This window comes from Bacillus sp. UNC125MFCrub1.1, from assembly GCF_000701305.1.
Taxonomy (GTDB): Bacteria; Bacillota; Bacilli; order Bacillales; family Bacillaceae; genus Bacillus; species Bacillus altitudinis.
Map to the genome: position 1 here is coordinate 115,097 of NZ_JNIG01000009.1, position 57,671 is coordinate 172,767.

General features: G+C 41.8%; 60 protein-coding genes and 1 pseudogene (2 of these 61 running past the window's edge). 17 read left to right on the forward strand and 44 right to left on the reverse strand.

Annotation, left to right across the window (positions count from 1 at the left end; genetic code table 11):
* The 4 genes from essC to N521_RS00815 all read right to left on the reverse strand — a co-directional run.
* Positions 1-2,339 carry the 5' portion of a type VII secretion protein EssC gene (essC, locus tag N521_RS00800; protein ID WP_035389278.1) on the reverse strand. The gene continues 2,137 nt to the left of window position 1, outside the view, so 2,339 of the gene's 4,476 nt are visible here — the first part of the coding sequence; it begins with the start codon at positions 2,337-2,339; its stop codon lies off the left edge, out of view.
* A 51-nt stretch (positions 2,340-2,390) separates the two neighbouring features.
* Positions 2,391-3,704 carry a type VII secretion protein EssB gene (gene essB, locus N521_RS00805; protein ID WP_035389280.1) on the reverse strand — a complete coding sequence of 438 codons (1,314 nt, stop codon included), beginning with the start codon at positions 3,702-3,704 and terminating at the stop codon, positions 2,391-2,393.
* 14 nt (positions 3,705-3,718) lie between these two features.
* Positions 3,719-3,958: an ESX secretion system protein YukD gene (locus N521_RS00810; protein ID WP_008345897.1), complete on the reverse strand. Its 240-nt coding sequence runs from the start codon at positions 3,956-3,958 to the stop codon at positions 3,719-3,721.
* Between the two features lie 95 nt (positions 3,959-4,053).
* Positions 4,054-4,347, reverse strand: coding sequence for a WXG100 family type VII secretion target (locus N521_RS00815; RefSeq protein WP_003213769.1), 294 nt, complete (start codon positions 4,345-4,347; stop codon positions 4,054-4,056).
* A 407-nt stretch (positions 4,348-4,754) separates the two neighbouring features.
* Between N521_RS00815 and N521_RS00820 the strand changes: the two genes are divergently transcribed.
* The 3 genes from N521_RS00820 (at position 4,755) to N521_RS00830 (ending at position 7,944) form a co-directional block, all read left to right on the forward strand.
* Positions 4,755-5,984 carry a PucR family transcriptional regulator gene (locus tag N521_RS00820; protein WP_008345900.1) on the forward strand — a complete coding sequence of 410 codons (1,230 nt, stop codon included), beginning with the start codon at positions 4,755-4,757 and terminating at the stop codon, positions 5,982-5,984.
* Positions 5,985-6,094: 110 nt separating this feature from the next.
* On the forward strand, positions 6,095-7,231 hold the full coding sequence (gene ald / locus N521_RS00825; RefSeq protein WP_035389283.1) for an alanine dehydrogenase: 1,137 nt from the start codon (positions 6,095-6,097) through the stop codon (positions 7,229-7,231).
* 116 nt (positions 7,232-7,347) lie between these two features.
* Complete coding sequence (locus N521_RS00830) at positions 7,348-7,944, forward strand: biotin transporter BioY (RefSeq protein WP_008345905.1); 597 nt, start codon at positions 7,348-7,350, stop codon at positions 7,942-7,944.
* 47 nt (positions 7,945-7,991) lie between these two features.
* Here N521_RS00830 and N521_RS00835 read toward each other — a convergent pair whose 3' ends face one another.
* A complete protein-coding gene (locus tag N521_RS00835; RefSeq protein WP_008345907.1) occupies positions 7,992-9,320 on the reverse strand; it encodes a Na+/H+ antiporter family protein in 1,329 nt (442 codons plus the stop codon).
* A 139-nt stretch (positions 9,321-9,459) separates the two neighbouring features.
* Positions 9,460-10,950 (reverse strand): leucyl aminopeptidase, encoded by a 1,491-nt coding sequence (locus N521_RS00840; RefSeq protein WP_035389285.1) that lies wholly within the window; start codon positions 10,948-10,950, stop codon positions 9,460-9,462.
* A 326-nt stretch (positions 10,951-11,276) separates the two neighbouring features.
* Here N521_RS00840 and N521_RS00845 point away from each other — a divergent pair, with 326 nt between their 5' ends.
* Positions 11,277-11,753 carry a divergent PAP2 family protein gene (locus N521_RS00845; protein ID WP_008346791.1) on the forward strand — a complete coding sequence of 159 codons (477 nt, stop codon included), beginning with the start codon at positions 11,277-11,279 and terminating at the stop codon, positions 11,751-11,753.
* 40 nt (positions 11,754-11,793) lie between these two features.
* Here the strand turns inward: N521_RS00845 and N521_RS00850 are convergent, their stop codons facing one another.
* From N521_RS00850 to N521_RS00860, 4 genes are all read right to left on the reverse strand, one after another.
* Positions 11,794-12,438 carry a 3D domain-containing protein gene (locus N521_RS00850; protein ID WP_017358926.1) on the reverse strand — a complete coding sequence of 215 codons (645 nt, stop codon included), beginning with the start codon at positions 12,436-12,438 and terminating at the stop codon, positions 11,794-11,796.
* Positions 12,439-12,537: 99 nt separating this feature from the next.
* Positions 12,538-12,858, reverse strand: coding sequence for a YuiB family protein (locus N521_RS00855; RefSeq protein WP_003212933.1), 321 nt, complete (start codon positions 12,856-12,858; stop codon positions 12,538-12,540).
* 81 nt (positions 12,859-12,939) lie between these two features.
* Entirely contained in the window at positions 12,940-13,065 is a 126-nt protein-coding gene (locus N521_RS19600) for a YuiA family protein (protein ID WP_008346797.1), read from the reverse strand.
* A gap of 135 nt (positions 13,066-13,200) precedes the next feature.
* Positions 13,201-14,418: an NAD(P)/FAD-dependent oxidoreductase gene (locus tag N521_RS00860; RefSeq protein WP_162149727.1), complete on the reverse strand. Its 1,218-nt coding sequence runs from the start codon at positions 14,416-14,418 to the stop codon at positions 13,201-13,203.
* 390 nt (positions 14,419-14,808) lie between these two features.
* Between N521_RS00860 and yumC the strand changes: the two genes are divergently transcribed.
* A complete protein-coding gene (gene yumC, locus N521_RS00865) occupies positions 14,809-15,807 on the forward strand; it encodes a ferredoxin--NADP reductase 2 (protein WP_035389290.1) in 999 nt (332 codons plus the stop codon).
* A gap of 46 nt (positions 15,808-15,853) precedes the next feature.
* Here yumC and N521_RS00870 read toward each other — a convergent pair whose 3' ends face one another.
* On the reverse strand, positions 15,854-16,060 hold the full coding sequence (locus N521_RS00870) for a hypothetical protein (RefSeq protein ID WP_008346803.1): 207 nt from the start codon (positions 16,058-16,060) through the stop codon (positions 15,854-15,856).
* 202 nt (positions 16,061-16,262) lie between these two features.
* On the opposite strand from N521_RS00870, the gene N521_RS00875 reads away from it, so the two are divergent.
* Entirely contained in the window at positions 16,263-16,679 is a 417-nt protein-coding gene (locus N521_RS00875) for a hypothetical protein (RefSeq protein ID WP_035389292.1), read from the forward strand.
* Between the two features lie 125 nt (positions 16,680-16,804).
* Here the strand turns inward: N521_RS00875 and erpA are convergent, their stop codons facing one another.
* The 3 genes from erpA to N521_RS00890 all read right to left on the reverse strand — a co-directional run bounded on the left by erpA (position 16,805) and on the right by N521_RS00890 (position 18,602).
* Positions 16,805-17,167: an iron-sulfur cluster insertion protein ErpA gene (gene erpA / locus N521_RS00880; RefSeq protein WP_008346807.1), complete on the reverse strand. Its 363-nt coding sequence runs from the start codon at positions 17,165-17,167 to the stop codon at positions 16,805-16,807.
* Positions 17,168-17,240: 73 nt separating this feature from the next.
* Complete coding sequence (dapF, locus tag N521_RS00885) at positions 17,241-18,095, reverse strand: diaminopimelate epimerase (protein WP_008346809.1); 855 nt, start codon at positions 18,093-18,095, stop codon at positions 17,241-17,243.
* A gap of 270 nt (positions 18,096-18,365) precedes the next feature.
* Positions 18,366-18,602 carry a YuzB family protein gene (locus tag N521_RS00890; RefSeq protein ID WP_008346813.1) on the reverse strand — a complete coding sequence of 79 codons (237 nt, stop codon included), beginning with the start codon at positions 18,600-18,602 and terminating at the stop codon, positions 18,366-18,368.
* 255 nt (positions 18,603-18,857) lie between these two features.
* On the opposite strand from N521_RS00890, the gene N521_RS00895 reads away from it, so the two are divergent.
* Positions 18,858-19,925 (forward strand): NAD(P)/FAD-dependent oxidoreductase, encoded by a 1,068-nt coding sequence (locus tag N521_RS00895; protein ID WP_017367978.1) that lies wholly within the window; start codon positions 18,858-18,860, stop codon positions 19,923-19,925.
* A 48-nt stretch (positions 19,926-19,973) separates the two neighbouring features.
* Here the strand turns inward: N521_RS00895 and N521_RS00900 are convergent, their stop codons facing one another.
* Entirely contained in the window at positions 19,974-20,204 is a 231-nt protein-coding gene (locus N521_RS00900; RefSeq protein WP_017367979.1) for a WYL domain-containing protein, read from the reverse strand.
* Between the two features lie 100 nt (positions 20,205-20,304).
* Positions 20,305-20,634 (reverse strand): YuzD family protein, encoded by a 330-nt coding sequence (locus N521_RS00905; RefSeq protein ID WP_017367980.1) that lies wholly within the window; start codon positions 20,632-20,634, stop codon positions 20,305-20,307.
* Between the two features lie 121 nt (positions 20,635-20,755).
* Between N521_RS00905 and N521_RS00910 the strand changes: the two are divergent.
* A pseudogene (locus N521_RS00910) lies at positions 20,756-21,055 on the forward strand (NifU family protein).
* Positions 21,056-21,287: 232 nt separating this feature from the next.
* Here the strand turns inward: N521_RS00910 and N521_RS00915 are convergent.
* The 6 genes from N521_RS00915 to yutH all read right to left on the reverse strand — a co-directional run bounded on the left by N521_RS00915 (position 21,288) and on the right by yutH (position 28,959).
* Positions 21,288-23,258 carry a S9 family peptidase gene (locus tag N521_RS00915; RefSeq protein WP_035390163.1) on the reverse strand — a complete coding sequence of 657 codons (1,971 nt, stop codon included), beginning with the start codon at positions 23,256-23,258 and terminating at the stop codon, positions 21,288-21,290.
* Between the two features lie 103 nt (positions 23,259-23,361).
* Entirely contained in the window at positions 23,362-24,294 is a 933-nt protein-coding gene (gene thrB, locus N521_RS00920; protein WP_035389295.1) for a homoserine kinase, read from the reverse strand.
* Positions 24,291-25,352, reverse strand: a complete 1,062-nt coding sequence (gene thrC, locus N521_RS00925; protein ID WP_008346825.1) for a threonine synthase — start codon at positions 25,350-25,352, stop codon at positions 24,291-24,293. The genes thrB and thrC overlap by 4 nt, the downstream gene beginning before the upstream one ends.
* A complete protein-coding gene (locus N521_RS00930) occupies positions 25,352-26,653 on the reverse strand; it encodes a homoserine dehydrogenase (RefSeq protein ID WP_017358915.1) in 1,302 nt (433 codons plus the stop codon). The genes thrC and N521_RS00930 overlap by 1 nt, the downstream gene beginning before the upstream one ends.
* A 222-nt stretch (positions 26,654-26,875) precedes the next feature.
* Positions 26,876-27,844, reverse strand: a complete 969-nt coding sequence (locus N521_RS00935; RefSeq protein ID WP_035389298.1) for a 2-hydroxyacid dehydrogenase — start codon at positions 27,842-27,844, stop codon at positions 26,876-26,878.
* Between the two features lie 74 nt (positions 27,845-27,918).
* Complete coding sequence (yutH, locus tag N521_RS00940; protein WP_035389301.1) at positions 27,919-28,959, reverse strand: spore coat putative kinase YutH; 1,041 nt, start codon at positions 28,957-28,959, stop codon at positions 27,919-27,921.
* Positions 28,960-29,072: 113 nt separating this feature from the next.
* On the opposite strand from yutH, the gene N521_RS00945 reads away from it, so the two are divergent.
* Positions 29,073-29,573 (forward strand): phosphatidylglycerophosphatase A family protein, encoded by a 501-nt coding sequence (locus N521_RS00945; protein ID WP_024719755.1) that lies wholly within the window; start codon positions 29,073-29,075, stop codon positions 29,571-29,573.
* A gap of 42 nt (positions 29,574-29,615) precedes the next feature.
* On the opposite strand, the gene N521_RS00950 is transcribed toward N521_RS00945, so the two are convergent.
* The 3 genes from N521_RS00950 to N521_RS00960 are packed head-to-tail and all read right to left on the reverse strand — an operon-like array spanning position 29,616 to position 31,137.
* Complete coding sequence (locus tag N521_RS00950; RefSeq protein WP_008346835.1) at positions 29,616-30,386, reverse strand: TIGR01457 family HAD-type hydrolase; 771 nt, start codon at positions 30,384-30,386, stop codon at positions 29,616-29,618.
* Between the two features lie 21 nt (positions 30,387-30,407).
* Entirely contained in the window at positions 30,408-30,842 is a 435-nt protein-coding gene (locus N521_RS00955) for a DUF86 domain-containing protein (RefSeq protein WP_024719757.1), read from the reverse strand.
* Between the two features lie 19 nt (positions 30,843-30,861).
* Positions 30,862-31,137, reverse strand: coding sequence for a YutD family protein (locus tag N521_RS00960; protein WP_008346837.1), 276 nt, complete (start codon positions 31,135-31,137; stop codon positions 30,862-30,864).
* 120 nt (positions 31,138-31,257) lie between these two features.
* On the opposite strand from N521_RS00960, the gene N521_RS00965 reads away from it, so the two are divergent.
* Positions 31,258-31,893 carry a YhcN/YlaJ family sporulation lipoprotein gene (locus N521_RS00965; RefSeq protein WP_035389304.1) on the forward strand — a complete coding sequence of 212 codons (636 nt, stop codon included), beginning with the start codon at positions 31,258-31,260 and terminating at the stop codon, positions 31,891-31,893.
* 39 nt (positions 31,894-31,932) lie between these two features.
* Here the strand turns inward: N521_RS00965 and lipA are convergent, their stop codons facing one another.
* On the reverse strand, positions 31,933-32,829 hold the full coding sequence (gene lipA, locus N521_RS00970) for a lipoyl synthase (RefSeq protein ID WP_008360456.1): 897 nt from the start codon (positions 32,827-32,829) through the stop codon (positions 31,933-31,935).
* Between the two features lie 323 nt (positions 32,830-33,152).
* Here lipA and N521_RS00975 point away from each other — a divergent pair, with 323 nt between their 5' ends.
* Positions 33,153-34,097, forward strand: a complete 945-nt coding sequence (locus tag N521_RS00975) for a M23 family metallopeptidase (protein WP_231493287.1) — start codon at positions 33,153-33,155, stop codon at positions 34,095-34,097.
* An 81-nt stretch (positions 34,098-34,178) separates the two neighbouring features.
* Here the strand turns inward: N521_RS00975 and N521_RS00980 are convergent, their stop codons facing one another.
* Positions 34,179-34,409, reverse strand: coding sequence for a hypothetical protein (locus N521_RS00980; RefSeq protein ID WP_035389306.1), 231 nt, complete (start codon positions 34,407-34,409; stop codon positions 34,179-34,181).
* Between the two features lie 192 nt (positions 34,410-34,601).
* Here N521_RS00980 and N521_RS00985 point away from each other — a divergent pair, with 192 nt between their 5' ends.
* A complete protein-coding gene (locus N521_RS00985; RefSeq protein WP_035389308.1) occupies positions 34,602-35,066 on the forward strand; it encodes a DUF2691 family protein in 465 nt (154 codons plus the stop codon).
* Between the two features lie 78 nt (positions 35,067-35,144).
* Here N521_RS00985 and yunB read toward each other — a convergent pair whose 3' ends face one another.
* From yunB to N521_RS01005, 4 genes are all read right to left on the reverse strand, one after another.
* The gene (gene yunB / locus N521_RS00990) at positions 35,145-35,915 is read right to left on the reverse strand and encodes a sporulation protein YunB (RefSeq protein WP_017367991.1); all 771 of its coding nucleotides are present in this window, start codon (positions 35,913-35,915) and stop codon (positions 35,145-35,147) included.
* Positions 35,916-35,984: 69 nt separating this feature from the next.
* Positions 35,985-36,290, reverse strand: coding sequence for a YunC family protein (locus tag N521_RS00995; RefSeq protein ID WP_007500404.1), 306 nt, complete (start codon positions 36,288-36,290; stop codon positions 35,985-35,987).
* Positions 36,291-36,357: 67 nt separating this feature from the next.
* A complete protein-coding gene (locus N521_RS01000) occupies positions 36,358-37,731 on the reverse strand; it encodes a bifunctional metallophosphatase/5'-nucleotidase (protein ID WP_035389310.1) in 1,374 nt (457 codons plus the stop codon).
* 63 nt (positions 37,732-37,794) lie between these two features.
* On the reverse strand, positions 37,795-38,646 hold the full coding sequence (locus N521_RS01005) for a DUF72 domain-containing protein (protein WP_008346854.1): 852 nt from the start codon (positions 38,644-38,646) through the stop codon (positions 37,795-37,797).
* Positions 38,647-38,963: 317 nt separating this feature from the next.
* On the opposite strand from N521_RS01005, the gene N521_RS01010 reads away from it, so the two are divergent.
* On the forward strand, positions 38,964-40,136 hold the full coding sequence (locus tag N521_RS01010; protein WP_035389311.1) for a PucR family transcriptional regulator: 1,173 nt from the start codon (positions 38,964-38,966) through the stop codon (positions 40,134-40,136).
* Between the two features lie 64 nt (positions 40,137-40,200).
* Positions 40,201-41,358, forward strand: coding sequence for an oxalate decarboxylase family bicupin (locus N521_RS01015; protein WP_035389312.1), 1,158 nt, complete (start codon positions 40,201-40,203; stop codon positions 41,356-41,358).
* A 48-nt stretch (positions 41,359-41,406) separates the two neighbouring features.
* On the opposite strand, the gene N521_RS01020 is transcribed toward N521_RS01015, so the two are convergent.
* Positions 41,407-42,600 (reverse strand): MFS transporter, encoded by a 1,194-nt coding sequence (locus tag N521_RS01020; RefSeq protein ID WP_035389313.1) that lies wholly within the window; start codon positions 42,598-42,600, stop codon positions 41,407-41,409.
* A gap of 163 nt (positions 42,601-42,763) precedes the next feature.
* On the reverse strand, positions 42,764-43,999 hold the full coding sequence (locus N521_RS01025) for a pyridoxal-phosphate-dependent aminotransferase family protein (protein ID WP_035390169.1): 1,236 nt from the start codon (positions 43,997-43,999) through the stop codon (positions 42,764-42,766).
* Positions 44,000-44,172: 173 nt separating this feature from the next.
* Between N521_RS01025 and N521_RS01030 the strand changes: the two genes are divergently transcribed.
* Positions 44,173-45,051 carry an endonuclease I family protein gene (locus tag N521_RS01030; RefSeq protein WP_035389314.1) on the forward strand — a complete coding sequence of 293 codons (879 nt, stop codon included), beginning with the start codon at positions 44,173-44,175 and terminating at the stop codon, positions 45,049-45,051.
* A gap of 15 nt (positions 45,052-45,066) precedes the next feature.
* Here the strand turns inward: N521_RS01030 and N521_RS01035 are convergent, their stop codons facing one another.
* The 9 genes from N521_RS01035 to N521_RS01075 form a co-directional block, all read right to left on the reverse strand.
* On the reverse strand, positions 45,067-45,810 hold the full coding sequence (locus N521_RS01035) for an IucA/IucC family C-terminal-domain containing protein (RefSeq protein WP_035389315.1): 744 nt from the start codon (positions 45,808-45,810) through the stop codon (positions 45,067-45,069).
* Between the two features lie 21 nt (positions 45,811-45,831).
* Positions 45,832-46,869 (reverse strand): FecCD family ABC transporter permease, encoded by a 1,038-nt coding sequence (locus N521_RS01040; RefSeq protein ID WP_035389316.1) that lies wholly within the window; start codon positions 46,867-46,869, stop codon positions 45,832-45,834.
* Positions 46,862-47,878, reverse strand: a complete 1,017-nt coding sequence (locus N521_RS01045) for a FecCD family ABC transporter permease (RefSeq protein ID WP_035389318.1) — start codon at positions 47,876-47,878, stop codon at positions 46,862-46,864. The genes N521_RS01040 and N521_RS01045 overlap by 8 nt, the downstream gene beginning before the upstream one ends.
* Positions 47,879-47,948: 70 nt before the next feature.
* The gene (locus tag N521_RS01050; RefSeq protein WP_007500381.1) at positions 47,949-48,902 is read right to left on the reverse strand and encodes an ABC transporter substrate-binding protein; all 954 of its coding nucleotides are present in this window, start codon (positions 48,900-48,902) and stop codon (positions 47,949-47,951) included.
* Between the two features lie 139 nt (positions 48,903-49,041).
* Positions 49,042-49,944, reverse strand: coding sequence for an alpha/beta hydrolase (locus N521_RS01055; protein WP_035389320.1), 903 nt, complete (start codon positions 49,942-49,944; stop codon positions 49,042-49,044).
* Between the two features lie 71 nt (positions 49,945-50,015).
* Positions 50,016-50,927: an alpha/beta hydrolase gene (locus N521_RS01060; protein ID WP_035389322.1), complete on the reverse strand. Its 912-nt coding sequence runs from the start codon at positions 50,925-50,927 to the stop codon at positions 50,016-50,018.
* A gap of 291 nt (positions 50,928-51,218) precedes the next feature.
* Positions 51,219-51,647: a phosphate-starvation-inducible protein PsiE gene (gene psiE, locus N521_RS01065; protein ID WP_008346998.1), complete on the reverse strand. Its 429-nt coding sequence runs from the start codon at positions 51,645-51,647 to the stop codon at positions 51,219-51,221.
* A gap of 38 nt (positions 51,648-51,685) precedes the next feature.
* On the reverse strand, positions 51,686-52,993 hold the full coding sequence (locus N521_RS01070) for a HAMP domain-containing sensor histidine kinase (RefSeq protein ID WP_035389324.1): 1,308 nt from the start codon (positions 52,991-52,993) through the stop codon (positions 51,686-51,688).
* Positions 52,980-53,675 carry a response regulator transcription factor gene (locus tag N521_RS01075; protein WP_035389326.1) on the reverse strand — a complete coding sequence of 232 codons (696 nt, stop codon included), beginning with the start codon at positions 53,673-53,675 and terminating at the stop codon, positions 52,980-52,982. Before N521_RS01075 ends, N521_RS01070 begins: the two co-directional genes overlap by 14 nt.
* 236 nt (positions 53,676-53,911) lie before the next feature.
* Between N521_RS01075 and N521_RS01080 the strand changes: the two genes are divergently transcribed.
* Positions 53,912-55,117 carry a DUF418 domain-containing protein gene (locus tag N521_RS01080; protein WP_035389328.1) on the forward strand — a complete coding sequence of 402 codons (1,206 nt, stop codon included), beginning with the start codon at positions 53,912-53,914 and terminating at the stop codon, positions 55,115-55,117.
* A gap of 80 nt (positions 55,118-55,197) precedes the next feature.
* Here the strand turns inward: N521_RS01080 and N521_RS01085 are convergent, their stop codons facing one another.
* The gene (locus N521_RS01085; RefSeq protein ID WP_035389330.1) at positions 55,198-56,130 is read right to left on the reverse strand and encodes a helix-turn-helix transcriptional regulator; all 933 of its coding nucleotides are present in this window, start codon (positions 56,128-56,130) and stop codon (positions 55,198-55,200) included.
* A gap of 83 nt (positions 56,131-56,213) precedes the next feature.
* On the opposite strand from N521_RS01085, the gene N521_RS01090 reads away from it, so the two are divergent.
* Positions 56,214-56,858: an FMN-dependent NADH-azoreductase gene (locus tag N521_RS01090; protein ID WP_035389332.1), complete on the forward strand. Its 645-nt coding sequence runs from the start codon at positions 56,214-56,216 to the stop codon at positions 56,856-56,858.
* Between the two features lie 77 nt (positions 56,859-56,935).
* On the opposite strand, the gene N521_RS01095 is transcribed toward N521_RS01090, so the two are convergent.
* Positions 56,936-57,671 carry the end of an alpha/beta fold hydrolase gene (locus N521_RS01095; RefSeq protein ID WP_035389334.1) on the reverse strand. It continues 1,121 nt past the right edge of the window, so 736 of the gene's 1,857 nt are visible here — the last part of the coding sequence; the start codon falls outside the window, past its right edge; the stop codon is at positions 56,936-56,938.

The following is a 57,671-nucleotide window of genomic DNA, read 5'->3' on the forward strand; positions in this document are numbered from 1 at the left end:
TGTTCCGCCTTTTTCTCTTTATAGAGTTTCGTATAGTCATTGATATGATTCACATGATACTGATCAAACAAGCGCTGTCTTTTCTTCAGTTCACTTTTAATAGAGGCAAGCGCTCTTTCACTAAAGTTTTTGCTGCCTTCAATGTTTGTGATCGTACCAAGTAAGTGCGGAATATTTCGGAACGGCTGCGCCATTCCGCCCCCTTTGTAATCAATGAGCAGGAACGCCACTTCATGCGGGTGAAAGTGTACAGCCAAGGATAAAATATACGTCTGTAAAAACTCACTTTTTCCTGATCCCGTTGTTCCTGCTAATAGACCATGTGGGCCATGTGCTTTTTCATGCAGATTCAGATCGACAATATCGTTTTTTCCTTTATAACCGATAGGCACAGATAATGACTTTGCTGTTTCAGATGTCAGCCATTTTTCACGAATGCCAATGTCATCTACCTGTTTGGCATGAAACAGATCAAGGAAGGAAACCGTTTCTGGAATCGAGTTGGTCATCCCGACTTGATGATCTAATGTTCTTAAGGTTCTGGCAAACAGCTCATTGTCCGCTCGCTCATGTGCATCCAGCTGAAATGGAATTCGTACGGCCTTCTTATGCTGAATGAGAATATCTCCTTCTTCTTCGTTAATGTAACGAACAAGCGTTGAAATATTTTCAGCCAAGCTTTCCTTTGTTTCTGCCGCAAAGATAATTGAGATGCCTAAATCCGTCCGGCTGCCTTCTAGGTATTCTAAAATCACATGTTCCGCAATGAGTTCATGGTTTGTCACGATAAACACAAAGTGAGGCGTAAAGATTTTTTTCTCTTTTTCCTCTTCCAGATCACGCTCTCGCAAAATTTCATAAATAGAAGACAAGAGCTGATCACGTGTTTGTTCGTTATATATAAACCCTTTCCCGTATGTATGAGGAAGTTGGAAGTGCGGCAGCCATTTCATCCATTCCCAGTTCTCATACTCCTGTTCATTAAAGATAAAAACAAATCTCAAATCATGATAGCTGTGCGAGAAAGCAAGCTGACCGACAAGCTGGTGAAGTTCATTTTTGACAATTGCCGGTTTTCCTATTAATCCGGTTGGACCGTCCGCAAGACCGAACGTAATCGGTACATCTTTTACCTCGCGATAGACGTTTTGCATATGCTGGGTTTGTTCCATTAAGTCATCGATGTCACGATTGGCCATATCGCCGCCGCTCGTCGATAATTCATAACTTGAAGGAACTGCACCTGTCCCTAGACGCAGCTGTAAAAAATCATCACTGACAAGCGTCTTTTCCCAAATACGCCCGCTGATTTCTGACGTCAAATACTTCATTTGTTCAAAAGACGGATAATGATACGTTAAAATAAATTGTTGACGGTCATACAGCTCTTGCAGCTCTTTTCGCTTATTTTCTAAGTAAAGAGAGTAAACGCGTTGCCGCTTCTCTTCTCGTCTTTTGCGCTGTGATTTCTCTTTAAAATATTGAACGGACGAAGTAATTAACGTCATAATAAACATCGCCATCGACACGACAATAAAGATACCGCGCGGCTGTACAAGGGCCACGATTCCCATGACAATCAGCATGACAAGCGGCGGAAGAACCACGAGCCAAAGTCCTCTGCCGTTATTTTCACTCTCCTGTGAAGGAAAGCTGAAAGACACCCGGTCATCTGGCAGATCGTAAATCAAACGTGGTGTTCGTCTATATAAAGGATATTTTTGTTTCGTTTCGGTACTTGGCGGCCTTGTTTTTTCTAAACGTGTTTGAAATGGTTCAAATGCTGTTACTTGCAATAAATCATCATCTTTCAATGACAGCGTCAAAAAGTTCCAAAACAGCTCATCTCCAGCAAGAAGTTGCTGTGGACCGTGCAGCTGTTTCCCGTTCACATAGATCGTTTCATCTTGGGGAATCACATACCAAGCGCCTTCTATTTTTTCCAACGTGAAGGATTTGGCATCTTGAAACATTGAATGGGCTTGTTCTTTCCACACATCCGCTTCATCTATTTCTTCACTTGAAATAGTCACTTCGACTCTATTTCCTAGGTAATAAATGGTTTGATCATGATGTGAATCCATCAACATGAGTGTGAGTGAACCAACCTGATATGGTTCATGTGGAAGTAAGTGACCTTTCTTTTTTTCGCCCTGATAAAGAGAAAAGCCGTCATTCGTTTCATCTGGAGATAAACGAATCAATCCTTCATCAAACGAAAGGGAAGGAATCGTTACTGTATGCTCTATTTCAGGTCCAATCACAGCTTCCCGGTTGAACTGCTCATCTAAACGGACGGTTTGATAATCTTCTTCATAAAAAACCCATAGAAGACTCAAACGCTCCACCTCCTCATCGGACAGCACCAACTGTCAGTTGTATCGAAAGAATTATTTTTTCTCATCTTTTTTCGTCTGAGAGGTTTTCTTTTTTGCATCAGATTCTTTCTCTTTTTTCTCCTGATCGGCTTTCGACTGCTCTTTTTGTTCAGCTGTTTCATCTGTTTGGCTTGCATCTGAGGAGTCATTGGTGCTCGTCTCCGTTGTTTCTTTTTCTTCATACTTCGCCATTTCCTTAATGATTGGATCTAGCTGTTTTTGTTTTTCTTCAGCAGATAGGCTGTCGTCATTTTGAATTTCATTGCGGTAGGCGACGAGTGCTGTGAATATGTATCGGTCGTCCCCGAGCACCCTTGCAATATCCAGAGCTTCCTTGCTATTGCCTTGTCCAATATGAATCCAGAACAGGAAGTATTGCGGGTCTGTCTGCAATGTGTACGTATCCGTGATTTCTTTTTTGTGCTGGTCAAGCAATAGATTTCCTTGATTCGTTTGCACATACGAAATGGCCAGTTCATATTGAAGAGAGACTGGCATTTGATCGGCTTTGTATTTTTCGAGCGTATCCACCACTTGGCTGTACTGTTTGTTGAGATAATATTTGTTCGCTTCCACATACGCTTCTTGTTTCGGCATGGCGAAAAAGAACGTGTAAATGGTATACACCAATGCAGGAATCAAAAGAACAAGGAGACCAAGTCCAATGTATCGTTCAATCTTCCATTTCTTTTTTGGAATGGTTAAGAGCGTCTTTTCTTTTGCTTCGATGGCTTCTATTTTTTGTTGAATCAAAGCAGACAATTCTTCCAGCGACTGTGTATCACTTATTTCCTTTGCCTGCTCAGATAATTTCAACGTATCATGATAAGCCAAATATTCTTGAAACTGATATTCATGGTCCACCACTCGAAGAATGACGGCTTTGACCTCTTTTAACAGACGATGTTCGTCGGTTTCATATGGCGGGATGCTTTCTTTGACCCCGTAATGCAAAAATGCAGGCGCTAAGCCTTGATGAAAAACAATGTTTTCAGGAGAAACAATAGGATGCAGCCGCTTCACGTCGTGTTTGCACACTGCATCGACAAGCTGGTATGAAAAAATCCATTTGCTTTTTTCATCCTTTGCATGGATAAAACGAAATTCCTGATAGGCAGGAGGCGGTTGAATCGAAATGATGACCTCACCTTCGGTTAATTGGATCTCTTTTTTAAATGAAGGATTGATGTCTTTAATCGGTGCCGCTTCTAAACCGTCTAAGAGTTTAATTGTCTCTCTTTGAAAAATGAAGGTGTAAGTGCCTTCCTCTTTTTTCATGACTGCTTCTAATTGTTCTTCTAAATAGGAACTCTTTTTATCTGCCATTTACAAAAGTCCTTTCATAGTATTTCCAGCCTGTCTCCTGTGGTGATTCCACAGTCTGACAGCTTATATTCGCCTGAAAACACAGCTTTCTTATTGACTACACGCACCCATCCGCCATCTCGTTTAGGTAATGAGATTTGTTTTGCCTGCCAGGCGATATGGATGACTTGTTTAATATGTAAATAATTTGATAGTCTCAAATCAAACACACTGCCATCATAGTTTTTTAAGTCGATGGTAATATCGATATACACAAATTTCCACCTCACAAAATAGAAAGAGCGCCGGCATCAACTGACAGACTCGGCGCTTTTTCTGCTTTTCACACTTAGAAAGGAAATCCCCTTGATTAGCCGCGGATTTGGCTAGCGATGTCTTGGTCAGTGCTTTCAAGTGTATTTGCAGTTTGATCAAGCTGATTGCTGACATCTGTTAATAGATCAGACATTTTGATGAATGAAGGTTTAAGCTGTTCGTATTGATCAGCGAATGCTTCACTAGAAGCACCTTCCCACATTCCTTTTAGGTCAGAGATCATTCTATTTAGACGATCAACTTGGTTTAACACTTCTTGACTTTCAACACCATATTGCTTAGCGGTCGCTCTTAGTTCTTCTGGGGTTACGCGAATAATTCCTGACATATTCCTCATTACCTCCCGTGCATAGCCGCCATATAATGGGCTAATCCACTTATTTTTTGACGTTATTATTATAAAAACAGAAATGATACACAGTCAAACAAATCTGTTTTTATTTTACAAAATGAGTCTATAGAATTACTGTTTTTTCGCTCTTTATCTAGTATTTAACAATTTTTTGGTCATATATTCTTAATAAAAGGGCGTGCACTTCGATGAATCTTTCCGCCTATTGATTTTTTACTACATTATTATTGTACTATTTCTTTTTGTGATCAACGCATGACCAATGTGCTCATTTCTCAAGCTTTTTGTTTTTTTAATGATTATGGCATTTTCTTGTTGATTTACGTACCTGATTCTCTTCATAATGTAAGTACGTGAAATATTCGAAAAAGCAGGGGTTTTTTATGACAAAAAAGACAGATCCATTTAAGTATAGCCTTGATCGTTTAGAGGATGTGGCAGACCAAATTAGTGATGTGCTCAATTGCCCTATTACTATAGAAGATACTCATCATCGATTATTAGCCTATAGCACACATAATGATTTCACTGATCCCGCCAGAACTTCAACCATTATCTCCCGCCGTGTACCGGAAAAAGTCATTAATCGGCTTTGGAAAGACGGTATCATTCCTACACTCCTTAAAACAGATGAACCGCTTCGCGTACCTCAAATTGCAGAAGTCGGTCTATCCAGCAGGGTTGCCATTTCCATATGGAAAGACAAAGAGGTGCTCGGCTTTATCTGGGCAATTGAATCCACGCAGCCTTTTTCAGATGAAGAAATGGACCTTCTCAAGATGGCAGCACATGCCGTGAAAAACAAATTACTCAATTTACAAATTCGAAAAACGAAAACAGAAGAACGCAATCAGGAGCTATTTTGGAAGATGCTCACAGGACATATTCATGAAAAGGATGAGATGCTTGATCTCTTCTTGAGACTTGGGATGAGGTGTCCAGACACGTATGCCATTATTATCTTTCGCCTTCGTGATGAACTGACAGAAGATACGGAAAAGAAGCTCTCCTATCTACTTGAAACAACGCAGCAAGTGCAGGTGCTTTTAACGACTGTTGATTTTAACGAATTCATTATTCTTGTCTCGCCAAAAACAGAACATCCGCTTCAAGATATTAAACAATTCACAAGCGGCATGCTAAAGCAGTTGTCTGATCGGTATCAGCTCCATGACGTTCAGGCGGCCATTGGTGGAATTTACGATCACATTACTCATATTCAGCCATCCTATAAAGAAGCACTGGCCGTCTTAAAAACAAAAGAACGCTTTCCTGTGGAAACAGAACAATTAAACAGCTTTTCTGAACTGGGTATTTATCAATATTTAGATGTGCTTGCTGAAAAACGAAAGGGATCGTCTTATTCCAGTTACTCTTTATCAAAGCTTGAGGATTACGATCTCAGGCATCATTCCAACCTCGTCGAGACCCTTGAACGATTTATTGATTGTGACAGCAACGCCAATATCGCCGCAAAGCAGTTAAATATTCATATCAACACACTGAATTACAGACTAAAGCGGATTACGGACATTGCAGAAATTGATTTAAAAAACATGAATGAGAAAATGACCATTTATCTTGATATGAAGCTAAAAAACGTCCCTTTGTGAAATTTCACAAAGAGACGTTTTTTAATTTTTTCATTCAACTGAAGAATTTTCTAAACTTTCAGGATACACTAGACATACAATATCAATAGATAAGCATAGGAGGAATTGATATGATCATCGGCATTCCGAAAGAGATTAAGAACAATGAAAACCGGGTCGCATTAACACCAGGAGCAGCATCTCAATTGCTTTCAGCTGGACACCAGATTTTAATTGAAACGAACGCTGGTTTTGGAAGCGGATTCACTGATGACGATTATGTATCTGTTGGTGCAGAGATTCTTGATCAAGCGAAAGATGTGTGGGCATCTTCTGATATGATTATGAAGGTAAAAGAACCATTACCAGAAGAATATGCTTATTTCAGAGAAGGTCTGATCTTATTTACGTACTTGCACCTTGCAGCAGAGCCCTCCTTGGCTGAAGCATTAAAACAAAAAGGTGTAACAGCCATTGCTTATGAAACGGTAACGGACGGAAAATCACTCCCTCTATTAACGCCAATGTCTGAAGTAGCAGGTAGAATGGCTGCTCAGATTGGTGCTCAATTTTTAGAAAAACCAAAAGGCGGAAAAGGCATTTTGCTCGCCGGCGTGCCAGGAGTATCGAGAGGGAAAGTCACTATTATTGGCGGCGGTGTCGTTGGAACAAATGCAGCGAAAATGGCGATCGGGCTTGGCGCAGATGTCACCCTTATTGATGTAAATGCAGAACGATTACGTCAGCTGGACGATCAGTTTGGTCATCAAATGAAAACGTTAATGTCTAATCCTGTTAACATTGCAGATTCAGTGAGCGAGGCAGACCTGCTTATTTGTGCGGTTCTCATCCCAGGTGCCAAAGCTCCAACCCTTGTCACAGAAGAAATGGTGAAACAAATGAAGCCTGGTTCTGTCATTGTCGATGTAGCCATTGACCAAGGCGGGATTGTGGAAACAATCGATCATATCACAACACATGATCAGCCTACTTATGAAAAGCACGGCATTTTACATTATGCTGTTGCCAATATGCCAGGAGCGGTTCCGAGAACATCGACAGTTGCTTTAACAAACGTCACGGTCCCATACGCACTGCAGATTGCAAATAAAGGCGCTGCAAAAGCGATCAAAGAAAACAAGACAATTGCTGAAGGCGTCAATGTGATGAACGGACATATCACCTATGAAGCTGTCGCTCGTGATCTCGGCTATGATTATGTGCCTGTTAGTAAAGCCCTTGAAACCTCTTCCATGACCGAAGCTTAATATCTAGCCCGCCCTTTTCAGGGGCGGGTTTTATTGTTAACCTAAAATAAAAATGAGTTGACAAAAAAACCTCTTCCCCTTAATCTATTTGTACAGATAAGACAGGGGGAAATATCATGCAAAAGAAGACAAGAACAGCTGACTTTGTGCTCGTCGGGATGTTTGCTGCACTCATGGCTATCGGAGCCAATATCACATCCATTGTGCCATTTTTACAGGTCGGCGGAATCCCACTTACGATGCAGCCGTTTTTTTGTGTGCTTGCTGGTCTTTTGTTGGGCAGACGACTTGGCGCATTGGCCATGATTGTCTATGCTCTTGTTGGGATCGCTGGTGCACCTGTATTCGCACAGTTCTCGGCGGGTCTCGGCGTTATTTTAGGAAAAAGCGGTGGCTTTGTGTTATCATACATTCCTGCTGCTTGGCTTGCCGGATTCATTCTTGAAAAAAGACAAAACCCTGGTTTTGGCCGCTTTTTATTTGCAGCCATTGCAGGAACGACCGTGATGTATGTGATCGGGACAACTTATACATACATCGCATTAAATGTATGGCTGAACGCACCAATCTCTTATCAAACTACATGGTTCTTCATGATTTGGTTTATGGTAAAAGACTATGCGCTGACCATCCTCCTTGCGATGCTGGCACCTAAAATTTATCGATCAGTTTCAAAAGCCACATCCTTTCGAAAAGAACAAACAGCTTCCTAATATCAGAAAAGGTTCCTTTACTCTATGAGTAAGGAACCTTTTTTCATTTATAGCATAATTGCCGCAAGCCAGCCGAACAAGACGAGCGGGATATTATAAAAAGCGAATGTTGGGACACATGTACCCCAAATGTGGTGATGCTGTCCATCCATATTCAGTCCAGATGTTGGTCCGAGTGTACTGTCGCTTGCAGGTGAACCTGCATCTCCTACCGCCGCAGCTGAACCAATAATCGCAATAGTCGCCATCGGGCTGAATCCTAAGTGTAAACAAAGCGGGACAAAGATCGTCGTAATAATCGGAATCGTTGCAAATGATGAGCCAATGCCCATTGTCACTAGCAGACCCACCAGTAGCATTAAAATAGCCGCTAAGCTTTGGCTGTTTCCGATAAATTGAGAAGACGCCTTGACGAGAGATTCAATATCTCCTGTTTTCGTTAAAACATTGGCAAATCCAGCTGCAACAAGCATGACAAATCCGATAAATGCCATCATGTTCATGCCAGATGTAATCAGCGCATCTGCTTCATCGCGTTTCATCATTCCCGTTACAAACAAGACAAGCAAGCCTGCAAGCGCACCGAAGATCATCCCTTCGACTCCAAGGCTTTGAGAGAGATATAACTGAACAATAAGTGATACAAGGATCGCAAGTCCAGCAAAGAATAAGCTCTTTTTTGTATATGCTGATTTTTCTACATCCGTAATGTCACGATTCTCATATGTTTTTGGCTTACGATAGACAAAGAGTGAAACGATCAAGCCAAGAACCATGCCGCCTACAGGAATCAGCATCGCATACGGAATGTCTGCTAAATTCACTGTTAAACCTGCATCTTTCATGTTGTCACGAAGCATTCCGTGAAAAATCTGTCCAAAACCGACCGGAAGCAAAATATATGGTGCAGTAAGTCCGAAAGTCATCACACATGCTAGCAGTCTGCGGTCAATTTGAAGCTCGTTAAACACCTTTAATAATGGCGGGATTAAGACCGGAATAAAGGCAATATGAACAGGAACAACGTTTTGAGAAAAACAAGATACGATCAAAATGACCAGAATAATGAGCACTTTTGATAATGTTTTTCTTCTTGAATCGCCTTCTTTTCCAAGAAGCTTCACAGCTCCTTCGACCATGGCATCAGGAAGACCCGTTTTCGTCAGTGCGGCTGCGAATGCACCTAATAGTGCGTAACTAATCGCCACTGTCGCATTTCCGCCAAGACCGTCAGTGAACGCTTGAACTGTTCCCCCTAGACCTAATCCACCTGCAAGTCCGCCCGCTAAAGCGCCAAGTGCCAGCGCAATCACGACATTGACCCGCAGCAAGCTTAATATCAACATTAAAACAACCGCTAAAACAACTGCATTCATGGTGAAACCTCCGAAATCCTTTAGTTTACTAATGTAGTAGATAATTAAAGTACCAACGTATGTTACCATAGAAAATTTACTTCGTCAAATGGCGTATGTCCTACATAAAAAGCTCTGCCAGTTGGCAGAGCTTCCGTCGTTATTTCTTCGGTTCAAATCGTTCCACAAATGTTGCTAATGATCTGACCATCACACCTGTTGCTCCTGTTGGACCAAAGCATGAAGGCTTTTCTGTCGTGGCTGTTCCTGCAATATCTAAGTGAACCCAAGGGGTGTCTTCAGCGAATTCCCCAATGAATGCACCTGCCATGATCGCATGACCATCACGACCTGGTGAGTTATTCAGATCAGCCATTTTGCTGTTTCTTACTCGTTTTTTATCTTTTTCGGTGATTGGCAGCTGCCAAATCATTTCCCCACATTCTTCTGATGCCTCTTTAAACTGGGCATACAGTTCATCGTTATTGGTCATAACGCCTGTTGTTTCATTCCCAAGTGCCACAATGACACCGCCTGTTAATGTCGCAACATCCACAAGCACAGAGGCACCATGCTGCTTCGCATAGGTCACACCATCTGCTAAAACAAGACGGCCTTCTGCATCCGTGTTAAGCACTTCGATTGTTTTGCCGCTTAGTGAGACAATGACGTCATCTGGCTTCATCGCATCTGCTGAGACCATATTATCTGTTGAGGCGATGACCGCAATGACATTCTGCTCTGGACGAAGTTCACCAATGATTTCCATTGCACCTAAAACAGAGGCTGAGCCGCCCATATCTGTTTTCATCCCCACCATACTTGCTCTTGGCTTTAAGGAATACCCGCCTGTATCATACGTAATCCCTTTACCGACAAGACCGATGACGTCTGTCCATTCTCCCTTGCCTTGATATTTCAATACAATCAGCTTCGGTGGTTCTGTTGAGCCTCTATTAACGGCTAGAATAGCGCCCATTCCGAGCTCTTCCATTTGTTCTTTATCTAAAATTTCAATCTCGAATTCATATTTATAAGCAAGCTCTGCCGCATAGGATGCAAGATCAGAGGACGTGAGCATGTTCGGCGGCATATTCACAAGTGTACGAGCCGAATTGACCGATTGTCCGTAGACTTCGCCCACTTTCAGACTTGCCTGAATTTCGGCAGCATCATGATCCGTTGTTGCATAAACAAATTCGATAAAGCGATCCGGTTCATTCGTTTTATGTTTAAAATCTTGTAATTCATATGTAGCTAAAAGGCAGCTTTCAGAAAGGGCATGGGCTGCATCTTGAACAGGCAGATCCTTTCCTGTAAATGTATCAAGCAAAACCGAAACTGCTTGCTTTTTATCTTGATGAAGCTTTTTAAATAAATGCGCAAACACTTCCTTTGCCTCTTCAAACGTGTAATCTGACTCCTTCCCAAGCCCGACAAAATAAATACGTTTAATGCCGGTTTCAGGGGATGGGAAAAATTTCGAAAGCTGATTTCGCTTAGACGAAATATCGCCTTCTTTTAGTAATTCAGTGATTCTTCCTCCATGTAATTCATCCATTTCTTTTGCTTTTCCTGATAATTGGCTCTTTTGAAAAAGTCCGATGGCCAGTGTATCTTTATGTTGCAACTCATTTGTCGAGAAAAACATATTTATCACACGCTCCTTCAATGAACTCCATATTTCACATTGGAACTTCTATTATATCAAAATTTATGTGCTGATACGATCATTGCCAGCCTGTCTTCCCTTGAAGAACATTTATATTTTGGCACGCGGAAGGGCATCATGAAAAAGCGGCAGCGATCCATAGCAGCCTGTCCATGGTCTCCTCGTTCCACATCTACTTTCTTTAATGTTATAATGAACATGGACTTGGCAACAGTTCTTACTGCCATCATTTTTTTATCTTACTAGGGTAAATACTTTATCATTTCGCACGTTATTTTTTCTTAAAGAGAGGATGTTTCTTGTTCATGAGCGTACTGACGAATTTTCCGCTGCTTGCCAGCCTTGCAGCCATCTTTTTTGCACAATTTGTAAAAGTACCGATTCAATTTATCATTTCTAGACGACTAGATTGGTCGCTCATTACAAGCACAGGCGGAATGCCAAGTTCACACTCCGCAGCAGTAACAGCACTCTCAACAGCAGTTGCTTTAGAGCACGGGCTAGGAACATCTATTTTTGCCATTTCCGCCATCTTTGCCATTATTACAATGTTTGATGCGACAGGTGTTCGCAGACAGGCAGGAGAACAGGCAACTGTCCTGAACAAACTGGTCACAGATTTTAACCGGTTTGTTGCCGAGGCAAAGAACTTCCCAAATGCGGAAGAAAAAGAGAAGCAAAAGAAATTGAAAGAGCTTCTTGGGCATAAGCCGATTGAAGTCTTCTTCGGCGGCTTAACAGGAATCTTGCTCACACTCATCTTAGATTATTACTTCATGTAGAAACGAAAAAGCTTTGGACCTTTTGAGATCCAAAGCTTTTTTATTCTTTATTGGCTTGAAACTGCTGCCGGAACACTTGCATCGATTCTGCTTCATTCAACTGATTTAAGTCTTTTTCTGTCAGCGTCCCTTCACCCTTTTTAATCACATAAACGTCCAGCACTTTTTTACCCCATTCTCTATACACATCATCAACCGTTTCATAATATAAATCAAGCTTATGACCTTTAATCGCTTTCCCAGTATCTGCGACTACACCATAGCCATAATTGGGGATAAACAGGACAGTTCCTATCGGAAAGACAGATGGGTCCGCTGCCACGGTTGAATATAAATCACGTTTTACTTTGACGCCTGAATATGTAATGCCATATGCATGATGTTCTTTCGTCTTACCTGTTGATTCTACTCCTGCTGTATAACCTGTGGCGACAACCTTTTGCTTCGGATAATCGTTCCAATTAAATGCTTCTTCGAGAGAAACAGCACGCAAATCATCACTTTTCACCGCCATCGTCTGCCTTTTTGGATGCTTTAAAAAAGAAGATACGTGCTTACCGGCATCGGTCTCTTTCACCCATGCAGCGAGATCACTTGGTTCTACGCCAGATATGCCCGTAAAGCTTGTCATCAAGGCAAGCATAAACAGACCTGTCATGAACAATCGTTTCATCCATGTTTTCATTTCTATTTGTCACTCCTCTACCCATCTATTTGTTTCCAAACAAAATGGAAACTATGCAAAGGAGAAACAAAAAAACCCACTTGCGTGTAGACAAGTGAGTTAAAACATTTGATAGCCTCTTTTACGAAGGGCATTGATGACAAAACCTGAGGCAATGGCACCAATTAGACCACTTAATAAAATGATGATATCTGCCGCAGCAAGAGAAACGATGCGGTCTCCTATCCCGGAAAAAGCAATGCCTGGTTCTCTTACATAAGCGATCATCTTTTGATTATTGATAATGAAAAGGCATACAATTGGATATAAAATTGCCATAATCCATGACATTCTCAGCAGCATATTCAGCAAAAAGCCAATGCCGAAGAATAACACGAAAAATAAAATAACTGAAATGATAACGACTGGTAAACTGATCACTTCATCTCCACCCCCAAATATCCCATCATTAGTTTAACTTGGAAATAGAGATGAAGTCAATCAATGGAAAAAGCCGTAAGATTAATGCTTCTTTCCTGTCCCTTTACATTCCTCACATGTTTCTGATCCGCCGAGCAATAACTGAAAGTATCCTTTTCCTGAACAATACTGACAAGTTGACTTTTTTTCTTTCGTTTGTGCATTCATATTGCTCACCCCTTAATCTAAATTTTCTGATAATTTATCATAACATATTTTTCTGTCCAGTACCAAGTGAGAAAATATTCCGTCAAACATGAAAAAACGTGTACCACAGGGATACACGTTTTTGTCTATATCGGTTTAGAAGAACTTGAATTTTCCTTTTTTCAGAACAAGTCCTGGTCCGCCAACCATGAATAATGAACGGTTGTCGATGATTTTTTTCATTGCAGAAGCTTTTGTTCCTTGAAGTTTTTTACCAAACGCAACACCTACAGCGTCGTGTTCACCAAGAGAAGCAACTGTTCCTTTGATGTCTGGCTTAAAGCTTTCAAGCGTGCCACCTTTTACTAGTGCTGCAAGGTTTTTCGCTACTGTTTCACCTTGCTGCATCGCAATTTGTGCAGTAGGTGGGTATGGACGATTAATTTCTTCATTGATGATTAATGAGCAGTCACCGATGATGAATACATCTTCATTTTCTGGTACACGAAGATCTGGAGACACTTTTACGCGGCCGCGCATGTTTTCAAATCCAGCTTCTTCAACGATTGGGTTACCACGTACACCAGCAGCCCAAACAACTGTTTCTGCTTTGATTTCTTCTGTATCATCGTCTTTTCCAACAATGATGCCTTCAGGCGTACATTCTTTGATCGCTGTACCGATTTTGAACTCAACACCTTTACCTTGAAGGTAGTTCATCGCATAGTCGATCAATTCAGGATCGAATCCTGGAAGAGCTGTTGGTGCAGCTTCTACACAGATAATACGCACGTCTTTTTGATCAATATCATACTCTTTGCAAAGCTCAGGTACACGGTTTCCAAGCTCACCAAGGAACTCAATACCTGTGAAGCCTGCACCGCCGACAACGATTGTCAGACGCTCTGGGCGCTTTTCAGCATCTGTATTATAAGTCGCAAATTGAAGCTCAATATGCTCACGAAGCTGACGAGCAGAGTTGATGTTAGAGATTGAGAATGCATATTCTTTCAGTCCTGCAATACCAAATGTTTCAGGAACAGCACCAAGCGCAACAACAAGGTAGTCATAAGAAAGTTCGCCATCTGATGTCACAACTTTCTTCTCTTCCTTATTAATGCTTTCAACTGTTGCTTGTACAAAGTTGACACGGGAACTGTTAATCACATCTTTGATTTGATAACGACAACGGTCATGATGAAGAGTACCTGCACTTGCTTCATGTAACCATGTTGTTTCGTAATGATAATTATGCTTGTTCACAAGAGTAATGTCCGCATCATTTGTGCCAAGCTGTTTTGTTAATCTTGTTACAGTCATTAATCCGCCATAACCTGCACCTAATACAACGATTTTCGGTTTATTCACTGGAATCACATCCACCTTTTTTAAATTTGCTGTAAAACGGATAAAGAATTACATATCGTTATTCTCAACCGCTTTGCGGCATTTTATGAAATTTAAACAAAAAAATAAGTATGTGAAAATCTGAACTTTCACCTACAAAAAACGAAAGCATTTGACCGTATCCGACAAAAATTCATAAAAAATTAATATTTAGTTCCCTTAACAATAATAGCGAGTTCTGCTCCTTTTTTCAAGGCTTTAAACTGAAAATCCTTAGGATAAACGGTCTTTCTCTCTTTTTTCCCCTTTTCACAGCATCGGCATCAAAAAACGACAAGTTTTTCAAAACAAGTCAAACGACGATATGTGGTATGATATGATATAGTGATAACAATTTTCATTTGGGAGGATTAAGGAATGCAAGAAGATTCTAAGGTATATGACATTACCGTTATCGGGGGCGGCCCAGTCGGATTGTTTACTGCGTTTTACGGAGGCATGAGACAGGCAAGTGTGAAAATCATTGAAAGCCTTCCTCAGCTCGGCGGTCAACTATCCGCTCTTTACCCTGAAAAATACATTTATGATGTGGCTGGTTTCCCAAAAATCCGCGCACAAGAATTAATTGATAATCTAAAGGAACAAATGGATAAATTTGATCAAACCATTTGCTTAGAGCAAGCTGTGGAAACGGTTGAAAAACAAGCAGACGGTATCTTCAAACTCGTTACGAATCAAGAAGTTCATTATTCAAAAACGATCATCATTACAGCTGGTAACGGTGCATTCCAACCGAGAAAGCTTGAGCTAGATACTGCAGAATCATTTGAAGGAAGCAACCTGCATTACTTCATCAATGACTTGAACCAATTCGCTGGCAGACGTGTTGCTGTTCTTGGCGGCGGAGACTCTGCGGTCGACTGGGCACTGATGCTTGAGCCAATCGCAAAAGAAGTATCGATTATTCACCGTCGTGATAAATTCCGTGCACATGAGCATAGTGTAGAAAACTTGCACAACTCGAAAGTCAATGTACTGACACCGTTTGTGCCAACTGAGCTCATTGGGGAAGACCGCATTGAACAAATTGTGCTTGAAGAAGTGAAAGGCGATAAAAAACAAGTACTAGATGTGGACGACGTGATCGTCAACTTCGGTTTTGTTTCCTCCCTTGGACCAATCAAACAATGGGGCCTTGAAATCGAAAAGAACTCTATCGTGGTCAAATCCACGATGGAAACAAACATCGAAGGCTTCTATGCGGCAGGAGACATCTGTACGTATGAAGGAAAAGTCAAATTAATCGCAAGCGGATTTGGTGAAGCACCAACTGCTGTGAACAACGCGAAAGCTTACATGGACCCGAAAGCCCGTGTACAGCCGCTTCATTCCACAAGCTTATTTGAAAATAAATAAGAACGGATCAAAAAAAGGAGTTCCATCTGCGGAACTCCTTTTTTGTTTATTTAAAAATCCCAATATAGGCATTCGCCATTCCAAGTACCATTGCAGCAAGTAGCACCACAACAATTCCTGCCACAACCAAAATCACCCGATCCTTCACACGTTCCTTTTTCGGAAGCGGCTTGTCTATCCCGCAAGATGGACATGTTTTTGAACGATACGGAATCAGTTCATGACAGTTCCTGCAATTGATTTGTTCACTCAAACCTCAGCAACCTCTTTTCTGATGACAGTTTATGTTTGGTTCTCATGATACTCTTTTCGAGTGGAAATAGCCAGTTGTGAGGACAAGCTGTAACAAAATTGAGCGATTTACAAATTGTTTAAGAAGGAATGGAATCAATGAAGGTTTGATTGGTTCAGCCGATATAGGAAGTAGAAGATCGTCATGAAAGATAGGTGAAAAGATGATAAAGAGTTTCATGATTAGTTTAAGCTTGTTACTGATGATTGGCGGCTCAGTAGAAGTGTTCGCAAAAGATTATAACAAACATTATGCTCAATTCGCTGCCGGATCGAATATGGATGTTGATCAGCTAGAACCTTTTTTAAAGCGTGTATCCACTTCGGTTTTAGATGCTGGTTTGAGTGATCAAGAAATCAAACAGATACTCACCAACGTTCAAAAAATGAATAAAAACAATGATACAAAAAGAATGGGCATCTTTGAAGTGGTATACCATGAAAAACCAGCAAAGATTAAAATTGAAATTGAAGTCCATGTGGAAGATGGCAATAAAGAAGTGGTGATCTATATGTTTAGCACCCAAGAGTTGGTGGATGTCTTGGATAAAGAACTATTGAAAATAGAAGAAGCCATTTGAGAAAGAGACGCTGAATGAGTATCTTTTTTTGGTCATCTTTTCTCTTCAAAACAAAAAGCCTCCTCGATCGTGTTGTTTACAAAAACAAACGAACAAGGAGGCTTATTATTATCCATGATCAGTTGTTAACACTCTTCCGGCGTACCGGTATTCGTGGCTGTTCTGAACGAAGAACCGCATCCGCATGACGCAATCGCGTTCGGATTGTCAATCGTGAAACCGCCGCCCATTAGTGATTGTTTGAAATCAATGATGGTTCCGGTCATGATGTCAAGGCTTTCGGAGTCGACAAGAACCTTGATGCCGTGCTGTTCGAACTGCGTGTCTTTCTCTGAGACTTCATGGTCAAAGCCCATCCCGTATGAAAGACCGCTGCAGCCGCCACCTTTTACGCCAACTCGCAGGAACGCATTTTCTTCTTCATGTTCTTTCATCATATCTTTAATCTGCAATGCAGCAGCTTCTGTAATCGTTACTGGTGTACTCACGATCATCCCTCCTTTTGACTGGATGTTTCTTTTCAATTATAAACGTGATGTTGCCTTTTCTCAAATAAATGGTTTAGAGATAGAATGTGCCGTCACAAATTGTTTCAGCAGGTCCTGTCATCAGCACATGGTCATTGTCTTTCCAGCGAATGATGAGGTCTCCGCCAGCTAGATGAACGGTCATATCCGTTTCTTTTTTCGCATGTCCATTCACAATCGTTGATACAGCCGCAGCACATGCTCCTGTTCCGCACGCTTGCGTAATCCCTGATCCTCTTTCCCACACGCGAAAATGCAGTTCCGTTTCACTGACACGTTCCACAAATTCTACATTGACGCCTTCTGGAAACATGTCATGCTTTTCAATAATTGGCCCAACTGAATCAAGCGGCGCCTGTTCAATGTCTTCTAAATAGAAAACGATATGGGGATTCCCCATTGAAACAGCTGTTCCATTTAAGGTCGTCGTGCCAAAATCAAGCGGTTCATTGATCGTTGTACTGGCCGGTTCACCAAGCATTGGCATCGCTTCTTTTTCAAAACGAGGTTTACCCATATCAACTGTCACTAACTGAACGTGACCATCCTGCACATGAACGGTCGCCTCAACGAGTCCTGACAATGTCTCAATCTGGAACGTTGTGTCTGTTACGATTTGATGCTCATACACATATTTTGCCACGCAACGCAGACCGTTACCGCAGTTTTTCCCCTCTGATCCATCATTGTTGAAAATGCGCATCTTCACAGGCGCAACATCTGATGGGCAAATGAGGATCATTCCGTCTGAACCGATACCTGTATAAACAGAAGAAACGCGGATCGCTATCTCTGACAGCTGCTCTTCTGGAAGCTGTTCCTTCATCTGATTGACGTATATATAATTGTTTCCTAGTCCGTGCATTTTCGTGAATTGAAATGATGTCATGAGCGTCCTCCAAAAATGTTGTTTCTTTATAGTATAAAAGGAGTCGATTCAGGAGACAATCTTATCATCCCCCGTTTTTCATACATAGAAGCTCTTTGCTGCCATGGCAAAGGGCTTTTATTATGCATATACCTCTTTTTCTCTCGTGTGATGCTTCATTTTGATGATATTTTATTAGCATAACATATTGGATGCGCTTTCTACATTTTTTCCTGAAAAATGGAAACTTAATATATGAAAAAAATGCACCTCATGACCCATGTGGTGCATTTAAAACATGTCGTTTTCCTCTATAAAAGCATAAATACGCTCGACTAGCTGCTCTGCATTTTCTCCAGAAACAAATTCTCCATTCACAAGAGCAAATGGGGAGTCCATACATTTGCCGCAGTAGCTTAAACAGCCGTATTCCATTACATCTAAGTTTGGGTCTTTTTCTAGCTTCTCTTTTGCTTCTTGAGACCCTTGTGCAAGATTACTTACACAAAATTCGATCAGTGGAAACACTGTGCTTCACCTCACATTTGCCTTACTATCCTACCGAAATTCCTTCTATTAGTCAAAACATGAGCTTCAATAAATCGTTACGCCTATTCCCCGTAAAATGTTTTACTATTTAGGACTAAGTAATGAATATGTAGGTTATTTTGAAACAATTATTGTGGTTTCACAGTAAATTCGATATAATTTTATTTGGTATTTTAACTTAAAGTTTTTTAGTATAAGTGTTTTTCAATGTCTAGGGGGAAAAGGAGAATCGTCATGAAAAATTTAGTCTTGATCGGCGGAGGTTACGGGAATATGCGGGTTCTCCACCGCTTATTGCCAAATCAATTACCTGATGATGTTACTATCACATTAATTGATCGAAATCCTTACCACTGTTTAAAAACAGAATATTATGCACTTGCTGCTGGAACGATCTCTGATCATCACATTCGAGTATCTTTTCCAGAGCATCCGAAGCTGGATATTCAATACGGGGAAGTAGAAAAAATTGATATTGAAAACAAACAGATCTTATTTAGCGACCGTGAACCGATTCCATATGATGATACGGTAATCGGACTCGGCTGTGAGGACAAGTATCACAATGTCCCTGGGGCGAAAGAACATACATACAGCATTCAAACCATTGATCAGTCAAGGCTTGCGTATAACAAATTAAACAATTTGAGTGCAGGTGCAACGGTTGGTATCGTCGGTGCTGGACTTAGCGGGGTAGAGCTGGCCAGTGAACTGCGTGAAAGCCGTTCTGATTTAAACATCATTCTTTTTGACCGCGGAGAACTGATTCTTTCCAGTTTCCCAAAAAGATTAAGTTTATATGTACAAAAATGGTTTGAAGAAAACGATGTAAAGATCATTAACTGCGCCAATATTACGAAGGTTGAAGAAGGAGTTGTGTACAACCATGACGATGCCATTGAAGCAGATGTCATCGTGTGGACAGCAGGAATTCAGCCAAGTAAAGTCGTGCGAGATATGGATGTTGAAAAAGATGCACAAGGCCGTGTCGTCTTAACTCCTCATCACAATCTCCCTGGAGATGAGCATGTCTATGTCGTAGGTGACTGCGCAAGCTTGCCTCATGCACCAAGTGCACAGCTTGCCGAGGCACAGGCAGAGCAAATTGTGCAATCTCTACAGAAACGCTGGAAGAACGAGCCGCTTCCTGAGGCTTACCCGCAGTTTAAGTTAAAAGGCGTACTCGGCTCTTTAGGGAAAAAAGCCGGCTTTGGTTTAGTGGCGGATCGTCCACTTGTTGGTCGTGTTCCAAGACTCTTAAAATCTGGACTTCTTTGGATGTACAAGCATCACAATGGATAAAATGATATGAATTTTTTCTCAAAGCTCCTTCTAATGAAGGAGCTTTTATTATGAAACGGCATGTACCGATGGATGGTTCACTTTGATAGGAGCAAGCGCAAGGATGCAGTCTTTACGAAACGTTCTGATCGTCTTCTTCGATAAACAATACGCTTGTATGAACTGTTCAGTTTGACGATGTACAATGATTTTTCGTTTCGAACACTCTCCATTTTTCTTCATATAAATCATATCAATCGGTATTTGTTGATGAAGAGATTGTTTTAGTAAATAATTCATGATGCTCACGCTCCTTTCATCTCATTATAACCAAACAAACGTTCTAAATCAACCTAAAAAGGAACGTTTGTTCTGTTTATTTTCCTGAAAAAAGAACAGCTCATTCACTGCTCTCTCGGTACCCGTATTTCTCCATTTCTTGATAAATATCTTTTAATTTCGGATTGCCCTCTCCAACAATTTGATCCTCAACAAGGACAAGCGGATAAAAGAATTCATCATCAAGAATTCGTTCAGACAATTCTTTTTGGCGTTCGTTTTCAGGCGGGTGCTCAATATCGATATATGTGATGCGAAACGGCTGATTTGGATATTTTCGTTTTAATGCTGCATCTAGCCACTCAAATGTATCTTTTGAAGAAGGCAGATTCACGCAACTAGCGCACAGGACATCTCTTCCATATACATAAAGATCAACGGTTTTGTTCATTTGACAAGCCCCCTATTCTTTCTTTATTTTAGCTGAATTTTCTGTATGAAAAAAGTCAAAATCACTTTTTGTTTCAAGATGAGATTGTGCTATAATGAGAAGGAAACTTTGAAACCAATCAATAGATTTTTATCGTCCAGATGAATATAATGGTGATATGTTGTGAAAGGAGCGATTATATCTAATGACTGAAGTCGAAATGAAAGACCAAGTACAGGAAGTACTGGACAAACTTCGTCCATTTCTATTACGTGATGGTGGAGACTGTGAGCTTGTAGACATTGAAGATGGCATTGTGAAATTACGCCTTCTTGGTGCATGCGGCAGCTGCCCAAGTTCAACCATTACATTGAAAGCCGGTATTGAGCGCGCATTATTAGAAGAAGTACCTGGCGTTGTAGAAGTTGAACAGGTTTTCTAATTCATATATGACATGAAAACGACCCTTACTGGGTCGTTTTTTAATTGTTGACAAAGGGCTAATTTTAGCCCTTTGTCTTCTTTTCAGTGTGATAGAAAACCTTTGCAGTCTAGGAAGGACGAGTACTGGCGCAGAGCGAATTTGACATTCGTGAGCACCGGAACGCAGGACTGACACCGAATGCGAGGGTTTGTCTACACGCTGAAACGACCCAATCAGGGCCGTTTTTTGATTAGGATAACTTCTCTCTAAACCATTCTTGAATAAAGGTCAGTCTTTGAATACGCTGCCCAGGGTGGCCACTTCTCGATAAATCATGAGAGGCCTTAGGAAACTTGACTAATCTCGTGTCTTTTCCAAGTTCCTTCAATGCCACAAAAAGCTGTTCTCCTTGATCGACTGGACAGCGGTAGTCTTCATCACTGTGCAGGATGAGAAGCGGTGTGTTCACCTGTTTTACATACTTTAGCGGCGAACGATCCCATAGCTTATCAACAGAGTCATAAATATCCCCATCAATCTGCCATTTTGTAAAGAAATAGCCGATATCACTGATGCCATAAAAGCTAATCCAATTTGAGATGGAACGCTGTGTAACAGCTGCACGGAAACGGTCGGTCTGTCCGACAATCCAATTGGTCATAAAACCGCCATAGCTGCCGCCCGTTACGCCAAGCCTTGTTTCATCAATAAAGTCATAGGCTTCGAGCACATGATCAACAGCCAGCATGACATCCTCATAATCAACGTCACCATAGCTGCCTCTTACCCGATCCGTAAACATCTGTCCGTACCCATGACTGCCATGAGGATTGATGTACACAATCGCATACCCTTCAGCGGCGAGCATTTGAAATTCATGAAAATACGTATGACCGTACATCGCATGCGGTCCGCCATGAATTTCTAAGATTAGTGGATATGTCTTCCCCTCTTCCATCTGAGCAGGCTTCATCAACCAGCCACGTACAATGTCTCCATCTTTTGACTGGAAAGAAATTGGTTCAGGTTCGGATATGACATGTTCCTTTAGAAAGTCATCATGCTCAAACGTGATTTGCTTGAGTGAGGATTCCCCTAAAGTCAGCTCATACAGCTCACTAGGCGAGACAGGTGAAAGACGGCTGATCAGCATTTTTGATTCATCTGGATGAAGACTGAAATTCGTCACATGTTCTGCCTCTAAACGAACGGGATAGGCTAAGCCTTCAATAGAGAAATAATAAATCCCGGTACTCCCTTGATCAGAAACAAGCGCATAAAACCCCTGACTATCCTTCGTCCATTGCGGAAGCTGATTGGCTTCACCTATGACACTATCCCCTGCCATACAGTTACCAACATACATATCGAGCATTTCTGACAGTTGAACGGTCTTTTTCTCCTTCAGATCATACAGCCACAATGATGGGAAGGTTGCATTCTGAAATTCACGCTCGTGTCCAATGTACAACAGGCTTTCTCCATTTGGAGAAAATGATACGGTCGAGTAAGCGCCTGTTGATTGGGTGATTTTCTTGGATGTACCGTCCTCTAATGACAGGAGACAGATATCACTTATGTAAAACGTCTGCGGGTTGGATTGAATATAGGCGAGCCACTTCCCGCAAGGAGAGACGACATGATTCACATGATGATGCTGCTCACTCGTAACCGTCTCTACCTCCCCTGAGCAGACATCGATTTGTACAATTTGCGTCAGACGCCCGTCTAAAAAGCCTCTGCCATCTGCTTTATAAGTCAAATCATCATATACGGCCGGAGCAAAGTCATCGCACTCTTCCTTTTTTTCATCATGAACAGATTCTTCTTGTTTTAATGAGACCGATGCATAAATGAACGCTCCATCCGGTGAAAATACAGGATGAGATACGCCGTAAGGAATATTCGTTAAAGTACGAATGCCGCCGCCATCGCTCTGAATGAGTGCGAGCTGAGGGACTTCCTTTGGCTTCTGCAAAATAAACGCAAGCTGCTTCCCGTCATTTGACCACACTGGCTGATGATGCTTTCCATCATCGAATGTCCATTGTGACAGCTCCCCTGTCCCTTCATCTCGAACCCATAAATGAATATTGTAATCATCCTTTTTTTCATTCACCGATACTTTTGTAAAAACAGCCTTTTTTCCATCTGGTGAATAGACTGGATGAGAAACAGACACGATTTGCGTTAAATCCTCTGCTGTTATCAATTTCTTCATCAATAGATCTCCCCCCTTTTATGTACCAAAAATAGTTCGCTTCTCTAAATAATAATCCCTGCTTTTGTTGTGAAAAACAAGGATAAAAAAAGAACGTGCTCATTTATAGCACGTTCTTCATTTGATTCACAGAATGATGCTCGACGATGACCCCTTCTACCGGCACCGTCAGCACATCTACTTCACAATGCGGGAAATTTTGGGCAAGCTGTTCTTTCAACGCTTCTCCCTTCCCTTTTTCCACTAAGGTCAAAATGGTCGGCCCAGCACCGCTTAATGCTGTTCCATACGCGCCTTTTAATGAAGCAACGTGCTCCACCTTTGATAGCTCTGGGACAAGCATCGTGCGGTATGGCTGATGAAATAAATCTTTATTCATCATTTCCCCTACAAGCGGCCAGTTCTGCGTCATTAAGGCGGCGACCAGGACGTTACTCACTGCACTCGCGCTCACGGCCTGTTTATAGGAAAAATCCTCTGGCAGGACATCACGGGCATCCTTTGTGAGCACTTCATAAAAAGGAATCACGACGACGACATCTACATCCACATGCTGTACTTTAACGGCATGTGTCTTGTCTTCTTCATGAAGACCGATGAGTAAACCACCGAATAAAGAGGCACCCGCATTATCTGGATGACCTTCTACCTCACTTGCAAAAAAGAGCTTCTGATCATCGGTCATCTTTAATTTAAGCAACTGATTGGCGAGCTCAATAGCGGCGACAATAGCAGCAGCGCTGCTGCCAAGCCCCCTTGCTAATGGAATATCACTCCACACTTTGACATGAACAGGCGGGAGTGTTTTTCCAAAGTCATCTGCGACCTTTTTAGCTGTTTGATAGATCAGGTTATCGGTGCCTGATGGAATACCAGACACGACATCTGTTTCTGCTTCAAACAGCCAGCTATCATGGTCATAGACCGATAGCTTTAAATAGCGGCTGAGCGCCATTCCGACTGAGTCAAAGCCTGGTCCTAAGTTGGCAGTGCTTCCCGGTACTGTGATTGAAAAAAGCATGGAGGCGTTACTCATACGCGTGCGGCCTTTTCTAAATGTTCCAGAATTTGATCTTCATCTGCATCCAGCGTGACCGGTTTGATGTGTGAAATATCAATCGCCGTATTCGGATCTTTTAATCCGTTTCCTGTCAGTACAGCGACGACTTTACTGCCTGGCTTAATTTCTCCAGATTTCACTTGTTTGAGTACACCTGCAATTGATGCACAAGAGCCTGGCTCTGCAAACACCCCTTCTTCACGTGCGATCAATTGATAGGCATGAAGAATTTCTTCATCTGTCACTTCATCAATTTTCCCGTTCGATTCATCTGCCGCTGCTACAGCTTGTTTCCAGCTTGCAGGGTTTCCGATGCGAATGGCTGTTGCGACTGTTTCTGGCTGCTCAATGACTTCATTTCGAACGATGGCTGCAGCTCCTTCTGCTTCAAAACCACGCATGACTGGCAGTCCAGTGCCTTTTTTCTCATGATATTCTTTGAAGCCTTTCCAGTACGCTGTAATATTCCCCGCATTTCCAACAGGAATCGCCAGTACGTCCGGTGCGGAGCCTAGCTGCTCACAGATTTCAAATGCCGCTGTTTTTTGTCCTTCAATTCGGTATGGATTGACGGAGTTAACAAGTGCGATCGGTGCTTTTTCACAGATGCTGCGGACAATTTTAAGTGCATCATCAAAGTTGCCGTCAATGGCAATGATCTCTGCTCCGTACATGACAGCCTGCGCCAGCTTACCGAAGGCAATTTTTCCATCTGGAATGATGACAATACATTTCATATCAGCGCGCGCCGCATAAGCTGCCGCTGCTGCAGACGTATTCCCTGTCGATGCACACATGATCGTATCATTGCCTTCTTCTTTTGCTTTTGCGACGGCCATGACCATCCCGCGATCCTTAAAAGAACCTGTAGGGTTGACGCCTTCTGTTTTCACGTGAAGCTCAATCCCTAGCTTTTCAGATAGCTTTGCGAGATGAATCAGCGGTGTGTTTCCTTCATTTAATGTTAGTTTAGGTGTTTGTTCGTTTACTGGTAAGAATTCTTGAAATTCTTCAATGAGTCCATTCCACTTCATCAGCTTAAACCGTTCCCTTCTACTCGATACGTGCTCTTCACTTGAACCACCACGTCGAGATCGTTTAATGTTTGCAGGATATTTGAGAAATCTTCTTCTGATGTTTGATGTGTAATAATCACAATTTCAGCCAGCTCATCATGCCCTTTGACAGGAAGCTGAAGGATCTTTTCAAAGCTGATGCCTCTTTCAGAAAAAATCGATGTAATGCGGGAGAAAGCTCCGACTTGATCTCTCACATGTATTCTTAAAAATTGCTGTGCAAATACTTCGGATGATGATTTGATTTTCTTCTCAAATTGCGGTGCAATAAATCCACTGCCATTCACACCAAGACGCATGTTTTTCATAACAGCGACTAAATCAGAGACAACAGCAGTTGCCGTTGGCAGGCTGCCTGCTCCAGGTCCGTAAAACATCGTTTCTCCGACAGCACTTCCGTAAACATAGACAGCATTAAATTCATTGTTGACGGAAGATAACGGGTGATGATCAGGAAGTAAAGTTGGCTGTACGCTGACCTCCACTTTCTCTCCGTCCCTTTGGGCAATTCCAATCAGCTTCATTGTATAGCCAAAACGTTTACTGAAATTAATGTCCTCATCCGAGATGTCCGAGATGCCTTTCACTTTCACATCCTCTAAGTCTACATTCATGGAAAAGCCGAGTCTTGCCAGGATGGCCATCTTTCTTGCCGCATCTAGTCCTTCTACATCCGCCGTCGGATCTGCTTCTGCAAAGCCAAGATCCTGCGCTTCTTTTAATACATCTTCATACGCACTTTTATCGACATTCATTTTTGTTAAAATAAAGTTCGTTGTCCCGTTCACGATTCCCATCATTTTTGTGATGCGGTCAGAGGCTAAACCTTCCTCTAGTGTACGCAAAATCGGAATCCCACCTGCGACACTCGCTTCATAGTAAAGGTCACAGCCGTTTTCTTTTGCTACATGTAAAAGCTCTGTGCCATATAGCGCCATTAAATCCTTATTAGCTGTAATGACATGCTTCTTCTCATTTAGTGCATCTATTAAATATTGTTTTGTCTCTTCAATGCCGCCCATCACTTCAATAATGACGTCGACCTCTGGATCTCGAATCACATCGTATACTTCAGTTGTGAAGACCTCTCTTGCCACATCCACATCTCTTTTTTTATCGGGATTGCTCACAAGCACTTTTTGTATTAATACCGGACAGCCGATCTGGTGCATTAATTTATCCTGATGATCTTGAATAATCTTAACGACACCGCTCCCCACTGTTCCTAATCCTAGTAGTCCAACTCGAATTGCCTTCACCTGAAATTCCACCTTTCTCCGTAAATGTCCTCTCTAAAAAGACATTTGTTAACCTAACACAGACATTCAATGTACACACATTATAAAGGGGTATCCTCATTTTGACAAGGTAATAAAATAAGAGAATATGAGAATGAAACCGCTTAACAGCTATTTATATCAAGATTCTATATTTTCAAAATATTTTTGTGAGAAAAGCTCCCGAAGCCGGGAAGCTTGAGATTACGCCTGAACTGGCGTTTTGGCTTGCTGATCTTGCAGGACAAGCGCAATATTTTCAGCACATAAATGCATCATGTTTTTTCTCGTTTCAACACTTGCACTTCCGATATGAGGAAGCACTGTTACATTTGGTAATGTCGTTAATGGGTGATCTGGGCTGACTGGTTCCTTGCTAAATACATCCAGACCTGCTCCTGCAATTTTTCCTGTCGTGACAGCATCATATAAAGCATCTTCGTCTACCGTCTGCCCTCTGGAAACGTTGATGAAGTAAGCTGTGTTCTTCATCTGCTCAAATGCTTTCTTATTAAACATTTCTTTCGTTTCAGGCGTTAAAGGCGTCAAACAAACGATGAAATCAGACTGCGTAAGCAGCTCATCAAATGCGGCATAGGTCACACCTAGCTGTGCTTCTGCTTCTGGCTTTCTTGAACGATTATGATAAAGCACATTCATATCAAAACCTTTTGCCCGCTTGGCCAGTGCAGTTCCAATACTGCCCATTCCGACAATCCCTAACGTTTTATGATGAACATCCGCACCGGCTAGAAGAAGCGGCCCCCAGCCTGTCCAGTTCCCATCCTTAATCCAATCACTCGCTTCGACAATTCGTCTTGCTGACGCCATCAAAAGCGCAAAGGCTAAATCAGCCGTCGATTCTGTTAAGACGTCCGGTGTATGACATACCGTGATCCCGTGCTTTTTAGCTGCCTTTAGATCAATATTGTCATAGCCGACCGCGAGATTCGCGACCACTTTTAGATTTGGAGCATTTGATAAAAGTTCCTCATCTACTTGATCTGACAGCATCGTGAGCAGCCCATCTGCTTGAGCCGCTTGTTTTTCTAACTCTTCTCTTGGACACGGCTCATCCTCGCTCGTCCACATATCAATATGAGCGACTTCTTTTAATGGTGTAAGTGTTGTTTCATCAAGCTTTCTTGTGATATAGACATAAGGTTTCGTCAAGAAGAACACTCCTTTGGTAGATTTCTTTAAGCATAACGAAAAACGCCTCAAGAGAAAAGAGACGTTTCGTCTGTTCACTGAAACTTCAAATCAGCGGATTGATGAATCCATCCAACAGGAGGAATGAGATGCCCACCGCTGCGCATAGCACTCAATTCTTGAAACACCTTGAGAAAATATTCGTAGCGGTTCGCATCATTTAAAACGTAATCTAATCGTTCTTCATAATAAGATTTTTCATTTTCTCCTGACATATAATAACCTTCGACAATTTCAAAATAATGAAGCGGAAACAGAAGACGGCTGTACAGCAGACGCTTTGAAAATGATGAAAGAGGCGTAACCTGCTCATATTGCTGCAAAAAGGAAAATCCCTCTTCAATTAAATCCTCCTTATGCTGGACAAAGGTTTCTCTTAAATATTCTGCGATATCTCTTGTTGGATGGTCAAATACCCAGTCAACAGGTAAACGAAGCGGCTGCTCATGTGGCCAGGTCATACGTGAAAAGCGCTGATGACAAACAGTACCTGAATCACATTCTTTCGGTTCATCATCAAGCTCTGTATCCACTAAATATTGAATGGCATTTTCCGTTAATCCGAGATAATACGGAAAGGATTCAATGAATTTCTTTTCAAATCGTTCAAGTGGTTTTTGATGCATTTGCTGCATCCAAAAGCCTTCCAGCTGGTCTAACCGTTTTGCCCATAATTCCTTCCAAGCTCCGACACGTTTTGTTTCAGACACCTCATATGGAAACCCTCTCCCCCTGACATGAAAGGCCGCCAGCTCTGATGCGTGCTGAAATGAGCGGCTTGTAACCCGCGGTGCTGCCTTTAATAGAGCGTACAGTTCTTTTCCATGGGTAAAAGTCGGTTTCTCTTCGTTTGTTAATTCAAACACGGCAACGTATGGGTCACCGTCATTCAGTAAATACTGACTGATATGATAAAGCTCTGTGAGTTCTTCTTCTCGCAAATGAGACACGGGAACAATGATGAAGAGAGCTTTCGCCGTTTGAAAGCTCTGATAACTGCCATATGGCATAAATTGACGCACATCAATACCAAATGTGTGATAAATGGTTTCTTTCATGATTTCACCTGCGTTCATAAAATCAGTCTCTTATCATATCGTAGTCGCAGGTTGAGGGATTTATGAATACTATTTACTATCCGAAGCTTTTTCACACGTTGTGGACAAATTACGAGGATTGGGTGAGGAACATGCCGCATCATCATGAGATGAACGAAGTAGAAAAAACAGCAAGACGCCGTTTACAAGAACGAGGCGTAACCATTCAAGATATAGCAGACCTTGTCTTCTTTTTACAGGAAAAATATCATCCTGGCTTAGACATGACAGAGTGCATCCACAATGTGGAACGTGTCATCGCAAAACGTGAAGTCCAAAATGCCATCTTAACAGGCGTTGAACTAGATGTTCTCGCTGAGCAAAAAAAGCTGACAGAACCGCTGCAATCTATTCTTGAAACAGATGAAAGTCTATATGGTGTGGATGAAATTTTATCCTTTGCCATCGTTAATATTTATGGCTCCATCGGCTTTACGAATTACGGATATATCGATAAAGAAAAACCAGGGATTCTTGGGAAACTCAACGATAAATCCTCAGGCGAATGCCACACCTTTTTAGATGACATTGTCGGTGCTATTGCTGCGGCAGCATCAAGCAGACTGGCACATAGTGCGAGAAATGCAGAATAAAACACAAAAGAGGACGTGCGTCTCACGCTTGTCCTCTTTTCATTAAGATAATCGTTCAATCCACTCAGATAATGAATCAATGACATAGGTTGGCTGTTTGTCATATTTCTGAAGCAGCTCTTTTGTCGTGACGCCTGTATGGACAAGCAGTGTATCCATCCCTGCATTCATCCCTGCCATAATATCGGTATCATAGTTATCGCCCACCATGAGCGTCTCTGACACATCTGTCCCGAGCACCCGCATGGCCTGTTCCATAATGATAGACTCTGGCTTTCCGATAAATGTTGGCTGCACTGTTGTTGTAACCGTCAGCACAGATGTTAACGATCCATTTCCAGGTAACAGCCCTCTTTCTGTCGGAATGGCAATATCTCCATTTGTTGAAACAAATTGTGCACCTTGACGGATCGCAATGGCTCCTACCGCTAGTTTTTCATATGTAATACCGCGGTCTATTCCAACGACAACGAAATCAGCGTCTTCTTGACCAAACGACAAGCCTTTTTCTTCGATGGCCTGCTGAATGCCTTCTTCTCCGATCACATACACCGAGGCATCTTTCTTTTGTTCTGCGATATAGTTTGCCGTCGCCATACTTGTTGTAAAGACTTGCTCTTCCGTTGCTGGAATATCGAATGAAACCAGTTTCTCTGCTACTTGCTTCGGTGTGCGTGAAGAGTTATTCGTGACAAACAAATAAGGGATGTTCAACTCATTTAACTTGTGAACAAATTGCCCCGCCTCTTCAATCTTTTCTGTTCCTTTATACATCGTCCCGTCTAAATCAATTAAATAGCCTTTGTATTTCATGCTGCTTACAACTCCAATGGTTTATTTAAACGCTGATACTGGTCCAAGCTCCTGCTCCAAGTAAGTGCGAATTCGATTCGGGAAGACTTGCAGCGCCTGTTCTACCTCACTGATGACCTGCAACAAATCGTGATGAACCACTTCTTGGTATTGCTGAACAAGTGTTTTACGGCACGAGACCAGTTTTTTCAGGTGAGTGCCTTCTTCTGTTGGTACAACCTTTTCGTCCACAAGAATATCCATGATGTCGTCATAGCTTCCTGGGTCCCGCATGATAAAGCCGTCAATCATATCATTTCCTGTATCAAGAATACATTCGACGAGCAAATGAACAATTCGTTCCAGCGCTTTTTTTTCTAAAGGGCTTGACCATGTTTGATGACTGCGCATCAAATCATATTGCTCCTCAAAAAAACGTAATGTCTCTTCAATCTTCTTTCTGTCTACGAAATACATCATGACGCTCCCCTTTGCGTTATTTTCTAATCCGCTTTAAGACAAAATAGGCACAGCCAAAATTACAGTATTCATAAATGTATTCATCGAGTGTACTGATTTTTGTATCGAATGTGGCCTTTTGGTTTTGGTCATCAAAGAACCCCTTCAGCCTTAGCTGGTTGTAGCCCCAATCCCCCACAATATAATCATACTTATTTAAAATATCTGAGTACCTTGCTTTAAACGCTTCCTCATCAAAGCCGTCTTTGATTTCTCTGACAAGATCAAAGGTAGCATTCTGAATGACGATCATCTTCTCACCTCTTTTTAAACGATCCACCTTTAATGATAATTCATTGGAACAACTCCATCAATTGCTAAAGCATGTTTTTTCCGATTTAGCCGAAGCTAAAGAAAAAAGGAGGTCACATTTATGATAAAACAACTGACAGCCACTATTCTCCTATGCATGCTTTTAGGCGGGTGCGGCTTTCAATCAGGCATGAACCGGCAAGTGGATGAAGATTCTTCCAGCAAGACAATCCGCCTGTCTGATCGTCATGAAGGAAATAATTCCAACATGCCAGAAGCAGATACGAATCGAGCAGGCTATGTTCGTTATCAGCGCCAGCAAGTAACCGATCAGAAGGAAAGAACCCCTGCTTTAAATCGTGAGCACCTTGCCCACGTGATTACAAGTTTAGCCATCCAGCTGCCAAATATAAAGGATGCAGCAACACTTGTCACAGACGAGGATGCCCTCATTGTGTATCGAACAGGCAACAAAAACCGAGATGAATCAGCCGATCAAGTGAAAAAAACAGCGGTTTCTGTTCTCCCTCGTTATTATCATGTGTACGTCTCTGATAACCCAGAGCACTTTCAATCCATTGCCAATTTTTCACGTCTTCAAACCAATTCACGTGATTTTGATCAAATTTTAACAAAAACGATTCAACAAATGAAATACTCTCCTCAAGGCGGAGATATTTCAACTAAAGAAGATGCCAATGGCATGACGAATTCAGATCGGACCATGAGACGAAACACACCTTACGGCCAAAATTAATACGAGAAAAAACGCCAGAGAGCTCTGGCGTTTTCTTTGTTATGCTTGCGCCTGACGCTTCTTAGACGCTTCGTTTACTTGTTCGTCTGCATGATAAGAAGAACGGACAAGCGGTCCAGCTTCACAGTGGCTAAAGCCTTTTGACATGGCAATTTCCTTCAGCTCTGCAAACTCATCTGGATGGTAGTATTTTTGCACTTTCAAATGCTTTTTCGACGGTTGTAAATACTGACCAATTGCCATGATGTCAACGTTATTGGCAAGAAGATCATCCATAACTTCAATGATTTCTTCCTTCGTTTCACCAAGTCCAATCATAATGCTTGATTTCGTTGGAATGTCAGGCTGCATTTCTTTTGCACGACGCAAGAATTCCAATGAACGATCGTATGTAGCCCGTGCACGAACTCTTGGTGTTAACCTGCGTACTGTTTCAATATTGTGATTTAAAATATCAGGGCGTGTATCCATTAACGTTTTCAAATTATCATAATTGCCACCCATGTCTGAAGGGAGAACTTCAATTGTTGTGAATGGACTTTTTCTTCTAATGGCACGAACAGTTTCAGCAAATACGCCTGCTCCGCCATCTTTTTGGTCATCCCTTGCAACCGCTGTTATAACAGCGTGCTTTAAATTCATTAAAGCCACTGAATCTGCCACGCGTTCTGGCTCTTGCAAGTCTAATTCAGTAGGAAGTCCGGTTTTCACCGCACAGAAACGGCATGCGCGCGTACAAACAGATCCGAGGATCATAAATGTAGCAGTTCTTCTCACTGCCCAGCATTCGTGAATATTCGGACATTTCGCTTCCTCACAAACGGTATGCAGGTTGTTTTCCCGCATCATTTTTTTCAAACCGGTATAGTTTTCATTCGTATTCAGCTTAATTTTAAGCCAGTCCGGTTTTCTTACGTGCTCTTCCTTCTTTGCCAATTCCATCATCTCCATATGAATTCGTTAAAGGTGCATATACAATCATCTTCCTGCTATATACGATGGATGCAGCTGTTGCCGCAAAAAATTGAATCTTCGGCCTAAGGCCTTTTCTTTAGACACTTTAACATAGTACAGATTGAACAACAAGGGAATGAGCTGCAAAAATACCCAAAAGACTCCTAAAATAACAGAAGAAAATTACTAACATTTTCTTCTTATGAAATAACGTGATCAAACCACACTAAACGGTAGAAGAGATGTTCGAAGAAAGGAGATGGATGTTTGTGAAAGTGGTTTTAGCGATCATCATCGCTCTTTCAATGATTCCCGCATCAGTCCATGCACAAGGGGCAAACAAACAGCCTGATGAATTAAAACAGCGAATGGCACTGTATGAAAAGATCGCCATCACCACACAGGTCCCGTGGTATGTACTTGCTGCGGTTGATCAGTATGAACACAATATACGCAAAAGCAGAAGAGATTTACCAAAACAAACAGGTGTGATTGGCATCTACATTCCCCGGGAAATGTGGATAGGACCAGAAAATCCAAATAAGCAAGATACCTCACCATTAAGCATTAAAGTGTTCGACGGTATTGGGCTTGATGGAAATGGGGATGGAAAAGCGGAAATCGATAACGATGAAGATGTCCTGTTCACGTTTGCTCAATACTTGCTTCATTACGGCAGCAGCATCGACCAATTAAAAATCGCGCTGTGGGATTATTACGGACGTGATCAAACCGTTGGAATCATTTCATCTTTTATGAAGCTCTATCAGCATTACGGCCATCTTGACCTTGGAAAGCATGCGTTTCCTCTTCCGGTTGGCGCTGACTACAGCTACAGGAGTACATGGGGTGATGCGAGAGGCTTTGGAGGCAGAAGAATTCATGAGGGCACTGATCTTTTTGCTCATTACGGTCTTCCTGTTCGTGCGACATCGTACGGCGTGATTGAAATGAAAGGCTGGAACCGCTTTGGCGGCTGGCGGATCGGCATTCGAGATATTCATAATCATTATCATTATTTTGCCCACTTAAATGGCTTTGCTAAAGGACTCAAAGCTGGGCAGATTGTAGAACCTGGTCAAGTCATCGGATCAGTCGGAAGCTCCGGTTACGGTCCACCTGGCACAGCAGGAAAATTCCCGCCACACCTTCATTACGGCATGTATAAAGACAATGGACGAACTGAATGGTCGTTTGATCCTTACCCTCATTTAAGGGCATGGGAAAGAGCCGAGCGGAAACGTCATTAAATAAAAGGAGAAGTTTAGCGATACCGCTTGCTTCTCCTTTTGATATGTATCAACATTTCCCCGGAAATCATGCTTAAGCAATTACTGCTTATGCTTTTCTTTCAATCCTAAAACTAAAAAAAGAATCCCCATAATGAAAAAAAGGAGATACACAACTGTTACTTCAAGTGGAATCATGTCAAACATCCCTCTAAATAAGTCGACACTCAAACTGTCACTCCCAGCTAATAATATCGATGCTGACATATATTTAGCACTAAATACAATGGCAAATACCAAAAAACAAAACCCGCTTACATAAATTTTCTTCATATCAATCAAATCCTCCTCTCACTTTCATAACAGACGATCGTGAAAAATCAGCCTTCAGGATAGCTATCACTATTTAAAAAAGTAAAACAATGAACATTTATCATGACATGTAATCCGTATGGAATCAACTGGTTAATTAGGATATGATGAGCCAATGAAAGACTACTTCACAAAGAGTTAGGGGGTTGTTTTTTGAAAAGAGGAATGACCTTTACCATTCTAAATGAATACGGAGTCTTCCTTGGAGAAGTGCTAAAACCGATCGACATCACCAAATTCAGCTGGCGAATCGATACCGAAGACTCGAATATACTAGTTGATGGCGAAAAAGATGAAGAACTTTTTCCTGAAGGTAAAACAGAAATGGACGGTATAGAACTCAAACACCTCATTGAAAACAAGACGTATTATATGATTTTCGCCGATTTACAAGCATATCCAAAAGGGACATTGTCTCATATTAAGACCTTTGAAGAATTTATTGAAAGCCAATGCGAGCTTGTTCTTTTGGTGGCCGATTGCTCCTATGTCACGATCTATTGCAAAAATAAGGGAACACTCGAATGCCTATACAAGAATGCAGTTGAATGTGGATTTGAAGACGTGACCTATATCACCGATGAAAATGATGCAAGGACAAGACTGTCTGTTTCGTAACAACAAAACGTTCATCACAAAAACACTATATGCAATCACAGCGTATGAAAAAAACAGCCCAATTCGTCCATTGGGCTGTTATTCTTTCTTCTCCTTTTTCTCTGGCAGAACAATCGATGGTGCGCCTGAATTTGTTCCGCTGCCATTATAATAATCTGGGACGTCTCCTTGAACGGCTTGGATGGAGACAGGCACGGAATTTTTGACGACGATGGTTTCTGAGGCGAATGGGATGATGACTCTCACCTTCACCTCAATGAGCACACTAATATCAATCAAGGCATTGTTGATGCCATATGGCTTGATGTTTTTTTCAACGTCCGTATGCGGGTCACCAATGACACTGAATCGTACAGGTACTTTTGGTCCTAGGTTGGCGATAAGTGCATTTCCGGACGCTTGCCCAAGCGGAATGTTATATATAATGCCGTCATGTCCATCTGTTTGATCCTTTAATGCTTCTTTTGCCTCTTTTTGAAAATTCCCCTTTTCAATGTCCTCTAGATTTTTTTGAAGGTGACGTGACAGGTCAGCCATTGCTTTCGATGTTGCTTGCGCATTGAAGTCGATAGTTGTCACTTTTCCGTTCTCACTTGTATTCATCACAACCATATCTTTCATATTCTCCTGATCATCTGCAAAATCCTGAACAGAATATTGGATGAGATGATTGGCGATTCGTTCTGTTTCTAGTTCAGCAATGTGAATCAACGTTGGTTTAATGGAACGATTGATGAAGAATAGGCTAATGACAGTTGAGAGCACAAAAAATAATACGGCAAGCAGCATGACGTAACGAAATGGCAGAGGGCCCTTTTTATAGGGGCGATAACGGCGGTTCAATCTCAATAAAAAATCCCCCCTTCTCCATTACAAGTGTATGCAGACAGGCGGGGGGATAGGAATCATCTGTACATTTTATTTCACCATTTTTAATAATGCATCTCTTCCAATTGTGCCAGCATGAATGCCGAGTGACTCAGCGGCATATGTCACAGATTCTAAAGGTGCATCCAGCAATTGCTCGATGGTTCTTACACCGACTGCTCTTCCTGCGATGATTCCTCTATCTGCAAGCTTTTCATTTAAGAGCCCGACATCAAGTGCACCGCACATAATATAACCATGCTCATTTGTCACTGCCATGAAATTGGTCTTTGGCAGTTTGACGGTGACGGCTGTAAAGGAATGGCCATCAATTGTAATAGGTGTTAAATTCACCATATCCCTTCACTCCCTTCAACACAATCTATGTGAAAGGAGGGCAAGTGTTGTTAGGCTGGAGCGGATTTCACTTGGCGTCCTTCAATCGCCAGCTCAGGACATCACGTAAAAATTCCGGCATGAAATATTCAATGTGTTCATGGTCACGTATATGAGGAAAAAGAGAGCCAAGTGTATACATATCCACTGTGCCAACCGTATAAGAATCATCTTCTTTGACGAGTTGATCGTTTACATAGACATCTTTTACTCGTTTGGTTTCGCCCTCTTCTAATGAATAAGTCAAACCGCTGTATAGCATTTTCCCCATCAGTTCGCCTCTAAAGCCAAAGCCTTTGATGCGTAGCTGTTCCATTTTTTCTTCACAGCCACGAGACACTGTTTCGATCAATTGCTTCCCAGTAAGTATCACCCTGATTGGATTAATGGGATGCGGGCATATCCGGTGAATGTCCTCTCTTGTGACGATGCCAGCCTCTAATGAATCAAGCACCATCCCTGCATTCATCATGCCGATATCTGCCTCGCACCATTCTTTAATGGCATCTGTTAAAAGCTGCGGAAGCGGGGAGTCATCAAACCACTTTGTTTCGAGCTTTGATTCAATGGATGTCACTTTTTCCTGCATGAGTGACTTCGCTCGTCTTTCAGCTTTCTGTAAAGTCGTGATCGCTTTATCGGATTCACTGATCAGCTGGTCCACTGATTGCACCGTCGCTTTTTTCTCGATGAGCTCGCTACTCGCTGTATCAATGGTCAGCTCGACACAGCCAATATAATGCCCATACTTTTCAGCACAAGCAAGAAGAACGCCATTATCCATCTCGCCCTGTTCTAAAAGATGATGCGTATGTGAACCTAAGATGATGTCGATTTCCGGGAAGTCATGAGCTACCTCTCGATCATGGATGATGCCTAGATGGGAAAGAAGAACAATGACATCGGCTTGTCCTTTCACTTCTTGCAGCATCTCCCGTATGCTCTCAAATGGGTCTGTAATGTCCCAGCCCAGCTTTTCATAGACAGGTGTATACGCAATGGTCACCCCTAAGATGGCGATTTTCAGTCCATTCTTCAATGTGATCACTTCATAAGGCTTTGCCCACGATGGTCTTTTGCCTTTTTCAAATAAATTAGATAAAATCACCGGGAATTGCGCGTCTTTGTACAATTGGTCGAGCTGCTCATGAGGCAACGTAATGCCTTCATTATTACCAATTGTGACGCCATCATAGCCAAGCTGATTGAGGAGTTTGACATTCACTTTTCCATAATCCGCTTCTGATACAAGGTTTACTCGATCCATATGATCGCCAATATCAAATAAGAGCATCTGATCGTGAACTTGACGCTTTTCTTCAATATAAGCTGCGATTTTTGGCCAATTTTCAAAGTGGCTGTGCAAGTCGTTTGTATGATATAACCATAGCTTCTGCAGCATGTTGATCTCTCCCTCAAGTTGTCACTGAACCGTCTCGTTCAAGTTGAAAGCCGCAGCTCTCGTTTAACTAAATAAATCTAACTGCTTCGGGGATAAGCTTGAATACGTCAAATCCAGCAAATCAATCATTTGCTGGCCATTCGCTGCCGCATCTCCGCCTGAGTTATTATTAAATACGACATATACATCTTTCGACTGCTGATGCAGGATGTCGAGGTTCTTTTTCCATTCCTTTAGTTCAGCTTCATTATATAAATATAAGTAACGAACTTCACGCCAGTTCTCATGATCTGCCGGGTGAAGCCAGCCTTGTTTATTTCTTCCGTGGAAACGGACCAATGTTTTGTCACGGTGTGTGGCTTTTATGACTGGCGGTATAGACCCTTCTCCGACTTGCGGTTCATCACAGACGGAATGAATCCACCCTTCTTTCTCCATAAAGGATAAGGTTTGTTCATAAAACTCGTCTGAAAACCAAGTCCGGTTTCGGAATTCAAGTGCACAAGGAATGTCCCCCATCTTCTCCTTACACCATCTTAAATAGTGGACGTGCTCCTTTTTGCAATCAAACCATGGTGGAAATTGAAACAGAACCATCGCCAGTTTCCCTGCTCGAATGAGAGGAGTCAGTGAAAGAATAAAGGCATCAAACATTTCTTCCTTTGAAGCAAACGGGATCTCGCCTCGTTGATGCCCGGTCATTCCTTGATATGCTTTCACGACAAATTGAAAGGCGTCTGGCGTATCTTTTATCCATTTTTCATGGTTGCGCTCAGGCTGAACAGCATAAAAGCTTGCATCCAGTTCCACAATGGGAAACGTTGATGCGTAGTGAAACAGCTTTTGAGAGCTGCCGATTCTCGGCGGGTACAGACTGTCATGATCGCCCCAGCCAGTTAATCCGATATAAATCATCTATCTCACCTCTTGCCACTTGCTTGTCTAAACGGATTTTCCCATTGAAAATCTTTGTTTCTTGGGATACCCATCTTTCTGAAAGAAATTCTTCTGTCTACAACATATCATATTTACCCATTTTTCTGAATGAAGATGACTGATGTGACGTGATTTTGCTCTGCCATCTTTTTTGTGATATTAAATGACAACTTTCTATCTAAATTGAATGGAGCTGATAACATAACATTTATATCAGAGACTTTGACAGCGATTGTCCATTTTTTTATTCATCTTCACCAAAGGCTTCAGCTCTAAAAAAAGGAGAATGAGTGGATATGAACATTGTCGATCATCATGTTGAAGTATTGCAAAAAGTGGCCCAAAGAATTCATCAGCCTGTCTATTTGATCAATCAGTATGGACGTATTCTTTTCACCTCACCCCAAGGTATGACAAACCCAGATTGGATACAAATGCTCCGCTTGTTTCACAGTACGCAGCAGCATTATTTTTCTATGGTTCATTCAAAAGAAAGCGTTTCTGTTTTTCCTATCTATATAAACGAACAAGCTTATGATTATTTAGTCGTTCCCGCCTTCATTCATCCTCAAGACGATATGGAGCTACATTTGACCATTGTACAAGCTGTAAATGCCATGTCCATTTCACGTATCAAACAACATGCCATCAAGCAATCTACAGGGCGAGCCAAAAATGAATGGTTTCGCAAATGGATGGAGGGAACGATTTCCTCAGAGCAAGATGTCGCCTGCCTGGCACGCATGTTTGGATTAAACACAACGATTCCCTATCTATGTATCGTCTGTCAACTTGATCAGAGCAGTCATTTCACTTGTTTCCTTAAGCAGCAAACCCTTGTAGATGATGTGTTTGCTTTACTTGAAAGCACCCTTTCGCACTGTCCATTTCCCGCCTTTCTTTTTGTCAAAGGAGATATCGGCATCTTCCTTATAGAAGAGACTGGCGGCTGGCTGGCAATGAACAAATCGATCTGCTCTTTTTTAAAACAAATGCAGATCCTTATTAAACAACATGTGAATGCCACCATTTCCTTTGGTGTGAGCTTAAGCGGTTATCTCATCACCGATCTGCCAAAAGGATTCAGTGAAGCTGTCCATGCTCTGCAATCAGGCCAGCTCTCATTAAGAGCTGAATATATTCAGTTCTATCAAGCAAAAGATGTGTCAGATTTACTGAAGCTCATCCCACCAAAAGATTTAACAATATTCTATGAGCGGTATCTCCACCCATTATATGAACAACCACAAGTCGATCCAAACCTTCTCCACACCTTATCTGTTTATGTCGAAACACATTGCCACATTTCAGAAACAGCCAAGCGTTTATCTGTTCATCGCAACACCGTGATATATCGACTGGAGAAATGTGAAGAACTGCTTCAGATCAGCCTAAAAGATCCTGACGCAACATTGCGCTTGCGCTTAGCTTTGCGTATTCAAAAGCACCTTTCATCCGATTCGGATTGAATCTTTTTTTCTTACGTCTCATATATTTTGGAGGAGAAATGTGAATGACAAGGAGTGGTGTCAAATGGATGAGGAGATTCGTCACATCCCGCAACCGATTCGAGACGATGGAGCCGGCGCAACCGATTTAGGCCCGCGAGACGTTCTGCGCGATATGGAGAACCCAGATATGTTCGTTCCCCCTAAAACGGATGCGGGGACGATTCCTAATTTAAAATTTTCATATTCTGATACACATATGCACTTGAATCATGGCGGCTGGTCGAGGGAAATTACCGAGCGAGAGCTGCCTGTTTCAACAACGATTGCTGGTGTGAACATGCGGCTTACGCGCGGAGGTGTTCGTGAGCTTCATTGGCATAAGCAGGCGGAATGGGCGTATATGATTTTAGGTAAAGCCCGGATCACATCTGTAGATGCAGAAGGACGGAATATGATCGCTGATGTAGAAGAAGGAGACTTGTGGTATTTCCCGCCCGGTATTCCGCACTCCATTCAAGGTCTTGAGGATGGCTGTGAGTTTCTCCTTGTGTTTGATGATGGTGCTTTTTCTGAATTTGATACGTTCACCATCACAGACTGGTTTGCTCATACACCAAAAAACATTCTTTCTACTAATTTCGGCGTGCCAATCAAGCTGTTTGACCGCATTCCACATAAACAGCGCTATATGTTTCAAGGCTCTTCACCGGCATCTATTGAAAGCCAAACAGTCTCTGATCCATACGGCGGCATCAAACCGCCATTTACCCACCAGCTCCTTCGTCAAAAACCAATCGTGACCTCTGGTGGAACCGTGCGAATCGTCGACTCACGCAATTTTCCAGTATCTAAAACCATTGCTGCTGCACTTGTGGAGGTAAAACCTGGCGGGATGAGAGAAATGCACTGGCACCCGAATAATGATGAGTGGCAATACTATTTAACCGGTACAGCCAAAATGACGGTTTTTGGGGCAGGCGGGACAGCTCGCACTTTTAATTACAGAGCAGGTGATGTTGGTTATGTTCCTTTCGGGATGGGGCATTACATACAAAATATCGGGCAAACGAGCCTTTGGTTTCTAGAAATGTTTAAAAGCGATCGATTTGCTGATATTTCATTGAACCAATGGATGGCCTTAACCCCTCCTCAATTAGTGAAAGAGCATTTGCATGTAGACGATGCATTGATTCATGCGTTGCATAAAGAAAAATCACCAGTTGTGAAGTATGAGCGATGACGAAAAAAACCGATCCATTTGTGCTGATCGGTTTTTTCTATGCTGTCATTACGATACGGCATGGGAATGTTGCTGCGCTTTTTTCGCCCATAAAATAGAAGCAATGAAACTCATACAAAGCACCAGTGTTCCAAACATAAATGGGAGCTCAATATTCACATCAAATAAAATACCCGCAAGACTTGGCCCGACGATATTCGCAAGGCTCATAAAGGAGGTATTGAGGCCGCCTGCTACCCCCTGCTGATTCCCTGCCATTTTAGAAAGTAATGTATTGAGAGCTGGACGAACAAACGAGGTGGCTGATAAAAATAAAATGGAGCCCGTAAAAATGAGCCAAAAGGAAGGAGCAAAGCGGCAGGCGATCAGCATAAATGCCGCAGCTAAAAGGGCATAACGGACGACACGCATTTCGCCAAATCGTTTCACAAAGGTATTTACTAAAGCACCTTGAACGATGACACCCGCAAGTCCTGCTACTGTAATGACAAATGCAATATCCTTCGGTGTAAAGCCATGTTTTTGGTCGACATATAAGCCAAAGATCGATTCAAAATGAATGATTCCGAAATTCAAAACAAAGGCCAAGATAAACAAAAAACCGTATGGTGTTTTTAAAGCCTGAATCATCTGCGTAAAAGGATTGAAATGAAGCTCTTTATTCAATCGTGCTTCTTCCTGCTTTTCCTTTGTTAAAGTTTCAGGTAAAAACAAGAAAGACAACAGCGTCGACAGGGCTGCAAAGGAACCAGCGATGAGGAAAGGAAAAGCAATCCCAAACTCAACCAAATAACCCCCAACACCCGGTCCAATGACAAAGCCTAACGTCATTGCTGCACTAAATAGCCCCATTCCTTTCCCTCGATCCTTTTCACTTGTGATATCAGCAATGTAGGCAAACATGGCGGGCATCAGCAGCGCACCAGCAGCTCCGCCTAAAAACCGAGACACAAACAGCATCCAAAGCTGATCGGCAAATGCAAAAATAAACTGGGCAATCGTAAAGCCGGCAATCCCGGCAATAATCAATTTTCTGCGTCCAAACCGATCAGTCAGCGCTCCAGCGACGGGTGATAAAGCAAATTGTGTGAGGCCAGTTGCAGCAACGAGGAAACCAAGTGTTTTTCCAGTTGCGCCAAAGGCTTCAATATAACTTGGCATGACAGGAACGATCAGACCAAATCCAAGCATGGCAATAAAAATATTGAGCATCAAAATGTACAATCTGCCCATTTTTTTCATATTAAAACCTCTTTCTTCAAAATAAATGAAAATGATGACAAAAATGATAAGAACTTCTTCAGTATAGCGATATCGCTCTCTATAAGTCTAGTTTTTCAAAAAACAGCGTTTTTTCCCAAATAAAAAATACCCGCTGGTGGCGAGTATTTTGAGAATCCCTTTTTTATTCAGCTTGTTCATAGATGGAAAGAGCCGCCTGTAACCCAGCGCCACAATTGATAGCTGCTCCATACTTCATCAAGATGGCTTGAAGGCCTGCTAAAACAAATAGAATATTTTCCTTTCGGCAGCTATAGCCCATTGAGCCAATTCTCCATATCCGTCCTGCAAGAGGCCCAAATGAACTCGCAATTTCAATTCCAAAATGATGAAGAAGATCAGCCCGGACCGCTTCTCCGTCGATATCACTTGGAATGACGATACACGTCACGACTGGCATTTTGCAGTCTGGATCACCAAATAATTCAAGCCCCATCGCTTCAAGTCCTGCCAATAAAGCCTTTTCATGAAACAAGTGGCGCTGAAAACGTTCCTCCAGACCTTCCTCTAGCACAAGTCGAACCCCTTCTCTCAGTGCATAAAGCATCGTTGTCGCTTCTGTATGATGATTTAAGCGCCTCGGGCTCCAATAATCTTGCAGCTGGCTTAGATCAAAGTAATTGCTTTTGATTGGAGAAATGTCTACCTGTTTTTGCAGTTCGTCCTGTGTTGCAATCCCTTTTTCTACTTTCTTTCTCGATTGTACGACGTCAGCCACTCGTTCATTATATGTGATCGGTGACATCCCTGATGGAACAGACAAGCATTTCTGCGAGCCCCCAATTGCCGCATCGATTTTCCATTCGTCTACCTTGACCTCGACACCACCAATTGTCGCCACAGCGTCTACAATAAAAAGCGCATCAAGCGCTCGGCATGCTTCACCAATTTTCTCAAGCGGCTGTAATCTTCCGGTAGATGTTTCACCATGAACCATCGCAACAATTTTCGGCTTGACTTGATGCATCTCTGCGATGATGTCGTCTTGCTTAAAAACCGTTCCCCATTCACATTCCATTGTATGTACCTCAGCACCATAGCGCTGCCCAATTTCAATCAGCAAATGACCGAAGCGTCCAAAGACCGGAACAAGCATCACATCTCCGGGCTCAATCACACTGGCAAGCACAGCTTCAAGTCCTGAGCGGGACGTCCCATCAATTGGATAAGCCCATTCATTTTCTGTTTGAAAAAGTGATCGTAATAAGGTCATCGTTTCATTCATGATCTCTGTAAATGCAGGATCAAATTGGCCAAGAATTGGTGTACTCATCACTCGAAGGACTCTCGGATCTACTTCGACAGGTCCTGGTGTCATAATGGTTCTAGTAGGTGTGTGTAGTTCTTTCACGTTATCCATCCTCTCCCTTGCTGTGTCCATCCTTATATGCCCACTTATACAGCAATGCTGATAAAATAGCAATCTCTTTTCTTACGAATTGGTTACATAAAATTTACGATAAATCCATTTATTTCTTTATGGCAATATGATAGAACTAAAGAGTATACATTCCCTATGAAGGAGGAAATAGAATGAAAAAATCTTTATTTGGAACTGTGGCCGCCGGAATTATGATTTTCGGTACATTTGCCGCTCCGCTGCCTCCCGCTGCAAATGCTCAAGGCTTTACTCTGAATGAACCGAGTCAAACCATCACCTTTTCCCCGTTACAGCTACAAACCGAAACATCTGCTCAACAAGCGAAAACAACCGCTTCAAGTCAAATTGATTCCTATTACCAATCTGCTGCTGGCAAATCTGGGCCTGCTCTTAAGAAAGCATTACACGATATTATTGATGATCATACGCAGCTATCCTACAGTCAGGTTTGGGATGCATTAAAGAAAACGGATGAAGATCCAAAAAATCCAAGCAATGTGCTTTTGCTCTATAGCGGTATCTCCAGGTCAAAGCAAGCAAATGGAGGAAACGTGGGACAGTGGAACCGGGAGCATGTGTGGGCTAAATCTCACGGCAATTTTGGGACGAGCCAAGGACCTGGTACAGATCTCCATCACCTTCGGGCAACAGACGTACAAACGAATAGCACACGAGGAAATTTAGATTTTGATATAGGCGGAAATGAATACAAGGGAGCGCCGGGCAACTTCTACGACAACGACTCATTTGAACCTCATAGCCGGGTGAAAGGAGATGTAGCAAGAATGCTCTTTTATATGGCCGTCCGATATGAAGGTGATGATCATTTCCCAGATTTAGAATTGAACAACAAAGTGAATAATGGAAGCGCCCCTCTTCACGGCAAAATGTCTGTCCTATTGAAATGGCACAAGCAAGATCCAGTCGATCAAATCGAACGGAATCGTAACGAAATCATCTATCAAACGTACCAGCACAATCGCAATCCTTTTATTGATCACCCTGAATGGGTAAGAGATATTTGGGAATAAAAAAGAGAGGCACTGCTATGAGCAAGCAGTGCCTTTCTTTTTTTCAAGCGGACAGACGAGACAATAATCAAGGCTCTCTGATTTTTTCTCAAGCTTATAATACATACAGCAAGTCTTTCGATTTGATGTGTCTAGCAAACTTTCATCTAAATTTAAGCTGTGCTGAAAAGGATTTTGCTTCGCTCCGAAAAGATCACCCGATGCCTTCTTCAGAAACAAATAATCCTCCCGTACGCGCTCTTTCATTTTAGGCTCTTCCGTTTCTCGCATCATGCTACGGTAAAGAGAATTGATACGTACCGCTACATTTTCCCATAAAATTGAATACGGAAGTCTTGAAGTACGTTTCAATACATCTAAAAGAGGTGTGACACACTGCGTAAATAGCGTGCGGACGACCTGCTCTCTCCACTCATGACGATCTCCTTCTGACTGAACAAATGAACAGAGCGTTTCATCTAGCTCAATTTTACGATCTTCTCTAAAGACACACGCCTCTGGTGAAAACCGATAGACAGCATCATACATCGTCATCAAGTACAAAGTAGAACTAACAGCTAAATAGGCATAGCGTTTTGAAAACATGGACGCCGCCACTGCTATATTCGGTGCATGCATCGCTTCCTTTTCAGCTTCTAATAAACGTCTGATAGATGCTTCTGAAAAAAGCGCAGCAAGTGTGCGATCAGATGTCATTGGTCCATTTGTGATGTGTACCCCGAAATCAAGTAATTCTCTCTCAACCCACTCTGGCTTCATGTCAAAACCCCCATCTTTCGTTTAACGATTTCGCTGTTGATATAACAAATAAATAAAGAACGGTGCACCAATTGCCGCCGTAAACACACCTGCCGGGACATCTAACGGGAGAAAGGCCGTTCTCGCAACTAAGTCTGCCAGCATCACGAGAATACTTCCAACAAGCGCAGATGCTGGAACAAGCGCAATAAAGGAACGACCGATGATCATCCTTGCCACATGTGGCGCCATCAGTCCAACAAATTCAATACCACCTGCGAATGCAACGGCAATACCGGCTAATGTCACACTCATCAGTAGAAAGAATAACCGCTTCGCCTGAACCTTGACCCCGAGACCTGTTGCAAGGTCATCTCCAAGCTCCTTCACATTCATCGTTCTTGCAAGCACCATGACAATCGGTAAAATCATCAATACCCAAGGAAGCATTGCGATGACGTCCTTCATTGTAGAACCATATAAACTGCCCGTCAGCCAGATGTATGACTTGGTCGTGGTCATCGTATCGCTGAGCACAAGAGTAAACGTCACACACGCCTTCATAATGGCGGAAATCCCAATCCCCATCAAGACGAGCGTGATCGGCTTGACGCCTTTTTTCCATGAAAGCAAATAAATCAGGCATGATACCGCAAAAGCGCCTGCAATGGCCCACAACGACTGATAAGCAATAGGCACAGTGCCCATCCAAAAGACGATGAACATAATGGCGCCAAACGACGCACCGCTCGTAATTCCTATGATGTCAGGCGATGCAAGCGGATTTCGAATAAGACCTTGTAAAATAAGCCCCGATACCGCAAGTGCCGCTCCCACTAAAACCGCAAGCAGGGTCCTTGGAATCCTCAGCGTATTTAATACAAACGTATTTCCCTCGCCTTGTCCGAAGATATGCAGCAGCACATCCGTAGGCGGAATAAACCGGCTGCCCATACAAAGGCTCAGAATAAATAAACCAAAGGCAATACCTGTCAATAATAGTAAAATTAAAAACGTCCGCTTTGAAAATTGAAATGAAATGCGCCCGCCCTTTGAACGCACTGTATATGTTTTAGCCACCTGTCTTCAACCCCTTGCGCACGAGATAAACAAATAGAGGCGCTCCAGCTACCGCCGTCATGACACCAATCGGTACTTCCTGCGGCATGATCAGAAAACGAGCGGCAAGATCTGCGACAAGTAAAAGCGACGCCCCTACAACGGCACAATACGGCAGTACCCAGCGGTGGTCAGGTCCAACAAGCTTTTTCACAATATGCGGCACAAGAAAACCAACAAATCCAATGGATCCTGCGACAGCGACGGAACCACCTGCTAAAAAGATGACAAGTACCCCCATCGTCATCTTCAAAAGAAGCGTACGCTGGCCAAGCCCTTTCGCAATATCATCACCCGATAAAAGGACATTGATCGAGCGGCCAAGAAGCAGCGCCACCACAGTCGCCCCTAGAATATAAGGCAGCACAGGCAGCAGCATATCTATACTTCTTCCTGACACTGAACCAGCCATCCAGAACAGGATGCTTTGAATGGACTGTTCATTGACGATTAAAAGTCCTTGAGTAAAGGACGCAAACAGAGCAGATATCGCAGCACCTGCGAGTACAATTTTGACCGGTGTCAGTCCGTCTCTTCCAATGGAGCCTAGAAGAAAGACGAGCATACCTGCAATGGCAGCGCCTAAAAAGGCCGTCCACATATAACCTGTTAACGACTCGGTAGAAAAGAAAACAATCGAAATCACAATAAAAAAGAGTCCACCTGCATTAATACCTAAAAGATCTGGTGCAGCCAGCGGATTCCTCGTCAATGCCTGCATGAGTGCACCTGAAATCGCTAGACTTGATCCAACAACCGTCGCAATTAAAGCTCTTGATAATCTGGATGTCATGACAATGACACTGTTTGGATCTGACTCATCAAACTGAAGAAACGCATGGATGGTGGCTTTGAGGGAAATTGAGGTTTGCCCAAGAGAAATACTGAGCATAAAAAAGACCAACATCAATACGATGAATCCAGCAAATAGCAGTGCCTTGCTCGAATCCTTTTTTAATAAACTTCTCATCTGATTCCCGCTTTCAATCTGTTATGGAAAAAGGAGAAAATGGTTTTTCACATTTTCTCCTCTGCTACACTTATTTATCAAGCCCTAGACGATCATAAATATCATCAAGCATCATGTTTGCAGCGGTGATACCGCCAGCCATGTTCCAAGTGATTTCATCGACTTTATGCACTTGTTTCGCTTTCACTGCGTCAAGCTGCTTCCATAAAGGATGACTTGTCCACTCTTTATATGCTTTTTCAACTGCTTTATCCTGATCATCCATGAAGTAATAGATCACATCTGCATCCATTTGTGGAATGCTCTCTTTGTCTGTAAGTGTAATGATATCTTGCTTTTTATCTTTGACATTTTTAGGACCTTCAAAGCCTAGCTCTGTTAAAATTGAACCTGCAAACCCAGTTTGATAGATTCTTGCATGATCTGCACGGAAGTTCACCACAGACACACTCATTGGCCAGTTTTTAATGTCTTTCTTTGCTTTTTCTTTGAAGTCAGCGACACGGTCATCCCACTTCGTCAGCAATTCTTTTGATTTGTCTTGCTTGTTTAACGCTTCACCCATTAAATTCACTGTGTCTTTAAAAGTGAACACTGTTTCTGTTGCAACAGTTGGAGCGATTTCTTTCAGCTGATCAAAAATTTGCTCGTGACGGATTTTTGATGCAATGATCAAATCTGGCTTCAGCTTTTCAATTTCTTCTAAGTTTGGTTGTGTTTCCTGCCCAACAATTTTGACACCCTTTAAATCATCTCTTAAATATTTATACGTAGGTGCTTCAAGCCAAGATTCTACAACACCCACTGGTTTAATGCCCATAGCGACGGCTGCATCAGTTGCTCCTTGATACAACGTCACCACACGTTTAGGCGATCCTTTAATTTCAGTTGAACCGATAGCGCTTTCAACGGTTCTTGTTTTCTCATTACTATCTGACTTGCCTTCACTGCTATTACTGCCACAAGCCGCAAGTAATACGATGGAGAGCACAACTAATAGCGACCAAAAAGATTTTTTGAACATGTACCTCACCTATCCATTCTATATGTAGTCATATCGTTTGATAACGATTCTCATTATCACACTATGATTTTATCATAGAAAAGGATGGTGTCAATGTAAATTTTTAAGAAAAAGGTAGAGTGTTGACTAGTTGTTCAGGTTAATTGGAACTTTTCCACATTTGGATTGTATGCCCAATCTTTTTTCCCGATTCTAGTAAAATGGACAAATGAGTATGGTTTTCTATCACTTGGTAAACAGATTGATTTTTCACCTGCTGATTTGGAAGCGCCAGATATGGATGAAATTTGTCTACGTCGTATAACTCATCCTCGCTTCCAACAAACATGCCATAAGGCTGATCCAGCCTTGCAAATTGTTTTTGAGGTGCAGATGGCGTTAAGGCAAGAGACATATTGATGGTAATGCCTGTTAAAAGAAGTGGATCTTGTGCAATCACCCATGCTGGGTAGTGAAATCGTACAGCTTCTGAATGCCCCATCAGCCTTCCTTTTGTCATCGCAGATAGCACAAATTTCCAAACTTGAACTGTGGCAAAAGGGACTTGATTAGACTTCGCTGTGTCAGATTTGTAGCCAAATTCAGGAGCAATAAAAAAGTAACCGTCTACTTTTCTTTTTTCACCCCAAGATAGATATTGAAGCAGCAATCCAGCTCCAGAGGAATGACCACAAAGATAAAGTGCTCCTTCGTGCTGCTGTTTGATGACATCCACAACTTGCGAAATATCTTGCCATACGTCAGTGACTTTGGGTGTATCTCCCTTTTTTCCTCCAGAATGTCCGTGACCTCTCAAATCCAGCAAAAACACATTCACGTGAAAATCATGCTGCAATGTATAGGCAATATGCTCATAACCAGCCAAGCTGTGAGCGCCTCCGCCATGAATGATGATCACATTGGTCTGCGTGTTTGTTTCTGATAAAAACGGATAATAAGCAAGACGTATGCCGTCATGTGATTGAATGAACTGTCTTTCTGGAATAGCTACAGGAGCTGCTTCCTGCATACTTGTAAATGAGAACGGTTCTGTTTCGTTCATAATTAACTTTTGATCCTCCAATTAGAAACGAGAATGGCTAGAGCATTGCTGGCCATTCTCATATTCGCATCCTATTTTGTCATATCCCTCAAAGGGAACGTCTTGCTCTCAATAATAGCGACAATTTGTTTTAACGCTTGGTTCGCTTCGGGAATAGGGAAGACAGGAAAGACGTGATTCATTTTTGGGTATTCGATATAGTTGATGGGAACACCCTGCTTGTCTGCCATCTCTTTGAATTTCCGGGCATCTGGGAGAAAGAATTCATGAGTGCCAATAAAAACAGAAATTCGTCCTAACGATTTGATTTCTCCATAGATCGGGCTGATCAAATGATGTGTTTCATCTGTATCACCTGCATAGGCTTTGCCCGACTCGATCAGTAAATCTAGGTTGAGCATTGGCTCTTTTGGAACCATTTTAGCGATATCAGGATGACTTAATGTCACATCAAGCCATGGTGATAATAGAATCATATTTCCAGGCTGCGGGAGACCTTTTTTTGCTAAGTATTGAGCAAAGGCGAGCGATAAACCGCCGCCAGCAGAATCACCCATGATGACGATTTTTTCTGGTGTTCCTTTTTCTAAAAGAGCTTGGTAAACTGGGAGAACACTCTCGATCGCATCCATATACTGATGATTCGGTGCTTTTGGATAAACTGGCACATACACCGTACTATTTAATTGCTTCGTCAATCGATCCAAGAAACGCCAATGCCATACGAGCGGCTGCTCAATATAGCCTCCTCCATGTAAAAATAGCACCTGATGATCATCTGGCTGCACATCTGATTTCAACATGTACGTATCGACTGAAAACGTGCTGCTTTTGGTGATGTGATATTTCTTTTTCAACTTCTCAGGCAGCACATAAGGTAATTGATTCGCCATTCTTCGTTCTTCTAAATACCCCTCAACATTTAGTTTCTTCTTTGTAAGTACAAGTAACCATTCAACAAACAAACTTTGAATACTTCGCATACGATCGACCCCTATAGATAGAATGATGACAATCAATGTCTAGGAAAAGAATGGTTTCTCTTTTTCTAAAGCATAACATAAGAACTTGTGAATCCGTTAACTGCTTTGGACAGAATACTTTTTCTATACATCTATTCATTTATGAACACCTGTCTATTTATATTATATTTTCTAGATACATCATCATCAATTGTCAATCTTTCAATCATTGTTCATTAATCAACACATATTCAAAAACTGTTCATTTAAACACAAAAAAGACGAGTATTGACCACTCGTCCTTCTTCTTCCTCACTTCACTTCCTCATGCTCATGAGCAGTATCTCTTTTGCTCGCGATAAAGAGTGCACAGGTCATCGCAAGAATGGCCAGTGCCCACCAGAATGTCGATACGGCCTGTTCATGATCAATGATAATCAAACGGATGACCGCTGTGATGCCAATATAAATGAAATAGCGAAGCGGAAAATGAAAGTTGGATTTAAAGTATTTAATAATTAAGGCGATAAATTCAAAATACATAAAGAAGATCAGCAGCTCGCCAAGCATTCCATAATAGCTTTCTCCTTTGTTAAACAATGTTTTATAGACGAATTGCACGATGTACCATGTTTCACTAATTAAGAGTACGCTTAGCGCAATCGCTAGAAAGAACAGGCAGATATTCAGAAGGGCTTGCAGAAGATCAGGTACCTTTTGGAAATTGTTGAATCGTTTCATCAGATTGTTTCCCCATTCCATGATGTTGTTTTTGCTCTCTACATTTTGGTATTCCAAAATCGCAGTACGATGTAGTAGGTATCGTGTTTTTCTACACTTTCAAACTGTCCATGCATTCGGGACATCATCCGCTTGATGCTTCGTTCCCCGAGTCCATTGCTTTCCGGTATGATGTCTGTCTTTTTTATCGCATTGCTCACATGGATTTCAAAGACATCTTGGTCGGATAAAAAAGTGATCTGAATGTCCTTTTCAGGATCTGCGTATTTACGTAAGTTAGACATCACATTATCAAATACTCTGCCAAGCTCCTCGACATTCACATTAATATAGCTATCCGGCATTTCGCCTACAATATGGACCGTGAAATTCTCCTGATGCAGCAGGGCGACCTGATCTGATAGAAGATCATAAATCACTTCTTTCACTGCAACGGTTTCAAGCTCTGACTCGTGCTCTTTATCTAGCAGGAAATAAGCAAATAGATTGTCAGACAGATTCTTTAATTGCAGGGCTTTTCCATACGCACTCGCTATATATTGCTCCTTGCGGGTATCCGCTAGAGCCTCCTCTTTTTTCGCAAATTCAAGATTCATGATGAGTGATGTCAGCGGGGTCCTCATATCATGCGACATTTCGGTCACCAAGCTGCGGCTCTCTTCCTGCAGATCATCAATAGCCTGAAGCTTGTCCAAAAAGGCTGTTCTTAAATCCTCAATGCTCTTTGCAATCATGGCCAATTCATCATGCCCCTTCACTGTCATCTCATAATCGAGCTCACCGCCTTCAAGAATATGAATCTCTTCACGGATCGTTTGCAAGTACCGCAGACTTCGGCGAATGCCAACAAGCACAATCATGAGAAAAATGAGTGTTGCACCAAGCAGTTCTAGTGTAAAGGCGAGATCGTGATATCGAGAGGAGTAAAATCCGTCTACCATAACCCTACCTTCTCCGTCGCTAAATTGAACCGGGTAAGAATGACGCTTTGCGTAGTCGGTCTCCTTTTCTTTCCCATAGGCCGATTCGTCAGCGGCAGAGTAAATCGAGTCATATTGAAGCACTTCATCCTTGTAAACAGTGAGATTAATATAATCTTCTTTTTTCACCCACTCACCGAATGCTTTTCGATCCGTTGAAGTCAGCTCATGTTCTGAAACGTAGCGGCTGAATGTTTGAATGTATCTGGAGGATTCTTCCTTATAGTAATCATCCGAACTTAAATATCCTTCAATCAGGTGATCAGTGATCTTTTGCAGTGTCAAAAAGACAACACCACTTACGATAGCAGCGACCAAAATGAGCAGTGACAGCTTTTTGGTCAGCGTATATTTACGATGTGCCAAACCGGTATCCTCTCCCCCATTCTGTTTTGATATACACAGGACGAGCCGGGTCATCTTCAATTTTGGCACGCAGCTTTCGGATATGCACCATCACCGTATTGTTTGAACAATAAAAATAAGGCTGGCCCCACACGCTTTCATAAATATTTTGAGCAGAAAATATTTTGTTTCGTTTGTTCATGAGCAGTTTTAATATCCGATATTCTAAATCAGATAACTTGATTTGCTGCCCACTTTTCCACACTTCATTAAATTCTTCACTCACCTTCAGGCTACCGCCAACTAAATAGGTTTCTTCCTGTTCCTTTTTTTCCTGATAGATGGTATATCTGCGCAATTGCGCCATGACCCTAGCGTGAAGCTCCTCTTCTGAAAAAGGTTTTGTCATATAATCATCTCCGCCAGCGAGTAATCCTTCGGTTTTATCCCATGTACTAGATCTGGCGGTCAAAAATAAAATCGGCACATTTGAGGTGGCTCTTATTTGCTGGCACGTTTCGATCCCAGAGATACCTGGCATCATAACATCCAAAATCACCAAATCCAGCGAATCATCTACAACATACAATGCCTGCTTGCCATTCATGGCTCTCAACACCTCATACCCTGTACGTGTCAGAGATTCCTGCAACAGGTCACCAATCTCCTGATCATCCTCTACAACTAATATTCGATGGGTCATATCTCTGTCACCTCATCCTCCATGACTTCATTCTTATATATTATTACTATATATCATCTAGCTATGTGAAAAGATACACCATAAATCTTAAGTGTTTATGAATATGATCAATTGCCATCAAGTTGCCACATTTATTTTCAAAAAATTGGATCTTCATAAATAATTAAGAATTGGCCTGTATATTGATTCATTGAAGGATCTATCTTTAGATCCAATACATGAAAAGGAGCATTAATATGAATGTAAGCAAGGTAGAACACGGACAACCAATGAGTCTTAAAGAACGGGTGCATTTCTTGGACATCGTACGAGGATTCGCCTTAATGGGAATTATTTTGGTCAACTATTTTTTGATTGTGGATTCGGTCAAGGGATTTGAGATGGAGTCTAATGATGTATTTCACAACTTGGTGAATTGGTTCGCCTCAGGGAAATTCATTACGTTATTTTCCTTTCTATTCGGGGTTGGGTTTATGATATTTATGGATCGAGCCGCTCAAAAGGTGGACAGCCCGAACAAGTTGTTTGCTCGCAGATTAACGATTCTCTTAGGATTTGGTCTTCTGCATGTCACGTTTGTATGGATTGGTGATATTTTGACCTATTATGCTGTCGCGGGCTTCTTATTGCTTTTCTTTTACAAACGCACAGCCAAAACCCTCCTGTACTGGCTGATCACACTCTTTGTGATTCAATTGCTCACGCCTCTTTTCTCAATGCTGCTCAACACCATCAGTACAGGATCATCAGGCAAGCCGGATTTTGCTGATTTCGAGCTGACTAGCCACAACAGTCTGACTTATTTAGCATCTATTGGTGACCGGTGGGCCGATATGGTCACGATGGCTTCCAGCTCATTTTCCACTGTCTATTCGATGTTCTTCATGTTTTTACTTGGTGTGTATTTTGTGAAAATGTCGTTTTTCAAAAACATGGAGACGAAAAAAGCGATTTGGAATCGTATTTGGATGATTTGTACAATCGCTTTTCTTATCACACAAGGCAGTACGATTATGACAGCGGTCACCCCTTTTGAACATACGCCATGGATGAACATTGTCTCTACACTTGAGCAAAACGGTGGATTAACTGGCAGTATGTTCTATATGAGTTCACTCGCGATGCTGTTTTTGCACGTTCCTCAGCTGCGAGGTGCTTTGATGGTTTTTACCAAGGTCGGACGGATGTCCCTGACCTGCTATTTGCTTCACTCGATCATTGGAACAGTGCTGTTTCTGAAATATGGAGCCGGACTTGCAGATCATCTTCAACCCGCTGGTACGTTCTTCATTGGCATTGGCGTGTATGCCTTCCTTGTCCTTTTCAGTACGTTATGGTTAAAGCGATTTAAGTCTGGACCGATGGAATTTATCTGGCGTCAGCTGACGTATGGAAAGATCAATGACAAATCGAAAACAAATACATTTCAGGCGGCGAAGTAATAGAAAAAAGGCGAATTACGACAGTTCGCCTTTTTTTAATGTGTTAAGTTTTTTGTGATTCAGATACAATCCGTTCATTTTTAATATTGATCCATCATTTCTTGCAATTGAGTCAAATAACTCTCTTTTAATTCATCGGGGTATTCAATTTTCACATGTTTCCCAAATGAGATCAAATAGTGAGTCATATACGATAATTCTTCTTGGTTGTATCCCCCTACAATATAAGGCGTATCTTCAATGATCTCCAATCTCATATTCGGATAATGATTCTTCAAAAACTTCTCTTTCCCTTGTTCCGTTAATCGACATTTAAAAGAGATATCATGATAGGTTTTTTCGTACTCGAGCTGCAGTGCTTTTAATTCTTCCTTCGTAAAAGTGTCTTTCGTTTCTTCTTCGATCATCATGTCCGTCATACAATCACATCTGTAGATGCCCCACTTTTTATTCTGAACATCATATGCTTCGGTGAACCAAATCCCATTTCGATAAAACAACTCAAGAAATTGTAGCCTGATCTTTTTATGTTCATATTGAGTGTATGTCATCTTCACGATTTGATCTTCCATCATTGCCTGCAATATCAAATCCAAATGATGTTGTTCACTCACTGGTGCGACATGATAGTAATGAATCACATCCAAAATCTCCGTGATCCGATGTTTTCTCTCATCAGACATTGTAGCAAACAGTTTTTGGCGAATCTGTGAGTAAGACTTTTTAAATGGTGTTGCTGACAACAGATCTAAGGCTTTAAGAGCGAAAAAAATGGCTTGAACTTCATCTATTTGAAAATAGATCGGAACCAATGGAGATTGATTCACGAGCCGATATCCTCCATGTCTGCCATTTTCAACATAAAAAGCTAAGCCCATGGACTCTAGCTCTTCCATATCTCTTAAAGCCGTACGTTTAGAAATGCCAAATTCAGTTTCTAAATCTTTTAATTGAAATGAATATTTATCACTTAAAAAAATAAGCTCTTGGTTTAAGCGTTCTGATTTTTTCATTTGATTTTCCTTCTGAAAAAGGTGACATGTTTTGTCACCTTTATATTTTATACTCAGTTTATCAAAAGAAAAGGAGCATGTATATGCAAACACTAATCATTAACGCGCACCCTGATTTCACTCATCAAGAAAGTTATTCAAACAAACTGCAAGCACTATTTTTAAAGCAGTTTAAAGAAAGATTTCCTTATGAGGAGCCTACCATTTTACATTTATATGGAACTGAAATTCCTCGTATCGAAAAAGACCAGCTGCTAGGAATTTGGGATAAGCAAGCATCTGAACAATCATTAACAGCTGCGGAGAAAAAAATCGCCGCTTCTTCTGCTGCTTTATTGGCTCAATTCAAAGCACATCATCGAATCGTGATTGTATCACCTGTTCATAATTTCAATGTGACGTCACGTATGAAAGATTATATAGATAATATCTTCATTGCTAGAGAAACGTTCAAATATACAGAAAATGGTTCAGTTGGTCTGATGACTGATGATTATCGTGTACTTTTGCTTCAAGCAAGCGGCTCAATTTTCACAAATAACGATCGCTACACACCTCTGGAATTCTCACATTACTACCTAAAGGAAATATTCCAAAACTTGATGGGTTTTCATCAATTTCATATTGTCCGGGCACAAGGAACAGCGATTTTAGATCAAAGGACTATCTTACAATCTGCATCTGATGATATGACGAAAACCTTAGATGCGTTTTATGCACATCGTTAACCTCTATATTTTCAAGACCCAGAACGAAAAATTTTGCTCACTTGTCATCAATCTTATTTTTCGTTTTGGGGTGACTCCTATCTACTAGTACAAATATTATTGATGACTAATGCTGCCGTTTCACTCGGGTGGCTAAGAGGGAAATGGTGGCCATACGGAACAAAATCAACCTTCCCAAGATGTGATGGCGCAGAATAGCCTCTGTCATACTCCCCCCAAATCATGTGTAAGTTATCCTTTGTGACTTCTTTAAAGTCACCCTGATCGGTTTTCAGTAATAAATGGTTAAGCTGAACCGTCGTATTTAAAATTCTAGGAGAAGTAAAGCTGTTTCTGATTTTTTCAATATAATGTTTAGGGATGCTCTCCGTGCTTTCAAACAAACCATTTCTTAATACATAACGCTCTATCATTTTAGGAGTTGCTAATTTTAATGACCATTTGTTCATCCATTGTGGAACATTTAGCGATTTAGCATTTTTTTTAGCAACAGGCGGCTGAAGTAAAGTGATGGAATACTTCTTATCTATGTAATTTTGTGCTAAAGCTTCTAGAAGAATATACGCACCGAATGAATGACCGATTAGATGTGCACCATTCGTCGCTTTCTCTATTACTTTTTTCACTACATTTAAATAGATGTCTAGAAGATGTTTCGCTCGTTTAAATGGAGAACGCCCCAAACCAGGAAGGTCCAAGATCCATACAGGTTGACCTGTTTTCTCATGAAGCTCTTGTGCTAAAGGAAATAAATCTTCTCCATCACTCAATAAACCATGTAATAAAATAAACGGCTTCCCCTCTCCTTGTAAT

What these genes read in the sequence shown, in the direction of transcription:
- essB (WP_035389280.1), bottom strand. Translation starts at nt 3,704, where the DNA reads ATGGCAGATAAAAAGAGTTCCTATTTAGAAGAACAATTAGAAGCAGTC.
- N521_RS00815 (WP_003213769.1), bottom strand. Translation starts at nt 4,347, where the DNA reads ATGTCAGGAATTATTCGCGTAACCCCAGAAGAACTAAGAGCGACCGCT.
- N521_RS00820 (WP_008345900.1), top strand. Translation starts at nt 4,755, where the DNA reads ATGACAAAAAAGACAGATCCATTTAAGTATAGCCTTGATCGTTTAGAG.
- ald (WP_035389283.1), top strand. Translation starts at nt 6,095, where the DNA reads ATGATCATCGGCATTCCGAAAGAGATTAAGAACAATGAAAACCGGGTC.
- N521_RS00830 (WP_008345905.1), top strand. Translation starts at nt 7,348, where the DNA reads ATGCAAAAGAAGACAAGAACAGCTGACTTTGTGCTCGTCGGGATGTTT.
- N521_RS00835 (WP_008345907.1), bottom strand. Translation starts at nt 9,320, where the DNA reads ATGAATGCAGTTGTTTTAGCGGTTGTTTTAATGTTGATATTAAGCTTG.
- N521_RS00840 (WP_035389285.1), bottom strand. Translation starts at nt 10,950, where the DNA reads ATGTTTTTCTCGACAAATGAGTTGCAACATAAAGATACACTGGCCATC.
- N521_RS00845 (WP_008346791.1), top strand. Translation starts at nt 11,277, where the DNA reads ATGAGCGTACTGACGAATTTTCCGCTGCTTGCCAGCCTTGCAGCCATC.
- N521_RS00850 (WP_017358926.1), bottom strand. Translation starts at nt 12,438, where the DNA reads ATGAAAACATGGATGAAACGATTGTTCATGACAGGTCTGTTTATGCTT.
- N521_RS19600 (WP_008346797.1), bottom strand. Translation starts at nt 13,065, where the DNA reads ATGAATGCACAAACGAAAGAAAAAAAGTCAACTTGTCAGTATTGTTCA.
- yumC (WP_035389290.1), top strand. Translation starts at nt 14,809, where the DNA reads ATGCAAGAAGATTCTAAGGTATATGACATTACCGTTATCGGGGGCGGC.
- N521_RS00875 (WP_035389292.1), top strand. Translation starts at nt 16,263, where the DNA reads ATGATAAAGAGTTTCATGATTAGTTTAAGCTTGTTACTGATGATTGGC.
- dapF (WP_008346809.1), bottom strand. Translation starts at nt 18,095, where the DNA reads ATGACATCATTTCAATTCACGAAAATGCACGGACTAGGAAACAATTAT.
- N521_RS00895 (WP_017367978.1), top strand. Translation starts at nt 18,858, where the DNA reads ATGAAAAATTTAGTCTTGATCGGCGGAGGTTACGGGAATATGCGGGTT.
- N521_RS00900 (WP_017367979.1), bottom strand. Translation starts at nt 20,204, where the DNA reads ATGAATTATTTACTAAAACAATCTCTTCATCAACAAATACCGATTGAT.
- N521_RS00905 (WP_017367980.1), bottom strand. Translation starts at nt 20,634, where the DNA reads ATGAACAAAACCGTTGATCTTTATGTATATGGAAGAGATGTCCTGTGC.
- N521_RS00915 (WP_035390163.1), bottom strand. Translation starts at nt 23,258, where the DNA reads ATGAAGAAATTGATAACAGCAGAGGATTTAACGCAAATCGTGTCTGTT.
- thrB (WP_035389295.1), bottom strand. Translation starts at nt 24,294, where the DNA reads ATGAGTAACGCCTCCATGCTTTTTTCAATCACAGTACCGGGAAGCACT.
- thrC (WP_008346825.1), bottom strand. Translation starts at nt 25,352, where the DNA reads ATGAAGTGGAATGGACTCATTGAAGAATTTCAAGAATTCTTACCAGTA.
- yutH (WP_035389301.1), bottom strand. Translation starts at nt 28,959, where the DNA reads ATGAACGCAGGTGAAATCATGAAAGAAACCATTTATCACACATTTGGT.
- N521_RS00945 (WP_024719755.1), top strand. Translation starts at nt 29,073, where the DNA reads ATGCCGCATCATCATGAGATGAACGAAGTAGAAAAAACAGCAAGACGC.
- N521_RS00950 (WP_008346835.1), bottom strand. Translation starts at nt 30,386, where the DNA reads ATGAAATACAAAGGCTATTTAATTGATTTAGACGGGACGATGTATAAA.
- N521_RS00955 (WP_024719757.1), bottom strand. Translation starts at nt 30,842, where the DNA reads ATGTATTTCGTAGACAGAAAGAAGATTGAAGAGACATTACGTTTTTTT.
- N521_RS00960 (WP_008346837.1), bottom strand. Translation starts at nt 31,137, where the DNA reads ATGATCGTCATTCAGAATGCTACCTTTGATCTTGTCAGAGAAATCAAA.
- N521_RS00965 (WP_035389304.1), top strand. Translation starts at nt 31,258, where the DNA reads ATGATAAAACAACTGACAGCCACTATTCTCCTATGCATGCTTTTAGGC.
- N521_RS00975 (WP_231493287.1), top strand. Translation starts at nt 33,153, where the DNA reads ATGATTCCCGCATCAGTCCATGCACAAGGGGCAAACAAACAGCCTGAT.
- N521_RS00980 (WP_035389306.1), bottom strand. Translation starts at nt 34,409, where the DNA reads ATGAAGAAAATTTATGTAAGCGGGTTTTGTTTTTTGGTATTTGCCATT.
- N521_RS00995 (WP_007500404.1), bottom strand. Translation starts at nt 36,290, where the DNA reads ATGGTGAATTTAACACCTATTACAATTGATGGCCATTCCTTTACAGCC.
- N521_RS01000 (WP_035389310.1), bottom strand. Translation starts at nt 37,731, where the DNA reads ATGCTGCAGAAGCTATGGTTATATCATACAAACGACTTGCACAGCCAC.
- N521_RS01005 (WP_008346854.1), bottom strand. Translation starts at nt 38,646, where the DNA reads ATGATTTATATCGGATTAACTGGCTGGGGCGATCATGACAGTCTGTAC.
- N521_RS01010 (WP_035389311.1), top strand. Translation starts at nt 38,964, where the DNA reads ATGAACATTGTCGATCATCATGTTGAAGTATTGCAAAAAGTGGCCCAA.
- N521_RS01015 (WP_035389312.1), top strand. Translation starts at nt 40,201, where the DNA reads ATGGATGAGGAGATTCGTCACATCCCGCAACCGATTCGAGACGATGGA.
- N521_RS01020 (WP_035389313.1), bottom strand. Translation starts at nt 42,600, where the DNA reads ATGAAAAAAATGGGCAGATTGTACATTTTGATGCTCAATATTTTTATT.
- N521_RS01025 (WP_035390169.1), bottom strand. Translation starts at nt 43,999, where the DNA reads ATGGATAACGTGAAAGAACTACACACACCTACTAGAACCATTATGACA.
- N521_RS01030 (WP_035389314.1), top strand. Translation starts at nt 44,173, where the DNA reads ATGAAAAAATCTTTATTTGGAACTGTGGCCGCCGGAATTATGATTTTC.
- N521_RS01035 (WP_035389315.1), bottom strand. Translation starts at nt 45,810, where the DNA reads ATGAAGCCAGAGTGGGTTGAGAGAGAATTACTTGATTTCGGGGTACAC.
- N521_RS01045 (WP_035389318.1), bottom strand. Translation starts at nt 47,878, where the DNA reads ATGAGAAGTTTATTAAAAAAGGATTCGAGCAAGGCACTGCTATTTGCT.
- N521_RS01050 (WP_007500381.1), bottom strand. Translation starts at nt 48,902, where the DNA reads ATGTTCAAAAAATCTTTTTGGTCGCTATTAGTTGTGCTCTCCATCGTA.
- N521_RS01055 (WP_035389320.1), bottom strand. Translation starts at nt 49,944, where the DNA reads ATGAACGAAACAGAACCGTTCTCATTTACAAGTATGCAGGAAGCAGCT.
- N521_RS01060 (WP_035389322.1), bottom strand. Translation starts at nt 50,927, where the DNA reads ATGCGAAGTATTCAAAGTTTGTTTGTTGAATGGTTACTTGTACTTACA.
- psiE (WP_008346998.1), bottom strand. Translation starts at nt 51,647, where the DNA reads ATGAAACGATTCAACAATTTCCAAAAGGTACCTGATCTTCTGCAAGCC.
- N521_RS01075 (WP_035389326.1), bottom strand. Translation starts at nt 53,675, where the DNA reads ATGACCCATCGAATATTAGTTGTAGAGGATGATCAGGAGATTGGTGAC.
- N521_RS01080 (WP_035389328.1), top strand. Translation starts at nt 53,912, where the DNA reads ATGAATGTAAGCAAGGTAGAACACGGACAACCAATGAGTCTTAAAGAA.
- N521_RS01085 (WP_035389330.1), bottom strand. Translation starts at nt 56,130, where the DNA reads ATGAAAAAATCAGAACGCTTAAACCAAGAGCTTATTTTTTTAAGTGAT.
- N521_RS01090 (WP_035389332.1), top strand. Translation starts at nt 56,214, where the DNA reads ATGCAAACACTAATCATTAACGCGCACCCTGATTTCACTCATCAAGAA.